51 protein-coding genes and 1 riboswitch (2 of these 52 running past the window's edge) are annotated in these 56536 nt (G+C 69.2%); of the genes, 37 read left to right on the top strand and 14 right to left on the bottom strand.

The genetic code is table 11. The annotated features are described in order from the left end of the window. The 8 genes from AC07SQ_RS10425 to AC07SQ_RS10390 all read left to right on the top strand — a co-directional run. Positions 1 to 808: the 3' portion of an isovaleryl-CoA dehydrogenase gene (locus AC07SQ_RS10425; RefSeq protein ID WP_062478706.1), read on the top strand. 365 nt of this gene lie to the left of the window's left edge; the window shows 808 of its 1173 coding nt (coding positions 366–1173); its start codon lies off the left edge, out of view; its stop codon occupies positions 806 to 808. A 68-nt stretch (positions 809 to 876) separates the two neighbouring features. Continuing rightward, positions 877 to 2544, top strand: coding sequence for an AMP-binding protein (locus AC07SQ_RS10420; RefSeq protein WP_495271930.1), 1668 nt, complete (start codon positions 877 to 879; stop codon positions 2542 to 2544). Then, a complete protein-coding gene (locus tag AC07SQ_RS10415) occupies positions 2541 to 4163 on the top strand; it encodes a carboxyl transferase domain-containing protein (protein ID WP_369630257.1) in 1623 nt (540 codons plus the stop codon). The genes AC07SQ_RS10420 and AC07SQ_RS10415 overlap by 4 nt, the downstream gene beginning before the upstream one ends. Positions 4164 to 4304: 141 nt before the next feature. Further along, on the top strand, positions 4305 to 5093 hold the full coding sequence (locus tag AC07SQ_RS10410) for an enoyl-CoA hydratase/isomerase family protein (protein ID WP_495271931.1): 789 nt from the start codon (positions 4305 to 4307) through the stop codon (positions 5091 to 5093). A 19-nt stretch (positions 5094 to 5112) separates the two neighbouring features. Beyond that, positions 5113 to 5784: a DUF4126 domain-containing protein gene (locus AC07SQ_RS10405; RefSeq protein WP_495271932.1), complete on the top strand. Its 672-nt coding sequence runs from the start codon at positions 5113 to 5115 to the stop codon at positions 5782 to 5784. Further along, complete coding sequence (locus tag AC07SQ_RS10400) at positions 5777 to 7777, top strand: acetyl-CoA carboxylase biotin carboxylase subunit (RefSeq protein ID WP_062478693.1); 2001 nt, start codon at positions 5777 to 5779, stop codon at positions 7775 to 7777. The genes AC07SQ_RS10405 and AC07SQ_RS10400 overlap by 8 nt, the downstream gene beginning before the upstream one ends. Positions 7778 to 7836: 59 nt before the next feature. Beyond that, complete coding sequence (locus AC07SQ_RS10395) at positions 7837 to 8799, top strand: DUF4349 domain-containing protein (protein WP_495271933.1); 963 nt, start codon at positions 7837 to 7839, stop codon at positions 8797 to 8799. A gap of 222 nt (positions 8800 to 9021) precedes the next feature. Continuing rightward, complete coding sequence (locus tag AC07SQ_RS10390) at positions 9022 to 9921, top strand: hypothetical protein (RefSeq protein WP_495271934.1); 900 nt, start codon at positions 9022 to 9024, stop codon at positions 9919 to 9921. On the opposite strand, the gene AC07SQ_RS10385 is transcribed toward AC07SQ_RS10390, so the two are convergent. Further along, entirely contained in the window at positions 9899 to 10213 is a 315-nt protein-coding gene (locus AC07SQ_RS10385) for an EthD family reductase (protein WP_062477314.1), read from the bottom strand. The two genes, AC07SQ_RS10390 and AC07SQ_RS10385, sit on opposite strands and share 23 nt — an antisense overlap. Positions 10214 to 10300: 87 nt before the next feature. On the opposite strand from AC07SQ_RS10385, the gene AC07SQ_RS10380 reads away from it, so the two are divergent. The 8 genes from AC07SQ_RS10380 to AC07SQ_RS10345 all read left to right on the top strand — a co-directional run bounded on the left by AC07SQ_RS10380 (position 10301) and on the right by AC07SQ_RS10345 (position 17271). Next, positions 10301 to 11221 carry a 2-hydroxyacid dehydrogenase gene (locus tag AC07SQ_RS10380; RefSeq protein WP_495271935.1) on the top strand — a complete coding sequence of 307 codons (921 nt, stop codon included), beginning with the start codon at positions 10301 to 10303 and terminating at the stop codon, positions 11219 to 11221. Positions 11222 to 11311: 90 nt separating this feature from the next. Continuing rightward, entirely contained in the window at positions 11312 to 12061 is a 750-nt protein-coding gene (locus AC07SQ_RS10375; protein ID WP_095947917.1) for an IclR family transcriptional regulator, read from the top strand. Continuing rightward, positions 12058 to 12447, top strand: coding sequence for a cupin domain-containing protein (locus AC07SQ_RS10370; RefSeq protein WP_495271936.1), 390 nt, complete (start codon positions 12058 to 12060; stop codon positions 12445 to 12447). The genes AC07SQ_RS10375 and AC07SQ_RS10370 overlap by 4 nt, the downstream gene beginning before the upstream one ends. Before the next feature lie 23 nt (positions 12448 to 12470). Beyond that, the gene (locus tag AC07SQ_RS10365) at positions 12471 to 13484 is read left to right on the top strand and encodes a Bug family tripartite tricarboxylate transporter substrate binding protein (protein WP_159279443.1); all 1014 of its coding nucleotides are present in this window, start codon (positions 12471 to 12473) and stop codon (positions 13482 to 13484) included. Further along, the gene (locus AC07SQ_RS10360; RefSeq protein WP_495271937.1) at positions 13481 to 14713 is read left to right on the top strand and encodes a CaiB/BaiF CoA transferase family protein; all 1233 of its coding nucleotides are present in this window, start codon (positions 13481 to 13483) and stop codon (positions 14711 to 14713) included. Before AC07SQ_RS10365 ends, AC07SQ_RS10360 begins: the two co-directional genes overlap by 4 nt. Continuing rightward, the gene (locus AC07SQ_RS10355; RefSeq protein ID WP_495271938.1) at positions 14710 to 15879 is read left to right on the top strand and encodes an acyl-CoA dehydrogenase family protein; all 1170 of its coding nucleotides are present in this window, start codon (positions 14710 to 14712) and stop codon (positions 15877 to 15879) included. The genes AC07SQ_RS10360 and AC07SQ_RS10355 overlap by 4 nt, the downstream gene beginning before the upstream one ends. Positions 15880 to 15889: 10 nt before the next feature. Continuing rightward, on the top strand, positions 15890 to 16186 hold the full coding sequence (locus AC07SQ_RS10350; RefSeq protein ID WP_495271939.1) for an acylphosphatase: 297 nt from the start codon (positions 15890 to 15892) through the stop codon (positions 16184 to 16186). Between the two features lie 164 nt (positions 16187 to 16350). Then, positions 16351 to 17271 (top strand): hydroxymethylglutaryl-CoA lyase, encoded by a 921-nt coding sequence (locus AC07SQ_RS10345; RefSeq protein ID WP_495271940.1) that lies wholly within the window; start codon positions 16351 to 16353, stop codon positions 17269 to 17271. Between the two features lie 17 nt (positions 17272 to 17288). On the opposite strand, the gene AC07SQ_RS10340 is transcribed toward AC07SQ_RS10345, so the two are convergent. Genes AC07SQ_RS10340 through nirB form a run of 4 tightly spaced genes read right to left on the bottom strand, consistent with a single transcriptional unit; the run spans position 17289 to position 22809 of the window. After that, positions 17289 to 19040 carry a bifunctional protein-serine/threonine kinase/phosphatase gene (locus AC07SQ_RS10340; RefSeq protein WP_495271941.1) on the bottom strand — a complete coding sequence of 584 codons (1752 nt, stop codon included), beginning with the start codon at positions 19038 to 19040 and terminating at the stop codon, positions 17289 to 17291. Between the two features lie 20 nt (positions 19041 to 19060). Then, complete coding sequence (locus AC07SQ_RS10335) at positions 19061 to 19873, bottom strand: formate/nitrite transporter family protein (protein ID WP_062477339.1); 813 nt, start codon at positions 19871 to 19873, stop codon at positions 19061 to 19063. A gap of 50 nt (positions 19874 to 19923) precedes the next feature. Then, positions 19924 to 20265: a nitrite reductase small subunit NirD gene (gene nirD / locus AC07SQ_RS10330; RefSeq protein WP_062477342.1), complete on the bottom strand. Its 342-nt coding sequence runs from the start codon at positions 20263 to 20265 to the stop codon at positions 19924 to 19926. Between the two features lie 24 nt (positions 20266 to 20289). Beyond that, positions 20290 to 22809 (bottom strand): nitrite reductase large subunit NirB, encoded by a 2520-nt coding sequence (gene nirB, locus AC07SQ_RS10325; RefSeq protein ID WP_495271942.1) that lies wholly within the window; start codon positions 22807 to 22809, stop codon positions 20290 to 20292. A gap of 449 nt (positions 22810 to 23258) precedes the next feature. Between nirB and AC07SQ_RS10320 the strand changes: the two genes are divergently transcribed. The 5 genes from AC07SQ_RS10320 (at position 23259) to AC07SQ_RS10300 (ending at position 26876) form a co-directional block, all read left to right on the top strand. Further along, on the top strand, positions 23259 to 23747 hold the full coding sequence (locus tag AC07SQ_RS10320; protein WP_062477348.1) for a YbaK/EbsC family protein: 489 nt from the start codon (positions 23259 to 23261) through the stop codon (positions 23745 to 23747). Next, positions 23744 to 24013, top strand: a complete 270-nt coding sequence (locus AC07SQ_RS10315; RefSeq protein WP_082818188.1) for a DUF1289 domain-containing protein — start codon at positions 23744 to 23746, stop codon at positions 24011 to 24013. Before AC07SQ_RS10320 ends, AC07SQ_RS10315 begins: the two co-directional genes overlap by 4 nt. Then, entirely contained in the window at positions 24010 to 24648 is a 639-nt protein-coding gene (locus AC07SQ_RS10310) for a 2-hydroxychromene-2-carboxylate isomerase (RefSeq protein ID WP_139701370.1), read from the top strand. Before AC07SQ_RS10315 ends, AC07SQ_RS10310 begins: the two co-directional genes overlap by 4 nt. Before the next feature lie 213 nt (positions 24649 to 24861). Beyond that, a complete protein-coding gene (locus AC07SQ_RS10305; protein ID WP_062477354.1) occupies positions 24862 to 26556 on the top strand; it encodes an MFS transporter in 1695 nt (564 codons plus the stop codon). 131 nt (positions 26557 to 26687) lie between these two features. Beyond that, entirely contained in the window at positions 26688 to 26876 is a 189-nt protein-coding gene (locus AC07SQ_RS10300; protein ID WP_056577413.1) for a hypothetical protein, read from the top strand. Between the two features lie 16 nt (positions 26877 to 26892). Here the strand turns inward: AC07SQ_RS10300 and AC07SQ_RS10295 are convergent, their stop codons facing one another. Beyond that, positions 26893 to 28023, bottom strand: a complete 1131-nt coding sequence (locus tag AC07SQ_RS10295) for an ABC transporter substrate-binding protein (protein ID WP_495271943.1) — start codon at positions 28021 to 28023, stop codon at positions 26893 to 26895. Positions 28024 to 28208: 185 nt separating this feature from the next. On the opposite strand from AC07SQ_RS10295, the gene uvrA reads away from it, so the two are divergent. The 5 genes from uvrA (at position 28209) to AC07SQ_RS10270 (ending at position 38704) form a co-directional block, all read left to right on the top strand. Then, positions 28209 to 33959 (top strand): excinuclease ABC subunit UvrA, encoded by a 5751-nt coding sequence (gene uvrA / locus AC07SQ_RS10290; protein ID WP_495271944.1) that lies wholly within the window; start codon positions 28209 to 28211, stop codon positions 33957 to 33959. Positions 33960 to 34076: 117 nt separating this feature from the next. Further along, on the top strand, positions 34077 to 35126 hold the full coding sequence (ocd, locus tag AC07SQ_RS10285; protein WP_492745087.1) for an ornithine cyclodeaminase: 1050 nt from the start codon (positions 34077 to 34079) through the stop codon (positions 35124 to 35126). Between the two features lie 34 nt (positions 35127 to 35160). Further along, on the top strand, positions 35161 to 36207 hold the full coding sequence (locus AC07SQ_RS10280) for a histone deacetylase family protein (protein ID WP_495271945.1): 1047 nt from the start codon (positions 35161 to 35163) through the stop codon (positions 36205 to 36207). Positions 36208 to 36313: 106 nt separating this feature from the next. Continuing rightward, positions 36314 to 37282, top strand: coding sequence for a Bug family tripartite tricarboxylate transporter substrate binding protein (locus AC07SQ_RS10275; protein ID WP_495271946.1), 969 nt, complete (start codon positions 36314 to 36316; stop codon positions 37280 to 37282). A 225-nt stretch (positions 37283 to 37507) separates the two neighbouring features. Next, positions 37508 to 38704: a porin gene (locus tag AC07SQ_RS10270; protein WP_307696374.1), complete on the top strand. Its 1197-nt coding sequence runs from the start codon at positions 37508 to 37510 to the stop codon at positions 38702 to 38704. A 130-nt stretch (positions 38705 to 38834) separates the two neighbouring features. Here AC07SQ_RS10270 and AC07SQ_RS10265 read toward each other — a convergent pair whose 3' ends face one another. Further along, positions 38835 to 39659: an HAD-IIB family hydrolase gene (locus tag AC07SQ_RS10265; RefSeq protein ID WP_495271947.1), complete on the bottom strand. Its 825-nt coding sequence runs from the start codon at positions 39657 to 39659 to the stop codon at positions 38835 to 38837. Positions 39660 to 39754: 95 nt separating this feature from the next. Here AC07SQ_RS10265 and AC07SQ_RS10260 point away from each other — a divergent pair, with 95 nt between their 5' ends. From AC07SQ_RS10260 to AC07SQ_RS10240, 5 genes are all read left to right on the top strand, one after another. Continuing rightward, the gene (locus AC07SQ_RS10260; protein ID WP_139701381.1) at positions 39755 to 40750 is read left to right on the top strand and encodes an ABC transporter ATP-binding protein; all 996 of its coding nucleotides are present in this window, start codon (positions 39755 to 39757) and stop codon (positions 40748 to 40750) included. A gap of 8 nt (positions 40751 to 40758) precedes the next feature. Then, on the top strand, positions 40759 to 41601 hold the full coding sequence (locus AC07SQ_RS10255; RefSeq protein ID WP_495271948.1) for an ABC transporter permease: 843 nt from the start codon (positions 40759 to 40761) through the stop codon (positions 41599 to 41601). Between the two features lie 85 nt (positions 41602 to 41686). After that, complete coding sequence (locus AC07SQ_RS10250; protein ID WP_495271949.1) at positions 41687 to 42877, top strand: hypothetical protein; 1191 nt, start codon at positions 41687 to 41689, stop codon at positions 42875 to 42877. Next, positions 42874 to 43914, top strand: a complete 1041-nt coding sequence (locus AC07SQ_RS10245; RefSeq protein WP_495271950.1) for a DNA methyltransferase — start codon at positions 42874 to 42876, stop codon at positions 43912 to 43914. The genes AC07SQ_RS10250 and AC07SQ_RS10245 overlap by 4 nt, the downstream gene beginning before the upstream one ends. 184 nt (positions 43915 to 44098) lie before the next feature. Beyond that, a complete protein-coding gene (locus AC07SQ_RS10240) occupies positions 44099 to 44902 on the top strand; it encodes an ABC transporter permease (protein ID WP_062482914.1) in 804 nt (267 codons plus the stop codon). A gap of 4 nt (positions 44903 to 44906) precedes the next feature. Here AC07SQ_RS10240 and AC07SQ_RS10235 read toward each other — a convergent pair whose 3' ends face one another. The 6 genes from AC07SQ_RS10235 to phaP all read right to left on the bottom strand — a co-directional run bounded on the left by AC07SQ_RS10235 (position 44907) and on the right by phaP (position 50245). Next, a complete protein-coding gene (locus AC07SQ_RS10235) occupies positions 44907 to 46535 on the bottom strand; it encodes a peptide chain release factor 3 (protein WP_062482912.1) in 1629 nt (542 codons plus the stop codon). Positions 46536 to 46611: 76 nt separating this feature from the next. Then, on the bottom strand, positions 46612 to 47205 hold the full coding sequence (locus tag AC07SQ_RS10230) for a GNAT family N-acetyltransferase (protein WP_390348412.1): 594 nt from the start codon (positions 47203 to 47205) through the stop codon (positions 46612 to 46614). A gap of 26 nt (positions 47206 to 47231) precedes the next feature. Beyond that, a complete protein-coding gene (locus tag AC07SQ_RS10225) occupies positions 47232 to 48305 on the bottom strand; it encodes an alpha/beta fold hydrolase (RefSeq protein ID WP_307584315.1) in 1074 nt (357 codons plus the stop codon). Beyond that, complete coding sequence (locus AC07SQ_RS10220; RefSeq protein WP_495271951.1) at positions 48302 to 48751, bottom strand: hypothetical protein; 450 nt, start codon at positions 48749 to 48751, stop codon at positions 48302 to 48304. The genes AC07SQ_RS10225 and AC07SQ_RS10220 overlap by 4 nt, the downstream gene beginning before the upstream one ends. A 44-nt stretch (positions 48752 to 48795) precedes the next feature. Then, a complete protein-coding gene (locus AC07SQ_RS10215) occupies positions 48796 to 49725 on the bottom strand; it encodes an alpha/beta fold hydrolase (protein ID WP_095947938.1) in 930 nt (309 codons plus the stop codon). A 22-nt stretch (positions 49726 to 49747) separates the two neighbouring features. Further along, positions 49748 to 50245, bottom strand: a complete 498-nt coding sequence (phaP, locus tag AC07SQ_RS10210) for a TIGR01841 family phasin (RefSeq protein ID WP_495271952.1) — start codon at positions 50243 to 50245, stop codon at positions 49748 to 49750. Between the two features lie 251 nt (positions 50246 to 50496). Continuing rightward, positions 50497 to 50565: riboswitch (S-adenosyl-L-homocysteine riboswitch) on the top strand. Positions 50566 to 50630: 65 nt separating this feature from the next. On the opposite strand from phaP, the gene ahcY reads away from it, so the two are divergent. From ahcY to AC07SQ_RS10190, 4 genes are read left to right on the top strand one after another with little or no spacing between them, the layout of a single operon-like run. Further along, on the top strand, positions 50631 to 52070 hold the full coding sequence (gene ahcY, locus AC07SQ_RS10205) for an adenosylhomocysteinase (RefSeq protein ID WP_495271953.1): 1440 nt from the start codon (positions 50631 to 50633) through the stop codon (positions 52068 to 52070). Between the two features lie 5 nt (positions 52071 to 52075). Beyond that, complete coding sequence (locus AC07SQ_RS10200) at positions 52076 to 52909, top strand: TlyA family RNA methyltransferase (RefSeq protein WP_495271954.1); 834 nt, start codon at positions 52076 to 52078, stop codon at positions 52907 to 52909. 10 nt (positions 52910 to 52919) lie between these two features. Then, the gene (metF, locus tag AC07SQ_RS10195; protein ID WP_070062884.1) at positions 52920 to 53744 is read left to right on the top strand and encodes a methylenetetrahydrofolate reductase [NAD(P)H]; all 825 of its coding nucleotides are present in this window, start codon (positions 52920 to 52922) and stop codon (positions 53742 to 53744) included. 53 nt (positions 53745 to 53797) lie between these two features. Then, positions 53798 to 54436: a septal ring lytic transglycosylase RlpA family protein gene (locus AC07SQ_RS10190; protein WP_495271955.1), complete on the top strand. Its 639-nt coding sequence runs from the start codon at positions 53798 to 53800 to the stop codon at positions 54434 to 54436. A 10-nt stretch (positions 54437 to 54446) separates the two neighbouring features. Here AC07SQ_RS10190 and AC07SQ_RS10185 read toward each other — a convergent pair whose 3' ends face one another. Continuing rightward, positions 54447 to 55406, bottom strand: a complete 960-nt coding sequence (locus AC07SQ_RS10185; RefSeq protein WP_495271956.1) for a 23S rRNA (adenine(2030)-N(6))-methyltransferase RlmJ — start codon at positions 55404 to 55406, stop codon at positions 54447 to 54449. A gap of 162 nt (positions 55407 to 55568) precedes the next feature. Here AC07SQ_RS10185 and AC07SQ_RS10180 point away from each other — a divergent pair, with 162 nt between their 5' ends. Together AC07SQ_RS10180 and AC07SQ_RS10175 are read left to right on the top strand one after the other, a co-directional pair. Next, entirely contained in the window at positions 55569 to 56171 is a 603-nt protein-coding gene (locus tag AC07SQ_RS10180; protein ID WP_495271957.1) for a hypothetical protein, read from the top strand. Beyond that, positions 56168 to 56536: the beginning of a S1C family serine protease gene (locus AC07SQ_RS10175; protein ID WP_495271958.1), read on the top strand. 882 nt of this gene lie beyond the right edge of the window; only the first 369 of its 1251 coding nucleotides appear in the window; its start codon is at positions 56168 to 56170; its stop codon lies beyond the right edge, outside the window. Before AC07SQ_RS10180 ends, AC07SQ_RS10175 begins: the two co-directional genes overlap by 4 nt.

Below are 56536 nucleotides of genomic sequence, written 5' to 3'. Positions count from 1 at the left end.
CGAGCACGTCGGCGCGCTGGCCATGAGCGAGCCCAACGCCGGCTCCGACGTGGTGAGCATGAAGCTCAAGGCCGACAAGAAGGACGGCTACTACGTGCTCAACGGCGGCAAGATGTGGATCACCAACGGCGGCGACGCCGACACGCTGGTCATCTACGCCAAGACCGAACCCGAAATGGGCGCGCGCGGCATGACCGCGTTCATCGTCGAGAAGAACTTCAAGGGCTTCTCGGCCGGCACCAAGCTCGACAAGCTCGGCATGCGCGGCTCCAACACCTTCCCGCTGTTCTTCGACAACTGCGAAGTGCCCGAAGAGAACGTGCTCGGCGGCGAAGGCATGGGCGCCAAGGTGCTGATGAGCGGCCTGGACTACGAGCGCGCCGTGCTCTCGGGCGGCCCGCTGGGCATCATGGCTGCCTGCATGGACGCCGTGATCCCCTACATCCACGAGCGCCAGCAGTTCGGCCAGAGCATCGGCGAGTTCCAGCTGATGCAGGGCAAGATCGCCGACATGTACTCGACCTGGCAGGCCACCCGCGCCTACGTGTACGCCGTGGGCAAGGCCTGCGACCGCAACGACCATGCGCGCACCTTCCGCAAGGACGCGGCCGGCGCCATCCTGTACTCGGCCGAGAAGGCGACCTGGATGGCCGGCGAGGCGATCCAGACGCTGGGCGGCGTGGGCTACACCAAGGACTTCCCGGTCGAGCGGCTGTGGCGCGATGCCAAGCTGTACGAGATCGGTGCGGGCACGAGCGAAGTGCGCCGCATGTTGATCGGCCGTGAGCTGTTCTCCGAAACGGCATAAGCCGCGCCGCACACCCTCACCCCACCCTCTCCCCGCAGGGAGAGGGCGCCAGACAAGGAGACAAGACGATGCCACTGACGCAGAGCCTGGCCCAAGGCGCCACGGACGTCCCCCTCATCGAGCAAGCCATCGGCGACTTCTTCGACGACATGGTCGAGAAGCAGCCCGACCGCGAAGCCCTCGTCAGCCGCCACGAAGGCCAGCGCTTCACCTACCGCGAACTGCAGACCGCGTCGAACAAGCTGGCCAGCGCGCTGCTGAGCCTGGGGCTTGTGCCCGGCGACCGCGTGGGCATCTGGTCGCACAACAACGTGCCCTGGGTGCTGATGCAGATCGCCACCGCCAAGGTCGGCCTGATCCTCGTCAACATCAACCCCGCCTACCGCACCTCGGAGCTCGAGTACGCACTCAACAAGGTCGGCTGCAAGGCGCTGGTGACGATGGCGCAGTTCAAGACCAGCGACTACCTGGGCATGCTGCGCGAGCTGGGTCCGGCCAAGCTGCCGCTGCTGCAGCACACCTTCTGGATCGACAAGCCCGGCCAGGGCGACGAGCAGCCTGGCATGCGCCGCTTCAGCGAACTGCTGGCCAGCGGCGATGCGGCCGACGCGCGCGTGGCCGCCACGCAGAAGACGCTGAAGGCCACCGACCCCATCAACATCCAGTTCACCAGCGGCACCACGGGCTTCCCCAAGGGCGCGACGCTCACGCACCGCAACATCCTGAACAACGGCTTCTTCATCGGCGAATGCATGAAGCTCACGCCGGCCGACCGCCTGTGCATTCCGGTGCCGCTGTACCACTGCTTCGGCATGGTGCTGGGCAACCTGGCCTGCCTCACGCACGGCTCGGCCATCGTGTACCCGAACGACGGCTTCGATCCGCTCACGGTGCTCGAGACGGTGCAGGCCGAGAAGTGCACGGGCCTGCACGGCGTGCCAACGATGTTCATCGCCGAGCTGGACCATCCGCGCTTCAAGGAGTTCGACCTGTCGACGCTGCGCACCGGCATCATGGCCGGCTCGCCGTGCCCCATCGAGGTGATGAAGCGCGTGGTGAGCGAGATGCACCTGGGCGAGATCACCATCGCCTACGGCATGACCGAGACCAGCCCCGTGAGCTGCCAGAGCAGCACCGACACGCCGCTCGACCGCCGCGTGTCGACCGTGGGCACGGTGCAGCCGCACCTCGAGGTGAAGATCATCGACCCCGAGACCGGCGCGATCATGCCGCCGGGCCAGTCGGGCGAGCTGTGCACGCGCGGCTACTCGGTGATGCACGGCTACTGGGAAGACGAGCCCAAGACGCGCGAAGCCATCGACGCCGAGCGCTGGATGCACACCGGCGACCTCGCCACCATGGACGCCGAGGGCTACGTGAACATCGTCGGGCGCATCAAGGACCTCGTGATCCGCGGCGGCGAGAACATCTACCCGCGCGAGATCGAAGAATTCCTGTACCGCCACCCGAAAGTGCAGGACGTGCAGGTGGTCGGCCTGCCCGACAAGAAGTACGGCGAAGAGCTGTGCGCCTGGATCATCGTCAAGCCCGGCCAGACGGCCACCGACACCGAGATCCGCGACTTCTGCAAGGGCCAGATCGCGCACTACAAGGTGCCCAAGTACATCCAGTTCGTCTCCGAGTTCCCGATGACGGTGACCGGCAAGATCCAGAAATTCAAGATCCGCGACGCCATGACCGAGCAGCTCGGTCTCAGCCAAGAAAAGACAGCATGAGCAAACTCGAAACCAAACTCAACGCACGGTCGGCCGACTTCCAGGCCAATGCGGCCGCCATGCGCGCGCTGGTCGACGACCTGCAGCAGCAGTTCGCGAAAGTGGAGCAGGGCGGCGGCGAGGCCGCGCGCGCCAAGCACACGGCGCGCGGCAAGCTGCTGCCGCGCGACCGCGTGGCCGAGCTGCTCGACCCGGGCACGCCCTTCCTCGAGATCGCGCCGCTGGCCGCGCATGCGATGTACCTCGATGCCAAGGGCGCCGAGTCGGCACCGGGCGCTGGCATCATCGCGGGCATCGGTCGGGTGAACGGCGTGGACTGCATGATCGTGTGCAACGACGCCACGGTGAAGGGCGGCACCTACTACCCGATGACGGTGAAGAAGCACCTGCGCGCGCAGGAGATCGCCGAGCAGAACCGCCTGCCCTGCATCTACCTGGTGGACTCGGGCGGTGCCAACCTGCCGAACCAGGACGAGGTGTTCCCGGACCGCGAGCACTTCGGCCGCATCTTCTACAACCAGGCCAACATGAGCGCCCAGGGCATTCCGCAGATCGCGGTGGTCATGGGCTCGTGCACGGCCGGCGGTGCGTACGTGCCGGCGATGAGCGACGAATCGATCATCGTGAAGAACCAGGGCACCATTTTCCTGGGCGGCCCGCCGCTCGTGAAGGCAGCCACCGGCGAGGTCGTGTCGGCCGAAGACCTGGGCGGCGGCGACGTGCACACGCGCCTGTCGGGCGTGGTCGACCACCTGGCGCAGAACGACCTGCACGCGCTGGCGCTGGCGCGCTCGGCGGTGGCCAACCTCAACGCGAAGGCCGCCGACACGCCGCAAGGCACCACGGTGCGCGCGCCCGACTTCCCGCGCGAAGAGCTGTACGGCGTGATCCCCACCGACACGCGCAAGCCCTTCGACGTGCGCGAGATCATTGCGCGCATCGTCGACGGCAGCGAGTTCCACGAGTTCAAGGCCCGCTTCGGCGCCACGCTGGTCTGCGGCTTCGCCGAGATCGAGGGCATGCCGGTGGGCATCATCGCCAACAACGGCATCCTGTTCAGCGAGTCGGCGCAGAAGGGCGCGCACTTCATCGAGCTGTGCTGCCAGCGCAAGATCCCGCTGGTGTTCCTGCAGAACATCACCGGCTTCATGGTGGGCCGCAAGTACGAGAACGAAGGCATCGCGCGCCACGGCGCCAAGATGGTGACGGCCGTGGCCACCGCCAACGTGCCCAAGTTCACGATCATCATCGGCGGCAGCTTCGGCGCCGGCAACTACGGCATGTGCGGCCGCGCGTACAGCCCGCGCTTCCTCTGGATGTGGCCCAACGCGCGCATCAGCGTGATGGGCGGCGAGCAGGCCGCGAGCGTGCTGGCCACGGTGAAGCGCGACGGCATCGAACTGAAGGGCGGCAGCTGGAGCGCCGACGAAGAAGAAGCCTTCAAGGCCCCGATCCGCCAGCAGTACGAAGACCAGGGCCACCCCTACTACGCCACCGCGCGCCTGTGGGACGACGGCATCATCGATCCGGCCGACACGCGCCGTGTGCTCGCACTGGGCCTGGCGGCGTCGCGCAACGCGCCGATCCCCGAGCCGAAATTCGGCATCTTCCGCATGTGATATGGCTCGCCCCCAGTCTTCGCGCACTTCGTGTCGCTTCGCCAACCCCCTACCGGGGGCAACACCAGCGGCCCGGCAAAGCCGGTTCCGCGGTGTTCCTGGAAAAAGACAACAGAGCACCTCATACAAAGTGGATCTGACATGACCTTCACCAAGCTGAACCTCGCCATCGACGGCGCGGTGGCACGCATCTGGCTCGACCAGCCCGACGCGCGCAACGCCTTCGACGACGTCGTGATCGCCGAGCTGACGCAGGCCTTTCTCGAAGCCGGCGCCGCACCGCAGGTCAAGGCCGTCGTGCTCGGCGCGAACGGCCCGGCGTTCTGCGCGGGCGCGAACCTCAACTGGATGCGCCGCATGGCCGACTACACACGAGGCGAGAACCTCGCCGACGCGGGCAAGCTGGCCGACATGCTGCGCACCATCGCCGAGTGCCCCAAGCCCACCATCGCGCGCGTGCAGGGCGATGTGTACGCGGGCGGCATGGGGCTCGTGGCCGCGTGCGACATGGCCGTGAGCGTGGACACCGCGTGGTACTGCCTGAGCGAAGTGAAGATCGGCCTCGTGCCCGCGACCATCAGCCCGTACGTGCTGCGCGCGATGGGCCCGCGCGCCTCGCAGCGCTACTTCCTCACGGCCGAGCGCTTCACCGCCGCCGAGGCGCACCGCATCGGTTTCGTGCATGAAGTGGTGGCCGCCGACGCGCTCGACGCCAAGGTCGACGAGCTGCTGAAGGCGCTCACCGGCGCCAGCCCCGCCGCCGTGCGCGCCTGCAAGCAGCTGATCGCCGACGTGGCCGGCCGCGAGATCGACAGCGCGCTCATCGCCAAGACGGTTGAAGGCATCGCCGACATCCGCGCGAGCGACGAAGGCCGCGAGGGCGTGCAGGCCTTCCTGCAGAAGCGCAAGCCGTCCTGGCTCGCCGGCTGACAGCCAACCAGGGACCGCCATGAACGCACTCGACATGCCGCAACTGCTCGCACTGGCCGCCGCCATCGGCTGGGCCAGCGGCGTGCGCCTGTACCTCGTGGTGCTGCTGACCGGCCTGGTCGGCTACTTCGGCTGGGTGTCGCTGCCTTCGGGGCTGCAGATGCTCGCGCATCCGATCGTGCTCGCGGTCAGCGGCTTCATGGTGTTCGTCGAGTTCTTCGCCGACAAGATCCCGGGCCTGGACTCGCTCTGGGACGTGGTCCACACCGCCATCCGCATCCCCGCCGGCGCGGCGCTCGCGGCCAGCGTGTTCGGTGCCGACCATGGCGCCATGGCCGTCGTCGCGGCGCTGCTGGGCGGCGGCTTCGCGGCCACGGCGCATGCGGCCAAGGCCACCACGCGTGCGGCCATCAACACCTCGCCCGAGCCGTTCTCGAACGTCGGTGCGTCGCTGGTCGAAGACTCGATGGTGCCGGCCGGGCTGTGGCTCGCGGTGGCGCATCCGCTGGTCTTTCTGGTGCTGTTCGTCTTCGTGCTCGTGCTCAGCGTGTGGCTCATCCGCAAGAGCTGGCGTTTTCTGCGCGCGCTGTTCAGCCGCGTGGCACGCATCTTCAGTGGCCGGCCCGATCCGGGCGTCACGTCCGCCTTTCAACTGAAAAAGAATCCTCCGGGAGACACTCCGAATGTTTAAGAAGATCCTCATCGCCAACCGTGGCGAGATCGCGTGCCGCGTGGCCGCAACTGCTCGCCGCATGGCGGTTCGCACCGTCGCCGTGTACTCCGATGCCGACGCGCACGCCAACCATGTGCGCGCCTGCGACGAGTCGGTGTACCTCGGCGGCAGCGCCCCGAAGGACAGCTACCTGCGCTGGGAAAAGATCCTCGAGGCTGCCAAGGCCACAGGCGCCGAAGCCGTGCACCCCGGCTACGGCTTCCTGAGCGAGAACGAAGAGTTCGCGCAGGCCTGCGCCGACGCCGGCCTGGCCTTCATCGGCCCGCCGCCCTCGGCGATCAAGGCCATGGGACTGAAGGCCGAGTCGAAGCAGCTGATGGAAAAGGCCGGCGTGCCGCTGGTGCCCGGCTACCACGGCGCCGACCAGGACCCGGCACTGCTGCAGCGCGAAGCCGACCGCATCGGCTACCCGGTGCTCATCAAGGCCAGCGCCGGCGGCGGCGGCAAGGGCATGCGCGCGGTCGACAAGGCCGCCGACTTCGAGGCCGCGCTGGCCTCATGCAAGCGCGAAGCCATCAACAGCTTCGGCGACGACGCGGTGCTGATCGAGAAGTACGTGCAGCGCCCGCGCCACATCGAGATCCAGGTGTTCGGCGACACGCAAGGCAACTACGTCTACCTGTTCGAGCGCGACTGCTCGGTGCAGCGGCGCCACCAGAAGGTGCTCGAGGAAGCGCCCGCGCCTGGCATGACCGAGGCGATGCGCAAGCAGATGGGCGATGCCGCCGTGGCCGCGGCACGCGCCGTGAATTACGTGGGCGCGGGCACCGTGGAGTTCATCGTCGAGCAGCGCGAGGGTGGCGAGATGAACTTCTTCTTCATGGAGATGAACACGCGCCTGCAAGTCGAACATCCGGTGACGGAAGCCATCACGGGCCTCGACCTCGTCGAGTGGCAATTGCGCGTGGCCTCGGGCGAGCCGCTGCCCGCCAAGCAATCGGAGCTGCAGATCCACGGCCACGCCATCGAGGCGCGCATCTGCGCCGAGAACCCCGACAACAACTTCCTGCCCGCCACCGGCACCTTGCGCGTGTACCGCAAGCCGCAGGCCACCGCCTTCCAGCGCAGCCGCGTGCGCATTGACGACGGCGTGCGCGAAGGCGGCGAGATCTCGCCTTTCTACGACTCGATGATCGCCAAGCTCATCGTGCACGGCAGCACGCGCGCCGAGGCGCTGGCCCGGCTCGATGCCGCGCTGGCCCAAGTACAGATCGTGGGCGTGTCGACCAACGTGCAGTTCCTGCGCGGCATCCTGGCAACCGAGTCGTTCTCGAAGGCCAACCTCGACACCGCGCTCATCGAGCGCGAGCGCGCCGTGCTGTTCGACCGCGAGCCGCTGGGCCTGCCGCTGGCCGCGGCCGCCGCCATCACGCGCACGCTGGTCACCGAGTGGCCGACGCAACTGCCCGACCCCTTCGAGCGCCGCGACGGCTGGCGCGCACATGGCGAGTACAAGCGCCGCTTCGACTTCGAGTTCCGCGGCGCCGAGCACAGCGCGCTCTTGACCTACCGCCGCGACGGCGGCCTGCACCTCGCTGTGGGCGGTGTCGAAGGCCCGCTCACCATCGGCCGTTTTCCCACGGGCGAGTTCGAGCTCGAGTTCGCCGGCACGCGCCAGACCCTCGACGTGCACCTGGACGGCGCCACCGCCCACGTGTTCGCGGCGAAGGGCGCCACGCGCCTCACGGCCATCGACCGCCTCGCCCACGCGGGCGACACCCACGCCGAAGGCGGCCGCCTCACGGCGCCGATGCCCGGCAAGGTCGTGTCCTTCGCGGTCAAGGCCGGTGACAAGGTCAGCCGCGGCCAGCCGCTGGCCGTGATGGAAGCCATGAAGATGGAGCACACCATCGCCGCGCCGGCCGACGGCACGGTGGAGGAGCTGATGTTCTCGCCGGGCGAGCAGGTGGCGGAAGGCGACGAATTGTTGCGAATGGCTGCGGCGGCTTAACCCCGTTGCGGGTCGTCGCCCGTATCAGCGGTGGTAGTCATTCTTTTCAAGGAGTCCTGATGAGCCGCCGCACCCTTTCCGTGTCGACCTCCCGCGCCACCGTGCGCCACCGCGCGGGCGCTGTCCTGCTGGCCCTGGCGGCCGCGCTGTCGCTGGCCGGCTGCGGCCGCGAGCGCAGTGCCGAGTCGGTCGCGCCGGCCTCCGCGTCCATGCCGGCGCCGCCGATGGGCTATGGCGGTGCCATGAAAGCACAGCGGGCGAGCGCACCGCAGGCCGAGATCGCCGCGTCGCAGTCCGACGAGGCGCGGGGCGGCAGCGGCGAGACCGCGCTGCAGCGCTTCCTGGCCGTGCGGCAGGACCTGAATGTCGAAGTGCCGGCCGAACAGCTGGCCGACGCCTGGGGCAAGGTGCGCGACCTGTGCGGCACGCTGAAGTGCGAGCTGCTGTCGTCTTCGCTGCTGCGCGAGACGCCGCAGCAGCCGGGCAACGCCCTGCTCGAGATGCGTGTGGAACCCGCCGACGTCGACAAGCTGCTCGGCGGCCTGGCCGGCGTGGCGAACGTGGTCTCGCACACCACCACCAGCGAGGACAAGACCTCCGAGGTGATCGACGTCGAGGCCCGCATCAAGAATCGCACCGAGTTCCGCGACAGCCTGCGCGTCATGCTGCGCGACACCGTCACCAAGCGCACCATGGCCGACCTGCTGGCGATCCAGCGCACGCTGTCGGACACGCAGGCCGAGCTCGACGCCATCGCCACCCAGCGCAAGGTGCTGGCGCAGCAGACCAGCAAGCAGCACATCCAGATCCAGTTCACGCCCAAGCGCGCGCTGGTGAGCGGCAGCGACGGCTACAGCCCGATGGCGCACGCGCTGCGCAACGCCGGCGACGTGCTGGCCGAAAGCGTGGGCGCGCTCATCACCTTCGTGGCCGCTGCCCTGCCGTGGCTGCTGCTGGTGGTGCTGCCCGTGGGGTGGCTGGTGCGGGTGCTGTGGCGTCGTCGTCGCGCCAAGGTGGCGTGAGACACTGCGCGCCGGCCGCGCCCGACACAGCGCGGCCGCGCGACAAGAAGGAGGGGCCGCATGGCGGGTCGATTTCGGAAGTTTCTTGCGGGACTGGGCCAGGGGAAGGCGCAGGACGATGGGGCGGTGCCTGCCTCTGTGCCGGCTGCGCCTGAACCGGCGCCACCGCCCGCAGCGCCCCCTGCACTGCGCTACACCTTCGACGTCAAACTTGCCCAGCCCATGGAACGGTTGATTGCCGCCCCGTGGGCCTCGGCGCCCCCGACGCCCTCGAAGCCTCCACCACGGAACCCGCCCGCGCCACCCGTCGAGGAACCTCCGGCGCAGTTCGACACGACACCCGATCTGCCGGAGCCCTTCGGCTACAAGGTCTGTTGGTTTGCCGTGCGCGCCTCGGACCCCGCGCAGGTGCTCGATGCCCTCGGATGGGAGTCCGAAGGGCCGGCCAACTGGCACACCGGCATCGCGGCCGCCTACCGCCGGGTGTTCGACGGCCAGGCTCCCTGGGTGTTTGCGTCACCGCCCGTCGACGGCTGGGTGTTGCTCGTGGGAGGCGGCCTGCCGTATCCCGCCGTGTACCCGGAGGACCGCCTCGAAGGCATCGGGCAGGCCTTCGATGTGATCTTCACGCGCCTGAAGGACCACTTCGGCGAAGCGCAATTCTTCGGCAGCCACCGTGTCGCCGACTTCGTCGCCTGGGCGCGCGCACGGCGCGGCGAGCCCGGGCGGCAGTTCAGTTATGCGGGCAGCAGCGGCGAGGTCTATGCCAATGTGGGCGTACAGAGCGCAGAAGAAGCCGCGCTGGGCTTCGCCGTGCTCAGCGGGCTGTCGCCGGTCGACGCGCGCGACCGGCTCTCGGAGCTGCTCGAGGAAGAGATGGCGCGCAAGGACGCGCTGGTCGCCTCAGGCATGTCGCGGCGCGACGCCGGCCGGCAGGTCCGCCCGAGTGGCCGCAGCGTCATGCCCGGCGAAGAGGACGTCACGGCGCTTGCCGATGCGTGGAGTGTCGACCCGACGCAGCTCGACGAAGCGGACCGGGGTTACGTGCCGGGCGTGGGGTTGATGGCCCGCGTTCCGAAAGACCTGGGGCAGGAGCCCGTCAGCCCACCACCACTTCGCTGATCTGCATCACCGGCGCGATGTCGGTGTAGTTCTTCACGTCGCCCATGATCTCCTTCACGTGCGGGCCGAAGGCCTTCTGGAAGGACTCGACCGATTCGGCGAACACGTGGCACATGCCGACATACGTGGGCGGCGAGCCCGGGGCGCCGCCGCCCAGGCCCTTGTCGATGGTGTACGAGAGGCAGGCGTCGCCCATGCGGGCCTTGAGCATCGGCATGTGCTGGTCGCGGTAGTAGTCGTGGTCGAACCGCGCGCCGGGGGTGTGGGGGTACATCACGCTGACTTTGATCATGGAAGGTGTCTCCTGGGTGGCTGAATGCGGTCGAGCATAGGAGATGGCGCGCGACGCAACAAGCCGGTGCCTTCTAAGATGGCGCCCATGCGAATCTCCGTCTACCTCACCGACAACCGTCCCGATCCCTGGATCGATGGCCTGAAGGCCGAACTCCCCGAAGCCACCATCGAAGCCTGGACGCCTGGCGCGCCGCAGGCCGACCACGGCGTGGTGTGGGCACCGCCCCAGCAGTTCCTCGACGAGCAACCCGACCTGCGCGGCCTGTTCAACATCGGCGCGGGCGTCGATGCGCTGCTCAAGCTCAAGGTGCCGGCCCACACGCGCATCGTGCGGCTCGACGATGCGGGCATGTCGGTGCAGATGGCCGAATACGTGTGCCACACGCTCATCCGCCACTTCCGCGAGTTCGACGTGTACGAGGCCGATGCGCGCGAGGGCAAGTGGAGCTACCGCAAGCCGAAGCTGCGGCGCGACTTTCCGGTCGGCATCATGGGCCTGGGCGTGCTCGGCGAGCGCGTGGCCAAGGCCGTGGCGCAGTTCGAATTCCCGGTGCTCGGCTGGAGCCGCTCTGCCAAGGCCATCGACGGCGTGCAGGTGTTCAGCGGCGAGTCGCAGTTCGACGAGTTCCTGGCCTCCACGCGCGTGCTGGTCAACCTGCTGCCGCTGACCGAGGCCACGCGCGGCATCCTGAACCGCACCACGCTGGGCAAGCTCAAGCCCGAGGGCTACCTCATCAGCATCGCGCGCGGCGGCCACCTGGTCGAAGACGACCTGATCCCGATGCTCGACGCCGGCCAGCTCGCGGGCGCCACGCTCGACGTGTTCCAGGTCGAGCCGCTGCCGGCCGACCACGCCTTCTGGCGCCACCCGAAGATCACCGTCACGCCGCACGGCTCGGCGCGCACGCTGCGCGAGGAGTCCATCGCCCAGATCGCCGGGAAGATCCGCGCGATGGAGCAGGGCCTGCCGATCGCCGGCATCGTCGATCCCGTCCGCGGCTACTGACCCCCGTGCGCCGACGACGGTCCGGCTGACACGCGGCCGGCGGGGGAAAACCCCGACGCTTTTGTTTTTCACATACGAGAAAATTTCTTCATGGTTGTGAAAACAGCGTTTCGCGTGATCGAGATCGTCGAGCTCTTTGCCCGGGAGAAGCAGCCGCTGGCCCTGTCCGAGATGGCGCGGCTGCTCGACATGCCGGTGTCCAGCTGCCTGGGCCTGATCCGCACGCTCGAAGAGCAGGGCTACATGTACGAGACCGGCCGCCGCCAGGGCTACTACCCCACGGGGCGGCTGCTGGCCATGGCGCAGGTCATCGCCGCGCACGACCCGGTGCTCGACCGGGTGAAGGCCACGCTCGAGGAGCTGCGCGACGCCGCCTGCGAAACGGTGGTGTTCGGCAAGTTCCGCGATGCCGAGCATGTTGTCTATCTCGACGTGCTGAGCGCGCCGCAGCGCATCCGCTACACGGCCGAGTCGGGCGAAACGCGCCCCGCGTACGCCAACTCGCTGGGCCGCGCGCTGCTGTCCACGCTCGCGCCCGAAGCGCGCCGCAAGCTGCTCGAGGGCATGACGCTCGCGCCGCTCACCGACGCCACGCTCACCACCGCCGACGCCATCGAGGCCGAGCTGCAGCGCGGCGCCGCGCGCGGCTGGTACGGCAACCTCGGCGAAAGCATTCCCGACCTGATCGGCCTGGCCTGGCCGCTGCGCATCGGCGGCGAGGCCTACGCGATCTCGGTGGCCGGCCCGCGCTACCGCATGGAAGCGCGCATCGACGACATCGCCGCGATGCTGCGCTCGGCCTGCCTCGCGATCGAACCCAAGACAGAAAGCCCCCGATGACTGCCTCCGCTGCACGCTACTTCGTCCGCGAGGACGAGATCACCGGCTACCACCCCGCCAACCACACCGGCACGCTGAACAAGCGCCTGATCGGTCCCGAGACGGTGGGTGCGAAGCAGCTCGAGGTGCTGGTGGGCCATATCCAGAAGGGCAAGGGCGCGCTGCCGCATGCGCACCCGGGCATCGAACAGGTCTGCTACATGCTCGAAGGCCGCGCGGTCGCCGAGGTGGGCGGCCAGCGGCAGGAGCTGCACCCTGGCGACAGCTGCTTTTTTCCGGCCGACGCGATGCACACCTTCACGGTGGTGAGCGACGAACCGGTGCGCGTGCTGGTGATCTACAGCCCGCCGTACGAGGAATCGCCGGAGCGCGTGATCCGGCCCTGAACGACAACCCCGGAGACACAACCATGCAGACGAAGAACGCGACAGAAACAGTCGCGGTGGAAAGCCGCCGCCGTTTCATTTCCATCGGCGCTGCGGCGGGCCTCGTGGGCGCCGCGCCCTGGGCCTTCGCGCAGGACGGCGGCTACCCGAAGCAGCCGATCAAGCTCGTCGTGCCCTTCGCCGCCGGCAGCGGCACCGACGCGGTGGCGCGCATCACCGCGCAGATGCTGGGCGAGGCGCTCAAGGCCTCGGTGATCGTCGACAACCGGGCCGGCGCCAGCGGCGTGATCGCGGCCGAGCTGGTGGCCAAGGCGCCGCCCGACGGCTACACGCTCTTCATGACGACCAACACCACGCACTCGGCCAACCCGAGCCTGATGAAGTCGCTGCCCTACGATCCGGTGAAAGACTTCGCGCCCGTCAGCCGCATGGGCAACCTGCCGTTCATGCTGGTGGTGAACAACGACCTGCCCGTGAAGAGCGTGGCCGAGCTGCTGGCCTGGGGCCGCGCGCATCCCGGCAAGCTGACCTACGCCAGCGGCAACAGCACCGGCATCGTGAGCGGCGCCACGCTGTCGCGCATGAGCGGCATCCCGATGCTGCACGTGCCCTACAAGAGCACGCCGCCGGCCATCGCCGACCTCATCGGCGGACAGGTGTCGATGATGGTGGTCGACCTCGCCGCGGGGCTCGCCACGGTCAAGGCCGGCAAGATGCGCGCGATTGCGGTCACAACGCAGGAGCGCACCAAGCTCTTTCCCGAACTGCCGCCGCTGGCCGACACGCCCGAGCTCAAGGGCTTCGACATCACCTCGTGGAACGGCGTGTTCGCGCCGGCCGGCACGCCGCGCGATGTCGTGCTCAAGCTCAACAAGGCGCTGTCGGAGATGGCGAACGGCGCTGCCTTCCGCGAGCGCGTGACGAAGCTGGGCTTCGATGCGTTCGGCAGCACGCCGGAAGAACTCGGGGCCTTCACCGTGTCCGAGCTGGCGAAGTGGAAGAAGCTGATCCAGGCCGCGGGCATTCAACCCGAATGAGCGCGACCGGTTCTCTCGGCCCTCTCGAAGGCATCCGCATCCTCGACCTCACGGCCGTGGTGATGGGCCCGTACGCCACGCAGACCCTCGGCGACCTCGGCGCCGACGTCATCAAGGTCGAGCCGCCGTCGGGCGACAACCTGCGCGCCGTCGGCCCGATGCGCCATGCCGGCATGGGCGCGATGGCGATGCACCTGAACCGCAACAAGCGCTCCATCGTGCTCGACCTCAAGCAACCCGAAGGCCGCGAGGCCTGCCTGCGGCTCGCGGCGGGCTGCGATGCGCTCATCTACAACACGCGCCCGCAGGCGATGGCGCGGCTGGGGCTCGGCTACGAGGCCGTGGCCGCGGTCAATCCGAAGATCGTCTACCTCGGCGCCTTCGGCTACGGCGAAGAAGGCCCCTACGCCGGCAAGCCCGCGTACGACGACCTGATCCAGGGCGCGGCCGGTGTCGCCTCGCTCTTCGCGCAGCAAAGCGGCGGCGCGCCGCGCTACGCGCCCGTCACGCTGGCCGACCGCGCCGTGGGCCTGCAGGCCGCCATCGCGCTGCTCGCCGCCGTGCTCAGCGCGCAGCGCACCGGCAAAGGCCAGGCCGTGGAAGTGCCGATGTTCGAGGCGCTCTCGCAGTTCGTCATGGGCGACCACCTCGGCGGCCACAGCTTCGAGCCGCCGCTCGGGCCCACCGGCTACGCGCGCCTGCTCGCGGAGCACCGCAAGCCCTACGCCACGGCCGACGGTTACCTCGGCGTGCTCATCTACAACGACAAGCACTGGCAGGCCTTCTTCGACGTGATCGGCCGGCCCGAGCTGCGCGCCTCGCCGATGTTCGGCACGCACACGGCGCGCGCCGCCAACATCGGCGCGGTCTATGCGTTCGTGGCCGAGGTGATGGCCACGCGCGGCAGCGACGAATGGATGGCGCTGCTCGAAGCCGCCGACATCCCCGTCGCGCGCCTGCACACCACCGAGAGCCTGCTCGACGACCCGCACCTGCGCGCCGTCGATTTCTTCCCCGAGTTCGACCACCCGAGCGAAGGCCGCATCCGCACGCTCGCGCCTGTCGGCCGCTACAGCGCCACGCCCGCGGCCATCCGCCGGCCCGCGCCGCGCATCGGCGAACAGAGCGTGGAGCTGCTGCGCGAAGCGGGCTACGCGGAAGAAGCCATAGCCGACATGCTCGCGCGCGGCGTCACGCTCCAGCCGGACCTCATGAAAGACAGCGAATGAATTTCTCCCTGAACGAAGACCAGCGCTCGCTCGTCGCGGCCATCGAGCGCCTGTGCGAAGACTTCCCCATCGACTATTGGCGCGACCACGACGACCGCGCCGTGTTCCCGCACGAATTCCATCGCGCCGTCGCCGACAGCGGCTGGCTCGGCATCGCCATGCCCGAGGCGCAGGGCGGCGCGGGGCTGGGCATCACCGAGGCGGCGCTGATGATGCGTGCCATCAGCGCGTCGGGCGCGGGCATGTCAGGTGCGTCGTCGGTGCACATGAACATCTTCGGCCTCAACCCGGTGGTGGTGTTCGGCACCGAGGCGCAGCGCCAGCGCTTTTTGCCGCCGCTGATCGCGGGCACCGAGAAGGCCTGCTTCGCCGTGACCGAGCCCGACGCGGGGCTCGACACCACAAGCCTCAAGACGCAGGCGGTGCGCCAGCCGAACGGCAGCTATGTGCTGCACGGCCGCAAGATCTGGATCTCGACCGCGCAGGTGGCCGACCGCATGCTGATCCTCACGCGCACCACGCCGCTCGATCAGGTGAAGAAGCCCACGCAAGGCCTCACGCTGTTCTACACGGCGCTGGACCGAAGCAAGGTCGAGGTGCGCGAGATCCACAAGCTGGGCCGCGCGGCGGTCGACTCCAACATGCTCTTCATCGACGGCCTCGAGGTGCCCGAAGAAGACCGCATCGGCGAGGAAGGCCGGGGCTTCGAATACATCCTGCACGGCCTGAACCCCGAGCGCATCCTGATCGCGGCGGAAGCCATCGGCATCGGCCGCGCCGCGCTGCGCATCGCTTCGCAGTACGCGCAGGAGCGTGTCGTCTTCGGCCGGCCCATCGGCCAGAACCAGGGCGTGGCGCATCCGCTCGCGCGCGCCTGGGCCAACCTGGAGGCGGCCGACCTGATGATGCTCAAGGCCGCCACGCTGTACGACACGGGCGAGCCCTGCGGCATCGAGGCCAACGCCGCCAAGTACCTCGCGGCCGAGGCGGCGCACGATGCCTGCCAGAACGCCGTGCTCACTCTGGGCGGCATGGGTTACGCGAAGGAATACCATGTCGAGCGCCTGCTGCGCGAGAGCTACATCCCGCGCATCGCGCCGGTCAGCCCACAGATGATCCTGAACTTCATCGCCGAAAAAGCACTGGGGCTGCCGAAGTCGTACTGACCCACTTTCCATGAACTCTCACGCCACCATCACCCGCCATCTCGTCGTCCACGGCCTCGTGCAGGGCGTGGGTTACCGCTGGTCGATGGTGCAGGCCGCGCAGCGTCTCGGCGTGCGCGGCTGGGTGCGCAACCGGCGCGACGGCAAGGTCGAAGCGCTCGTGGCCGGCGAGGCCGATGCGGTCGAGGCGCTGGTGCACTGGGCGCGCCAAGGGCCGGCCGGTGCGCGCGTGGAGGCGGTCGATGTGACCGAGGCCGACGCCACGGGCGATCTGCCCGACGGCTTCGTGCAGCGCGAGACCGTCTAGCGGCTGTTTTCCTGCGGGGCCGACCGGTTGGCACCATTTGCAACCCCGCAGGCGCGCATTGCTACCTTCCGCGACTTGTGTACCAAGCAGCGCGCGGCCATGTGTCGGACAATCGAAGCCGGTTTTTCATCATCCTCCCGCGACAGCGACACCAGAGACATCCCATGAAACTCCCCGCCCAGGTCAAGCTCGTCGACGTCGGTCCGCGCGACGGCCTCCAGAACGAAAAGCAGCCCGTCTCCGCCGAGGTCAAGATCGGCCTCGTGCACCGCCTGCAGGACGCCGGCCTGAAAGAGATCGAGGTCACCAGCTTCGTCTCGCCCAAGTGGGTGCCGCAGATGGCCGACAACGCCGAAGTGATGCACGGCATCACGCGCAAGCCGGGCGTTCTCTACTCGGTGCTCACGCCCAACATGAAGGGCTTCGAGGCCTCCATTGCCGCGCCGCGCGAAGAGTGGCCCGACGAGATCGTGGTGTTCGGCGCCGCGAGCGAGGCCTTCAGCCAGAAGAACATCAACTGCTCGATCGCCGAGAGCATCGAGCGCTTCGCGCCCGTGGTCGAGGCCGCGCGCGCCAAGGGCATCGCCGTGCGCGGCGCGATGTCGTGCACGGTGGGCTGCCCCTACGAAGGCGAGATCGCGCCGGCCAAGGTCGGCTACCTCGCGCAACTGATGAAGGGCATCGGCGTGCAGCGCGTGGACGTGGCCGACACCATCGGCGTGGGCACGCCGCGCAAGGTGCAGGCGGCCATGGAGGCCACGCTGGCGCACTTCGATGTCGACGCCATCTCCGGCCACTTCCACGACACCTACGGGCAGGCGCTGGTCAACACGCTGGCGGCGCTCGAGCTGGGCGTGTGGAACTTCCAGTCGTCCTCGGCCGGCCTGGGCGGCTGCCCCTACGCCAAGGGCGCGACGGGCAACGTCGCGACCGAAGACGTGGTTTACATGCTGCATGGCATGGGCATCGCCACCGGCATCGACCTGGACAAGCTCATCGACGCGGGCGTGTACATCAGCGAAGCGCTGGGGCGCGAGCCGAACTCGCGCGCCTCGAAGGCCATCCGCACCAAGCGCGCGGGCTGAGCCTTCCTTCTTTCTTCTCAGCGCCCGAAGGCGCGCAGCCCCAGCAGCACCACCACCGCGGCGGCCAGCAGCACGGTGGTGCACTGCCAGAAGAGCACCGGGCGGCGCTCGATCAGCGGCGGCATCCGCGCACTCCAGAACTCCGGGCCCGGCGCGCGCAGGTCGTGCGCGAACTCCGACACCGCCTGCTGCCGTTTCGCGGCCTGCGGGTGCAGCGCCTTCTGCAGCACGGCATCGACCCACGCGGGCAACTCGGGCCGCAGGTGGCGCACCGGCACATAGCGCAGGCGCCCCACATCGGCCGGCGTGCGGATGCGTGACACCTGCAGGCCGTAGGGCAGCTGGCCGCACAGCATCTGGTAGACGATCGCGGCCAGCGAGAACAGGTCGGAGCGCGCGCTGCCGCCGTGGCCGGTGAAGTACTCGGGCGCGGTGTACTGCAGCGTGCCTTCGATGGCGAGCGCGCGGGCCTCGCCGCTGCCGTCGGCCAGGCCGGCGACATGCGTCGCGGCCAGGTCGATGATCTTCACGGTGCCGGCGCGGTCGATCATCACGTTCTCGGGCCGCAGGTCCTGGTGCAGCATCTCCTTGCCGTGCAGCGCCTGCAGCCCGCGCGCCAGCTGCGCGACGATGCCGCGCACGCTGTCCAGGTCGGGCCGGGGGTGGTCGACCATCCACTGCGCGAGCGTGTGGCCGTCGACGTACTCCATGGCCACGTACAGGTGCGCGCGCGGGCGCTCGACGGCGCTGGCCTTGAGCACGTGCGGGCTGTCGATGCGCCGCGCCACCCACTCCTCGAGCACGAAGCGGTCGAGGTAGCCGGGGTCGTCGCGCAGGTCGACCGACGGCAGCTTCAGCACGGCGGGCTGGCCGGTGGCGTCGTCGGTGGCCAGGTAGACGTGGCTGCGCGCGCTCATGTGCAGTTCGCGCACGAGGCTGAAGCCCTCGAAGCGCGCCCGCGGCGCCAGCGCCGGCGGCATCGCCAGGCCCTGGCGCTGCAACTGCGCGGGCGGCGCGGCGGCGTCGGGCAGCTCGTCGATGCGCAGCAGCTGCACGGTGATGTCGTCGGTGCTGCCCCGGGTGCGCGCGGTTTCCGCGAGCCAGCGCGCTGCTTCGTCGAAGTCGTCGGCATGCAGCGCCAGCGCCTCGTGCACGGCGGCGGCGTCCAGGTGCGTGTAGGCGCCGTCGGTGGCCAGCAGGTAGACCTCGCCCACCTCGGCTTGCCAGCAGCGGTGGTCGATCTCCACATGGGCGCCCGCGCCCAGCGCGCGCCCGAGGTACGACTCCACCGACGACACGCGCACGCGGTGGTCCTCGGTGAGCTGTTCGAGCGCGCCGGCATGCAGCCGGTGGATGCGTGCGTCGCCCACGTGCAGCAGGTGCGCGTCGCGGCCCTTGAGGATCAGCGCGCTGAAGGTGCAGACGTAGCCGCTGTCCTTGTCGAAGCGCGCGTCGCTGCGCATCGTCTGCGCATGCAGCCAGGCGTTGGTGGCGCCCAGCACGCGCTGCGCCGCGCGCTGCACCGACCACGTGTCGGAGGTGGCGTAGTAGTCGTCGAGAAAGCCGCGCACGGCCGCTGCACTCGCCACCTGGCTCACGCGGCTGGAGCCGATGCCGTCGGCCAGTGCCACGGCGATGCCCTTGGACACGCGCAGCGCGCCCTCGGGCAGCATGGCGCCGTGGAAGTCCTGGTTGACCGGCGCGTGAAGCCCCGCCAGCGAATGCTGGCCGAGCGTCACGCGCAGCTGCTTGCGCGGCGGCGCGGGCATGCGAACGGTGGGGCTGCGGTTCAGCCGGCGACGCGCTTGGCCGCCGTCTTGTAGTGCGTGGCGTACAGCGTGAGGCCCACGAAGGTCAGGCCGCCGACGAGGTTGCCGATCACCGTGGGCAGTTCGTTCCAGATCAGGTAGTCCATGAAGGTGAACTTGCCGCCCAGCATCAGGCCGGCGGGGAACAGGAACATGTTGACGATGGAGTGCTCGAAGCCCATGTAGAAGAAGACCATCACGGGCATCCACATGCCGATGGCCTTGCCCGACACGGTGGTCGACATCATGGCCGCGACCACGCCGGTCGAGACCATCCAGTTGCACATCACGCCGCGAATGAACAGCGTGAGCATGCCGGCCGCGCCGTGCGCCGCATAGCCGACGGTGCGGCCTTCGCCGATGTGGCCGAGCTTCTCGCCGATGGCGTTGGGCGCTTCGCTGAAGCCGAAGGTGAAGATGATCGCCATGAACACCGCCACCGTGAGCGCGCCCGCGAAGTTGCCCACGAACACCAGGCTCCAGTTGCGCATCACGCCGCCCCAGGTGGCGCCGGGGCGCTTGTCGAGCACGGCCAGCGGCGCCAGCGTGAACACGCCCGTGAGCAGGTCGAAGCCCAGCAGGTACAGCATGATGAAGCCGACCGGGAACAGCATCGCGCCCACCAGCGCATTGCCGGTGTTCACGGTGATGCTCACGGCGAAGGCCGCGGCCAGCGCGAGGATGGCGCCGGCCATGTACGAGCGGATCAGCGTGTCGCGCGTGGACATCAGCAGCTTGGATTCACCGGCATCGACCATCTTGGTCACGAATTCGGCAGGGGCGAGGTAGGCCATTCGGGGTCCTTGGAGAGAGGCTGAAAAAATCGGAAGAGGGCGGAGCGGCGTCAGGCCAGCGCGACGAGCACGCGGCCGTCCTCGACGCGCACCGCATGCGCGCGCACCGAGTGCTCGGGCGCCTCCAGGCATTCGCCGCTGCGCAGGTCGAAGTGGTTCTTGTAGAGCGGCGAGGCCACGACGATGCGCTCGCCCAGGCTGCCGACCAGCCCGCGCGAGAGCACGCTGGCGCCGGCCTTCGGGTCGACGTTGTCGATGGCGAAGAGCGAGGGCTCCTGGCCGACGCGGAAGATCGCGACATGCACGCCGTCGACCAGCGCGCACACGCCGGTGTCGGGGAGGATGTCGCCGGCGGCGCACACGGCGGTCCAGTTCAGGGTGTCGGTGGTCATGGGGTTTCCTTCGTTGTGGGTCGCTCAGGCGGCGCTGGTCTCGCGGCGTTCTTCGGGGCGCGCAGGGCGGTTCTGGCCGCGCTCCTGCACGAAGACGATGTGCTCGTCGGGCTTCTCGCTGTTCACGAAGGAGCGGAAGCGCTGGCGCGTGGCGGGGTCGTTCACCGCGGTCTTCCATTCGCACTGGTAGGTGTCGACCACGTGCTGCATCTGCGCCTCGAGCTCGGCGCCCAGGCCCAGCGTGTCCTGCAGCAGCACGCCCTTGAGGTAGTCGAGGCCGCCCTCGAGGTTCTCGCGCCAGGTGCTGGTGCGCTGCAGGCGGTCGGCCGTGCGCACGTAGAACATCAGGAAGCGGTCGATCATGCGGATGAGGTCGGCCTTGCTCAGGTCGCTCGCCAGCAGTTCGGCGTGGCGCGGCTTCATGCCGCCGTTGCCGCACACGTAGAGGTTCCAGCCCTTGTCGGTGGCGATGATGCCGACGTCCTTGCCCTGCGCCTCGGCGCATTCGCGGGTGCAGCCCGACACGCCGAACTTGATCTTGTGCGGCGCGCGCAGGCCCTTGTAGCGGTTCTCCAGTTCCACGGCCAGGCCCACGCTGTCGTCCACGCCGTAGCGGCACCAGGTGGAGCCCACGCAGCTCTTCACCGTGCGCAGCGACTTGCCGTAGGCATGGCCCGACTCGAAGCCGGCGGCGATGAGTTCTTCCCAGATGGCCGGCAGCTGCTCGACGCGCGCGCCGAACATGTCCACGCGCGCACCGCCGGTGATCTTGGTGTACAGGCCGTACTTCTTGGCCACCTGGCCCACGGCGATCAGGCCCTCGGGCGTGACCTCGCCGCCGGGCATGCGCGGCACGACGGAGTAGGTGCCGTCCTTCTGGATGTTGCCCAGGAAGTAGTCGTTGCTGTCCTGCAGGCCGGCCAGGTCTTTCTTGAGCACGAACTCGTTCCAGCACGAGGCGAAGATGCTCGCGGCGGTCGGCTTGCAGATGTCGCAGCCCAGGCCCTTGCCGTGTTTCGCGAGCAGGTCGGCGAAGCTGCGGATCTCGCCCACGCGGATGAGGTGGTACAGCTCCTGGCGCGAGTACGGGAAGTGCTCGCACAGGTGGTTGTTCACGGCCATGCCGCGCTTGGCCATTTCCATCTTCATGACCTGCGTGACCAGCGGCACGCAGCCGCCGCAGGTGGCGCCGGCCTGGGTGCAGGCCTTCATCTCGGCGGGCGTGCACACGCCCTGGCCCACGGCCTCGCAGATCTGGCCCTTGGTGACGCTGTTGCACGAGCAGATCTGCGCGCTGTCGGGCAGCGCATCGACGCCCAGGCCCGGCTTGGCCTTGCCGTCGCTGGACGGCAGGATCAGGAACTCGGGCTCGTCGGGCAGCGCGATGCCGTTGAGCGCCAGCTGCAGCAGCGTGCCGTATTCGGTGGCGTCGCCGACCAGCACCGCGCCCAGCAGCTGCTTGCCGTCTTCGCTCACCACGATCTTCTTGTAGACCTGCTTGCGCTCGTCGATGTACTGGTAGGCGCGCGACTTCGGCGTCTTGCCGTGCGCGTCGCCGATGCTGGCGACATCGACGCCCATCAGCTTGAGCTTGGTGCTCAGGTCGGCGCCGGTGAAGGCCGCGTCGTCCTGGCCGGCGATGTGGCGCGCGGCCACGCGGGCCATGTCGTAGCCCGGCGCGACGAGGCCGAAGGTCTGTTCGTTCCACGACGCGCATTCGCCGATGGCGTAGACGTTGCGGTCGCTGGTGCGGCAGTGGCTGTCGATCGCCACGCCGCCGCGCGGACCCACGGCCAGCAGGCTCTGGCGCGCCAGTTCGTCGCGCGGGCGGATGCCGGCGGAGAACACGATCATGTCGGTCTCCAGGTGCGTGCCGTCGGCGAACACCATGCGGTGCCGCGCGCTCGCGCCGTCGACGATCTCCACCGTGTTGCGCCCGGTGTGCACGTGCAGGCCCAGTGCCTCGATGCTGCCGCGCAATGCACGGCCGCCGCCTTCGTCGACCTGCACCGCCATCAGGCGCGGCGCGAACTCGACCACGTGCGTTTCCAGGCCCATGTCGCGCAGCGCCTTGGCGCATTCCAGGCCCAGCAGGCCGCCGCCCACCACCACGCCGCTGCGCGATTTGGCGCCGCAGGCCTTCATGGCGTCCAGGTCCTCGATGGTGCGGTAGACAAAGCAGTTCGGCCGGTCGCGGCCCGGCACGGCCGGCACGAAGGGGTTGGAGCCGGTGGCCAGCACCAGCTTGTCGTAGGCGATCACCTCGCCGTCGGCCGTGGTGACGGTGTTGTTGCGCCGCTCGACGGCCACGGCCCGCGCGGCCAGGCGCAGCGTGAAGCCGCTGCGCTCGAAGAAGCCGGGCTCGACCAGCGACAGGTCGTCGGCCGTCTTGCCGGAGAAGTACTCGGACAGGTGCACCCGGTCGTAGGCCGGGCGCGGCTCTTCGCACAGCACGGTGACCTGTGCGCCGGGAATGCCGAGCGTGTGGAGTTGCTCGAGGAACTTGTGGCCGACCATGCCGTGGCCGATGACTGCGATCTTCATTGGGGGTCCTGCACGCAACCGGTCCTGGAAGGCGCCCCCGCAGCCGCTGTCGAACGGACAGCGTCGTTGGGGCCCCCGCGACGGAACGGATGCGAAATGGGTTGGAGCAGACGAACCGGCGGCGGGCGGCCATCGGTGCGCTTGAACCCCGCCGTCGTTAGCGGAGGCATTGCGAACCCGCCGCAGAGGCCGGTGGGTCGCCACCGTGTTCAGCAATAAGCGTGCCGCGCTCAAAGGCCCGTGTGGCGGGCCTTGCTGGCCGGTGGCGCACCGAAAGCGGACCGGCGCCGGCGCGCCGCGCACGGGCGTCGTGCGCCGGCGCTCTCCGCATTGGTGCGCCGGGGTTGAAGGGCGGATGGGGGCGGTGGCGTCGGTGCGCGGGGCTTTTCCGTATGCTCGGGGCCTTGCAACGCAGGGCGAACGCCCCCACGAACCCCGAAGAACTTGCCATGTGCGGCTCCGAACTCCATTCCCTTCCTGAAGGTGTCCAGCGCGTCTCCCGCGTGCTGCAGGACGCCGGCCATCCCCATGCGCCCCGCATGCTCGACGACGCCTGCCGCACCGCGCAGCAGGCCGCCGACGCGCTCGGCATCTCGGTCGGGCAGATCGCCAAGAGCATCATCTTCCGCCGCAAGAGCGACGAGGCGGCGGTGCTGGTCATCACCTCGGGCGACAAGCGCGTCGACGAGAAGAAGGTCGATGCCATCGTCGGCAAGACCGGCCGCGCCGACGCCGACTTCGTGAAGGCGCGCACCGGCTTCACCATCGGCGGCGTGTCGCCGGTGGGCCATGTGACCAAGCCCGTGGTGCTCATCGACCGCGAGCTGTTCCGCTTCGAGGAGATCTGGGCCGCCGCGGGCCATCCGCACGCCGTGTTCCAGCTGCACCCGACCGATTTAGAGAAGCTCACCGGCGCGCCGGTGGCCGACGTGGTGTGAACTTCGACGAAGCGCATGCACTCGCCGAGCGCGCCGGGACCGTGCAGCGCATGGACGGCGAGGTGCCCTCGCCGTGCTCGTCGGTGTGCCGCATGGACCGCCTGAGCGGCTTCTGCGAAGGCTGCCTGCGCACCATTCCCGAGATCGCCGGCTGGAGCAAGATGGAAGACGACAGCCGCCGCCAGGTGTGGCGCGCGATCGAACTGCGGGCCCAGGCCGGCATCTGGCGCGTGCCCGAACCCACCACAGGAGACCACGACGCATGAAGCACATCGACTTCTATCTCGATTTCATCTCGCCCTACGCGCACCTGGCGTTCGAGCACCTGCCCGAGGCGCTCGAAGGCCTGAGCGTGAGCGTGGCCTACAAGCCGGTGCTGTTGGGCGCGCTGCTCAAGCACCACGGCCAGCTCGGTCCGGCCGAGATTCCTTCGAAGCGCAGCTGGACCTACCGCCACGTGCTGTGGCTGGGCCAGGCGCACGGCATCCCCATCGAGATGCCGGCCTCGCACCCCTACAACCCGCTGCCGCACCTGCGCCTGGCCGTGGCCACGGGCGACGACGGCAGCATCAGCCGCCTGGCGGCCGAGACCCTCTTTCGCCATGTGTGGCGCGGCGGCGAAGAGGCGGGCGATGCCACGCGGCTGGCCGCGCTCACGGCGCAGCTGCAGCCGAAGCGCGACGTGAACGGCGACGAGAACAAGGCCCTGCTCAAGCGCAACACCGACGAGGCCGTGGCGCAGGGCGTGTTCGGCGTGCCCTGCTACGTGGTCGACGGGCGCCTGTTCTGGGGTTTCGACGGCCTCGCGATGCTGCGCGCCTACCTGCAGGGCGACGCCTGGTTCGACGGTCCGCAATGGACCGGTGCCGACCAGCGCCCCTCGTTGCTGCGCAAGAGCTGAGGCTTTTTTGCTGCTTCGCAGCAAGGACTGAGGACAAACCCGCGCAGGGTCCTTGTTTCTTACAAGCTGAAACGAGCAGCGCGGGTTTCACCCTAAACCGTAAGCGCCCGTTCAGTTTCGCGAAAGCCTCGGGTCAGTCGCGCCTCCAAGAATGCCCCACGGTCCCGAATGCCGGGAACCGATGGACGCATACATACACACCAGGAGACGACGATGGCAGCCACGCTAGATTCAAGGGGAGTGCCGCATCCGGCCCCCCGGCCCATGTCCGCGGAGGAGAAGAAGGTCATCTTCGCCTCCTCGCTCGGCACCGTGTTCGAGTGGTACGACTTCTATCTGTACGGTTCGCTCGCCGCGATCATCGCGAAGCAGTTCTTCAGCGGCCTGGATGCAGGCGCGGCCTTCATCTTCGCGCTGCTGGCGTTTGCCGCCGGCTTCCTGGTGCGTCCGTTCGGCGCCATCGTGTTCGGCCGCCTGGGCGACATGATCGGGCGCAAGTACACCTTCCTGGTGACGATCCTGATCATGGGCCTGTCGACCTTCATCGTCGGCCTGCTGCCCAGCTACGCGACCATCGGCGTCGCGGCGCCGGTGATCCTGATCGCGCTGCGCATGCTGCAGGGCCTGGCGCTCGGCGGCGAGTACGGCGGTGCCGCCACCTACGTGGCCGAGCACTCGCCGCACGGCAAGCGCGGTGCCTACACCTCGTGGATCCAGACCACGGCCACGCTCGGCCTGTTCCTGAGCCTGATCGTGATCCTGGGCGTGCGCACCTGGCTCGGTGAGCAGGCCTTCGGCGAGTGGGGCTGGCGCATTCCGTTCCTGGTCTCCATCCTGCTCCTGGCCATCTCGGTGTGGATCCGCCTGACGCTGTCGGAGTCGCCGGCCTTCCAGAAGATGAAGGCCGAGGGCAAGACCTCGAAGGCGCCGCTCGCCGAATCCTTCGGCCAGTGGAAGAACCTGAAGATCGTGATCCTGGCGCTGATCGGCCTCACGGCCGGCCAGGCTGTGGTCTGGTACTCGGGCCAGTTCTATGCGCTGTTCTTCCTGACGCAGCAGCTCAAGGTCGATGCGACCACGGCCAACCTGATGATCGCCGCCGCGCTGCTGCTGGGCACGCCCTTCTTCGTGGTGTTCGGCACGCTGTCCGACAAGATCGGCCGCAAGCCGATCATCATGGCCGGCTGCCTGCTGGCCGTGGTCACCTACTTCCCGGTCTTCAAGATGCTGACCGAAGCCGCCAACCCCGACCTGGCCCGCGCACAAGCCACGGCCGGCGTCACCGTGACGGCCGACCCGAAGACCTGCTCGTTCCAGGGTAACCCGGTGGCCCGCGAGATCGACTTCAAGAGCTCGTGCGACATCGCCAAGCGCTACCTGGTGCAGAACTCGGTGAGCTACGAGAACGTGGCCGGCGCGCCCGGCTCCGCGGCCGTCGTGAAGATCGGCGACAAGACCGTCGAGGCGCCCACCGGCGTGGTCGCGAACTCCAAGTTCGACGAGACCAGCGTCAAGGCCATCGCCGCCTTCAAGAAGGGCGTGGCCGAAGACCTGAAGGTCGCCGGCTACCCGTCCAAGGCCGACCCCGCCAAGATCAACAAGGTGCTGACGATCGTGCTGCTGTTCTGGCTGGTGCTGCTGGTGACCATGGTCTATGGCCCGATCGCCGCGATGCTGGTCGAGATGTTCCCCACGCGCATCCGCTACACCTCGATGAGCCTGCCGTACCACATCGGCAACGGCTGGTTCGGCGGCCTGCTGCCGACCACCGCCTTCGCCATCGTGGCCTCGACCGGCAACATGTACAACGGCCTGTGGTACCCGATCATCATCGCGGGCATCACGCTGGTGATCGGCACGCTGTTCATCCGCGAGACCAAGGACGTGGACATCTACGCCAACGACTGATCGGCGGCATCTGGAGGGGGCCGCGCGGCGGCTGCCCTCCGTTCAACAAAGAGGCTTCATGCCCCGCGGCATGAGGCCTTTTTCTTGAGCCCTCTTCCTCCCCTTTTGCAACTTCTCAGGAGACAGTACCCATGTGGAAAATCGTAGTCGGCTTCGTCATCTTCGCCGCCATTGCCCTGTATGTGATTTCGATGGGCGGCGACAAGATCGACATGTCCGGCGAGAAGCACGGCGGCGACACGACGCACGCCCCCGCACCGGCGGCCACGCCGGCGCCTGGCGCGTCGGCACCGGCTGCCGCGGCTTCCGCCGCGAAGTAACGCAACGGGGCGCGCGTCAGCGCTTGAAGCGGCCTTCGCTGATGATCGCGAGGTCCGCGAAGTCGATGCCGCTGTGGTCCTGCGGCGAGTAGCTCACCTCGAGCCCACCGCCCAGGTCGTAGCCCTTGAGGCTTTCGAGCGCCGCCAGCACCTTGGCGCGCGTGGGCTTGGGGCCCGCGCGGCGCAATGCCTCCACCAGCACCTTGGCCGAGGCGAAGCCTTCGAGCGCGGCCGGTGACAGCTCGCCCTGGCCCTTGGCGCGGGCCAGCGTCAGCGCCTCCTTCACCATCGGCTGGCCCATCGAGCGCTCGCTGGGGAACACCTGCGTCACGATCACGCCGCGGCTGGCGTCGCCCAGCTGCTTGATGAAGCCCGACGAGGCGTTGTTCGACAGCGTGACCACCTGCGCCGCCGAGCCCGCGGCGCGCAGCGCCTTGATACCGTCGACCACCGCCACGCCCGAGCCGATCCACACCACCGCCTGCGCGTCGGCCTTCATGATGGCGGGCACGATGGTCTTGTAGTCGGGCTTCTCGCGGTCCGCCGGCACGGTCGCGATCGGCTGGGCCTTGCCCTTGGTGAAGCCGTTCATCGCGCCCTGCAGCGCGTCGGCGCCGAACGAGTCGGTCACGTGGACCACGGCGATGCGCGTGAGGCCAATGGTCAGCAGGTGCTGCACCGCCTTCTCGGCCTCGCGCTGGTAGGTGGCGCGCACGTTGAACACGTGCTTTTGCAGTGGCTTGTGCAGCACCATCGCGCCGGTCGAGGGGCCGATGAGCGCCACCTCGTTCTTGTCCAGGTACGGGATGATGGCCTGCGAGTGCGGCGTGCCGCGGCTCATGAAGAGCGCGAGCACCTTCTTGTCCTCGATCAGCACGCGCGCGTTATCGCCCGCGCGCTTGACGTCGAAGGCGTCGTCCATGCGGATGACCTCGATTTTCTCGCCGTGGATGCCGCCCTGGGCATTGGCCGCGTCGATCACCAGCTGCGCGCCGCCGATGGTCTCGTTCACGCTGGCGGCCACCGAACCGGTCATGCCCGCGGTCTGGCCGATCACGATCTGGGCCGAGGCGCCCATTGCGCACAGCGCCAGCAGGGCGGCCACGCTGAGCGCGTGCCGTGAACCTGCCACTTTCTTCTTCGTCATGAAAGCCTTTCGGAGCCTTCGGGAGACTCGCTGAACAATTGTGAAAACAAATGTCGCATTTGTTTCATAAAGTGTCTTTGGACGCATCCAGACAAACCCCTGCGCGGGCGCCGCCCATGCGCCGGCGTGGGCCGAAGCGTCACGAAGCACTCCCTAGAATGTTTGCCCCACCCCCCAAGGCACTCATGACACAGGGCTCCATCCGGATTCGCGGCGCGCGCCAGCACAACCTCCAGAACCTCGACCTCGACATCCGCACCGGCGAGATGACCGTGGTCACCGGGCCCAGCGGCTCGGGCAAGTCGAGCCTCGTGTTCGACACCCTCTACGCCGAAGGCCAGCGCCGCTACGTGGAGACCTTTTCCGCCTACGCGCGCCAGTTCCTGGACCGCATGGACAAGCCCGCCGTCGACAAGGTGGAGGGCGTGCCGCCCGCCATCGCCATCGACCAGACCAACCCGGTGCGCTCCTCGCGCTCCACGGTCGGCACGATGACCGAGCTGAACGACCACCTGAAGCTGCTCTACGCGCGCGCGGCCCAGCTGTTCGACCGCGAGACCGCGCTGCCGGTGCGCCACGACTCGCCCGACAGCATCTATGCGCAGATCGCCGAGCGCGCGGCGGCCGCGGGCGACCCGCGCATCGTCATCACCTTCCCGGTCGAACTGCCGGCCGGCACCACGGCCGAAGAAGTGACGCAGTGGCTGTCGGCCAGCGGCTTCACGCGCGTGCAGGCCGAGCGCGAGGTGGCCACGCCCACCGGCCCGCGCAAGGTGCTCGACGTGGTGGCCGACCGCTTCCGCATCTCGAGCGCGGAGCGCGCGCGCGTGGTCGAGGCGATCGAGGTGGCGCTCAAGCGCGGCAGCGGGCGCGTCACCGTGCATGCGACCGGCGCCGAGGAAAACGCACCGACCGACGTCTGGAAGTTCTCCACCGGCCTGCATTGCCCGGAAAGCGACATCCGCTACACCGACCCCATCCCGTCGATGTTCTCGTTCAACTCGGCGGTGGGCGCCTGCGACACCTGCCGCGGCTTCGGCCGCGTGATCGGCGTCGACCTGGGGCTCGTGATCCCGAACGACAAGCTCACGCTGCGCGCCGGCGCCATCAAGACCATCCAGACGCCCGCGTGGAAAGAGGCGCAGGACGACCTCATGCGCCACGCCGAGGCCGCCGGCATTCCGCGCGACACGCCGTGGAACAAGCTCACGGAGGAGCAGAAGCACTGGGTGATCGAAGGCACGCCCAACTACAAGGACGGCAACTGGAACAAGCAGTGGTACGGCGTGCGCCGCTTCTTCGGCTACCTGGAGAGCAAGGCCTACAAGATGCACATCCGCGTGCTCTTGTCGAAGTACCGCAGCTACACGCCGTGCCCCGTGTGCAGCGGCGCGCGCCTGAAGCTCGACCCGCTGCTGTGGCGCATCGGCAGCAAGGACGACGCCGACGCGGTGCTGCCGCCTGAAAAGCGCTTCCTGCCCACCGGCGCGAAGTGGAGCCGCGCGCAGCTCGAGGCGCTGCCCGGCCTGTGCCTGCACGACCTGATGCTGCTGCCCATCGAACGGCTGCGCAAGTTCTTCGACCGCGTGGAACACCACGGCAACGGCAGCCCCGCCAGCGAAGGCGAGGCGCAGGCGCTGAAGCTGCTGTTCGAGGAGATCACCACGCGCCTGCGCTACCTGCACGACGTGGGCATCGGCTACCTTACGCTCGACCGCCAGAGCCGCACGCTCAGCGGCGGCGAGGTGCAGCGCATCAACCTCACGACGGCGCTGGGCACCTCGCTGGTGAACACGCTGTTCGTGCTCGACGAGCCCAGCATCGGCCTGCACCCGCGCGACATGAACCGCATCACCGAGGCCATGCTGCGCCTGCGCGATGCCGGCAACACGCTGGTGGTGGTCGAGCACGACCCGGCCGTGATGCTCGCGGCCGACCGCGTGATCGACATGGGCCCCGGACCCGGCGCGCGCGGCGGGCAGATCGTGTTCGACGGCGGCACCGACCAGCTGCGCGACGCCGACACGCTCACCGGCCAGTACCTGGGCGGGCGCAAGAAGATCGGCATGGGCTTCAAGCGGCTCGTGAGCGAGAACACGCACCGGCTCATTCTCGAAGGCGTGCGCGAGCACAACCTGAAGAACATCACGGTCGACTTTCCGCTCGCGCGCCTGGTGTGCGTGACCGGCGTGAGCGGCTCGGGCAAGTCGACGCTGATCCAGGACGTGCTGGCGCCCGCGCTCATGCGCCACTTCGGCAAGGCCACCGAGACGCCGGGCGCGCACGACCGCATGCTCGGCGCCGATCATCTGGGCGACGTGGTGTTCGTCGACCAGTCGCCCATCGGCAAGACCGCGCGCTCCAATCCCGCGAGCTACGTGGGCGCGTGGGACGCCATCCGCGAGATCTTCGCCACCGCGGCGCTGTCGCGCCAGCGCGGCTACACCGCGAGCAAGTTCAGCTTCAACTCGGGCGACGGGCGTTGCCCGACCTGCGGCGGCTCGGGCTTCGAACACGTCGAGATGCAGTTCCTGTCCGACGTGTACCTGCGCTGCCCCGACTGCGACGGCAAGCGCTACCGGCCCGAGATCCTCGAAGTGAAGATCGAGCGCAAGGGCAAGGGCTACAACGTGGCCGACATCCTGGAGCTCACCGTGGCCGAGGCCGCGGCGCTGTTCGACACCGACCGCGACGTGCTGCGCGTGCTGCAGCCCATCGTCGACGTGGGCCTGGACTACGTGAAGCTCGGCCAGCCCGTGCCCACCCTCTCGGGCGGCGAGGCGCAGCGCCTGAAGCTGGCGGGCTTCCTGGCCGAGGCGGCCAAGAGCGCGACCGCGAGCCGCCAGATGGTGGCGCGCAAGGGCACGCTGTTCCTGTTCGACGAGCCGACCACCGGCCTGCACTTCGACGACATCGCGCGGCTCATGCGCGCGCTGCGCAAGCTGCTCGACGCGGGCCATTCGCTCATCGTCATCGAGCACAACCTCGACGTGATCCGCGCCAGCGACTGGCTCATCGACCTCGGCCCCGAGGGCGGCGACGCCGGCGGCCAGGTGGTGGCCGAGGGCACGCCCGAGCAGCTGCGCGAGAACCGCGCCTCGCTCACCGGCGCGGCGCTGGCCGACTACGAACTGGCTGTCGGCCCCGGTGCCTACAAGGTGGCCGAGCGCGCCGCGCGCCGCTACATCGCCAACGCGAAGACGGCGCCCGGCGGCAACGCCATCGAGATCGTCAATGCGCGCGAGCACAACCTGAAGAACCTCAGCGTGGACATTCCGCGCGGCAAGTTCAGCGTGGTGACGGGCGTGAGCGGCTCGGGCAAGTCGACGCTCGCGTTCGACATTCTTTTCAACGAAGGCCAGCGCCGGTATCTCGAATCGCTCAACGCCTACGCGCGCAGCATCGTGCAGCCCGCGGGCCGGCCCGAGGTGGACGCGGTGTACGGCATTCCACCCACGGTGGCCATCGAGCAGCGCCTGTCGCGCGGCGGCCGCAAGAGCACGGTGGGCACCACCACCGAGGTGTGGCACTTCCTGCGCCTGCTGTACGTGAAGCTGGGCATCCAGCACTGCATTCACGACGGCGCCGCCGTGCAGCCGCAGACGCCCGACAGCATCGCCGCGCAGCTGATGCGCAACTTCAAGGGCCAGCACATCGGCCTGCTCGCGCCGCTGGTGAGCAACCGCAAGGGCGTGTACACCGAGCTGGCCGACTGGGCGCGTCCGCGCGGCTTCACGCACCTGCGCGTGGACGGCGACTTTTTGCCGACCACGGGCTTCCCGCGCATCGACCGCTTCAAGGAACACAGCATCGAGCTACCCGTGGCCAGCCTCGACGTGCTGCCCTCGCAGGAGAACGAACTGCGCGCGGCGCTCACCAAGGCGCTCGAGCACGGCAAGGGCGTGGTCCATGTGCTGAGCGAACTCGACGGCCTGCGCGCCGCGATGATGGCCGGCGTGTCCGCCGTGGGCATCGGCCGCGTGCAGGTGTTCTCCATGCTGCGCGCCTGCCCGGTGTGCAGCACCAGTTATGCCGAGCTCGACCCGCGCCTGTTCAGCTACAACAGCAAGCACGGCTGGTGCCCCGACTGCGTGGGCACGGGCGTGAAGCTCAGCAAGGACCAGCGCAAGGTCTTCGACGATTCGATCCGCGACGACGACAGCAAGGGGCGCGAACAGACCTTCGCCGAACCCGAGGTGGAAGACCTCGCCGACGTGGCGTGCCCGACCTGCGAAGGCACGCGCCTGAACGCCACCGCGCGCGCCGTGGGCTTCGGCACCGCGGCCGACGGCTCGGGCGGCATCGGCATCACGCAGCTGGCGCGCATGAGCGTGACCGAGGTGCGCCAGTGGTTCGAAGGGCTGGTGCTCAACGGCCGCGAAGCCGAGATCGCCCGCGACCTCGTGCCCGAGATCAAGAGCCGCCTCGAATTCCTCGAGGAGGTGGGCCTGGGCTACCTCACGCTCGACCGTGGCGCGCCCACGCTCTCGGGCGGCGAGGCGCAGCGCATCCGCCTGGCGGCGCAGCTGGGCAGCAACCTGCAGGGCGTGTGCTACGTGCTCGACGAGCCGACCATCGGCCTGCATGCACGCGACAACCAGATCCTGCTGAACGCGCTGCACAAGCTCGGCGAGAAGGGCAACACGCTGGTGGTGGTGGAGCACGACGAAGACACCATCCGCCGCGCCGACCACATCATCGACATCGGCCCCAGCGCCGGCAAACGCGGCGGCCGCCTCGTGGCCGAGGGCACGGTGGCCGACATCCAGAAGGCCGGCGATTCGCAGACCGGCCGCTACCTGCGCGATGCCATCAAGCATCCGCTGCAGGCGCGCCGCCTCATTCCCTCGCCCGACCCGAAGGCCGAAGACAGCGGCAACTGGCTCACCGTGCACGGCGCCGACCTGCACAACCTGCAGGACGTGACCGCCACGCTGCCGCTGCATCGCCTCGTGGTGGTCACCGGCGTGAGCGGCTCGGGCAAGTCGACGCTCGCGCGCGACGTGCTGCTGGCCAGCGTGCAGGGCATCGTGGTGCAGCGCATGACCAAGGCCGGCCGCGACGCCGATGCCTCGGGCAAGCGCCCGGCCTGGGTCGGCTGCCGCGGCGTCGACGGCTACGAGGTCATCGACCGCGTGCTCGAGGTCGACCAGACCCCCATCGGCAAGACGCCGCGCAGCTGCCCCGCCACCTACATCGGTTTCTGGGACACCATCCGCAAGCTCTTCGCCGACACGCTCGAAGCCAAGGCGCGCGGCTACGGCCCGGCGCGCTTCAGCTTCAACACCGGCGAAGGCCGCTGCCCGGGCTGCGAAGGCGCGGGCGTGCGCACCATCGAGATGAGCTTCCTGCCCGACGTGAAGGTGCCCTGCGAGGTCTGCCACGGCGCGCGCTTCAACCCCGAGACGCTGGCCGTGAGCTGGCGCGGCAAGAGCATCGGCGACGTGCTGAAGATGGAGGTCGACGAGGCGGTGGAGTTCTTCGCCAGCATGCCCAACATCGCGCACCCGCTGCAACTGCTGAAGGACGTGGGCCTGGGCTACCTCACGCTGGGGCAGCCGTCGCCCACGCTGTCGGGCGGCGAGGCGCAGCGCATCAAGCTGGTGACCGAACTGAGCAAGGTGCGCGACGACATCACCCGCCGCGGCCAGAAGGCGCCGCACACGCTGTACGTGCTCGACGAGCCGACCGTGGGCCTGCACATGGCCGACGTCGAGAAGCTGATCCACGTGCTGCACCGGCTGGTGAACGGCGGCCACAGCGTGGTGGTGATCGAACACGACCTCGACCTGATCGCCGAAGCCGACTGGATTCTCGACCTCGGGCCCGAGGGCGGCAACGCCGGCGGACGCATCGTGGCGGCGGCGCCGCCGGAGGAGGTGGTGCGATTGGGTACGCACACTGGCGTAGCTCTTAAGGCCGTGTTGGCACGTTGACGCGCACAGGCGCACAATGGCCTCAACCCTTGGCGCAGGCGCATCCTGAATCAGCCATGGTGGAGACCGTGTGAACGGATGAAGCGCCGTGCCGGGGGCTACGCAAGGAGCCGCGCCATGACCCGCTTCATCGATGTTCACAGCCTGGTTCGCCTGGTGGATGAGACCGGCGTCCCGGAATTCCTCGTCACGCTGGCAGACGCGCTGCGCGACGACTTCCTGCGATGGCGCGAGTTCGACAAGAAGGCGCGCGTGGCCAGCCATTCGCATCTGGGCGTGATCGAGCTCATGCCCGTGGCCGACGACGGCGCCTACGCCTTCAAGTACGTCAACGGCCACCCGCACAACACGCAGGTCGGGCTGCCCACGGTCATGGCCTTCGGCGTGCTGGCCGAGGTCGACACGGGCTACCCCGTGCTGCTGTCCGAACTCACGCTCACCACCGCGCTGCGCACGGCCGCCACTTCGGCCATGGCCGCCAAGGCGCTGGCGCGGCCCGATGCGCGCAGCCTGGCGCTCATCGGCAACGGCTCGCAGAGCGAGTTCCAGGCGCTGGCCTTCCATGCGCTGCTGGGCATCGAGCAGGTGCGCGTGTTCGACATCGACCCGCGCGCCACCGACAAGCTGGTGCGCCACCTCGCGGCCTGCACGCCGATGGAGATCGTGCGCGCCGAGTCCACCGCCGAGGCGGTGCGCGGCGCCGACATCGTGACCACCATCACCGCCTACCAGGGCCATGCGACCGTGCTCACGCCCGACATGATCGAGCCCGGCATGCACATCAACGCCGTGGGCGGCGATTCGCCCGGCAAGACCGAGCTGCACCCCGACGTGCTGCGCGGCGCGCGCGTGTTCGTCGAGTACGAGCCGCAGACCCGCATCGAGGGCGAGATCCAGCAGCTGGCGCCCGACTTCCCGGTGCACGAGCTGTGGCGCGTGCTGCTGGGCGAAGTGCCGGGGCGCGAGCGGCCGGAGCAGGTCACGGTGTTCGACTCGGTCGGCTTCGCGCTGGAGGACTACACGGCGCTGCGCTGCATCCAGCAGCTGGCGCTGGAGCGCGGCGTGGGCCGGCAGATCGCGCTGGTGCCCGAGCTCGACGACCCGAAGGACCTGTTCGGTCTCACCGCCTCGGGGCGGCGCCGGGCGGTGCTGCGGCGTGCGGCATGATGGCAGGCCCTGTCGTCACGCCCTTCGCCGCTTCATGCTCACCATCTACAACGACCAGCACGCCCTGCACCAAGGCCAAGTTGAAATGTTCCGGGGCGAGCTGGTGCCCTGCTTCGAGGTGCCCGCGCGCGTCGACCATGTGAGGCACGAACTCGAGCGCCGCGGCCTCGGCCCGCTGCAGGCGCCCGACGCGTTCGACGACGCGCTGCTGGCGAAGGTGCACGCACCGCGTTACCTCGACTTCATCGCCCATGCCTGGGACGAGTGGGTGGCGCTCGATGCCGCCAACGCCACGCGCGACGCGCTGCCCTCGTACTGGCCCACGCGCGGCATGCGCACCGACGTGCTGCCGCAAAGCTTTCCCGCGCGCCTGGGCCTCTTTGCGTTCGATGCCGGCACGCCGCTGACGGCCGGCAGCTGGGCCGCCGCGCGCCACGGCGCCGCCTGCGCGTGGACGGCGACGCAGCGCGTCCTCGGCGGCGAGCGCAGCGCCTTCGCGCTCACGCGCCCGCCCGGCCACCACGCGGGCGCCGACTTCTTCGGCGGCTACTGCTTCGTCAACAACGCCGCCGTCGCCGCGCAAGCGCTGCGCGATGCGGGCGTCGAGCGCGTGGCCGTGCTCGATGTCGACTACCACCACGGCAACGGCACGCAGGCCATCTTCTACGAACGCAGCGACGTGCACTTCGCCAGCCTGCACGGCGACCCGCTGACCGACTACCCGTACTACCTCGGTCATGCCGACGAGCGCGGCGCCGGCAAGGGCGAGGGCTTCAATCACAACCTGCCGCTGCCGCGCGGCACCGATTTCACGGCCTGGCGCGCAGCGCTCAAGACGGCGCTCGACGGCATCGCGAAGGTCAAGGCCGGCGCGCTCGTGGTGTCGCTCGGCGTCGACACCTTCGAGGGCGATCCGATCTCGGGCTTCAAACTGAAAAGCGACGACTACCTGCGCATGGGCGAAGACCTCGCGCGCGCGGGCCTGCCCACCGTGTTCGTGTTCGAGGGCGGCTATGCGGTGGCCGAGGTGGGTGTGAACGCGGTCAACGTTCTCGAAGGCTTCGCGCAAGCCGCGGGCTGAGGGGGCGAGTAGCCCTGGCGACAGCAGTCGGGTGAGCCCCGATTGCTGCACCGGGCGGGGCAGGGCCCAATGCGCGGCTCGATCCACGCTTCAGGAGCCTTCCGTCATGTTTCGCCGTTCCCTTCTCCGTGCCGCCACGCTGGCCGCCTGCGGCCTCGCCGCGCCGCTGGCGGTGCTTGCACAGGCCTTTCCCGCGAAGCCCATCAAGCTCGTGATCGCCTTTCCCGCGGGCGGCCCGACCGACATCACCATGCGCCAGCTGGCCGACAACGCCAGCAAGATTCTTGGCCAGCCCGTGATCGTCGACAACAAGCCCGGCGCCGGCGGCACGCTGCCCGCGCAGGCGCTGCAGACCGCGCAGCCCGACGGCTACACCGTCGCGCAGATTCCGCTGGGCGTGTTCCGCCTCGGCTACACCACCAAGATCAACTGGGACCCGCTCAAGGACATCAGCTACGTGCTGAACGTCACCGGCTATGCCTTCGGCATCGTCGTGCCGGCCGACAGCCCCTTCAAGACCTGGGCCGACTTCGTGGCCTACGCCAAGGCCAACCCCGGCAAGCTCACCTACGGCTCGACCGGCAACCTGACCAGCCCGCACCTCACGACCGAGATCGTGGCGCAGAAGGCCGGCATCCAGCTGCAGCACGTGCCCTACAAGGGCAGCGCCGACTTGATGCTGGCCGTGGTCAGCGGCCAGCTCATGGCCGCGGCCGACAGCACCGGCTTCGCGCCGCAGGTCGAGGCCGGCAAGCTGCGCGTGCTCAACACCTGGGGCGAGAAGCGCCTGGCCAAGTTCCCCGACGCGCCCACGCTGAAGGAGCTGGGCTACGACGTGGTGCAGAACTCGCCCTTCGGCATCGGCGCGCCCAAGGGCACGCCGCCCGAGGTCGTGAAGAAGCTGCACGACGCCTTCAAGCAGGCGATGGAAGAACCCAGCTACGTGGCCTCGCTCGGCCGCTACGACATGCTGCCCAACTACATGAGCTCGGCCACGTACACCAAGTTCGCGCAGGACACGGTGGTGCGCGAGAAGGTGATCATCGACAAGCTGGGGCTGGCGAAGGAGAAGTAAGCGCCGCCGGAAAAGGGGAGGCGTGCGCGGCGCCTACCCCGATCCGCGACCGCTGTCCTGAACTCACCCCCTATATCCCTCCGTAATCTAGGCGTTAACCCTATGTAATCCCTTTGTCTTCCAGTGAAGGAAAACTCGGACCCAGTCTCGCGGCAACAAGGCCCGGACGTCCCAAAGTCGCGCCCGGTCTCGGCGCAGCGGCATCCCCCTCCTGGAGTGACACCAATGAAAAAATCCCTGCTTGTTCTGGCTGCCATCGCAGCCTGCGGCGCCGCGTCGGCGCAATCGACCGTGACCCTGTTCGGCGTGGTCGATGCCGCCTACCGCAACGTAGCGAACAAGAGCGTTTCGACCACCCCCTTCGGCCCCGCCTACAGCGTGAAGGCCAGCCGCAGCGAGCTGGCGAATTCGGGCCTGAGCTCGAGCCGCCTCGGCTTCCGCGGCGTGGAAGACCTGGGCGGTGGCCTGTCGGCCAGCTTCTGGCTCGAAGCCCCGATCACGAATGACGACGGCGCCACCGGCGTGTCGAACTTCACCCGCCGTTCGACCGTGAGCCTGGCAGGCAGCTTCGGCGAACTGCGCCTGGGCCGCGACAAGACCGCGACGGTGATGAACGAAGAACAGTTCGATCCGTTCGGCGACACCGGCATCGGCGGCTCGCTGATCATCGACGCCAACGAAGCCAGCGTGCCGGGCAGCGGCTACGGCAGCAACGGCACCTACAAGCGCGCCAGCAACATGGTGCAGTACTTCCTGCCGCGCCTGGGCGGCTTCTACGGCAACGTGGCCTACGGCCTGGCCGAGCAGACGCGCCTGTCGCCCGACACCGCCGCCAGCACCAACACCGGCCGCCACATCGGCGGTCGCCTGGGCTACACGACGGGTCCGTTCGACATCGCTGCCAGCTACGCGCAGAACGACACCAGCTTCACGACCGGCAGCGGCGCCGCCGCCGTGGCACGCCCGGGCAAGGTCAAGACCTTCAACCTCGGCGCGACCTACGACTTCGGCGTGGCCAAGCTGTTCGGCGAGATCTCGCGTTCGAAGGACGAGCGCAACGCGCTGAACATCTTCACGCCCGGCCAGGACGTGGACCTCACCGGCTACCTGCTGGGCGTGACCGTGCCGGTCGGCCCGGGCGTGATCCGCGCGTCGTATTCGCAGGTCAAGTACGACTTCAACCGCGTGCCCGTGTTCGGCGTGAACAACGCCGATCCGAAGGCCAACAAGCTCGCGCTGGGCTACGTGCACAACCTGTCCAAGCGCACCGCGCTGTACGGCACGGTCGCGCGCGTCAGCAACAAGAACGGCGCAGGGCTCACGGTGGGTGCCGGCCCGTCGTACGCCACCACGTTCAACCGCACCGCGCTGCAGGCCAAGAGCTCGATGGGCTACGAGTTCGGCATCCGCCACACGTTCTGATGTCCTGAAGGGTCGCGCATTGCGCGACCCTCACCCCTGCAAGTTTCTCCAAGGGTCGTTCAACCGGTCCATTCGGCCCGCCCTGTGCGGGCCTTTTTTTCGTGCGCGACGCCCGCGCGGCGTGCTTGGCTCAGCGCGCCGACAGCACCGCGTGCGCGGCCTGCGCAAAGCCCGCGCCGCGCTCGCCCTGCGTCACGTAGCGCGGCAGGTGCTCCAGCTGCGGCACGAAGCGCGCGACGTTCGCCACGCCGATGCTGTGCGCGAAGCTGCGGAACATCAGCTGGTCGTTGGTGGAATCGCCCACGTAGGCCCAGCGGTCCATCTCGTCGTCGAGCGTGCGGCCCCAGAGCTCGCGCACGATCCAGCGCGCGCCTTCGAGCTTGTCGTTGTCGCCGTACCAGCCGTTGATGTGGATGCTGCTCACGGTGGCGTGCATGCCCTCGCCGCGCATCAGCGCGACGACGCGCGCGATGGTGTCGTCGTCGAGCGTCACGAACTCGCTGTGGTCGATGGCGATGTCGGTCTCGCGCCCGGGCGAGTCGGTGGCGCGGCCGGCGCCCGGAATCTCGCGCTCGATGCGCGCCAGCACGGCCTGCATGCGCGCGAAGTTGGCGGCGCGCGTGGCGGCGTCCTGCTGGTAGCGCTTCTCGACACCGCCATCGGCCGCCGGGCGCAGCGCGACCGCGCCGTTCTCGGCCACGATGGCATCGACCGGCCAGCTGTTCACGAAGGGCAGGCTCCAGCCCACGGGCCGGCCGGTGATGGCGACCACGGCCAGGCCCGCGGCCTTCAGGTCGGCCAGCGCCTTCAACGCATCGGGCGTGATCGCGCCGTCGGAGGTGAGCGTGTCGTCGATGTCGGTGAACACGCCGACCAGCGCCGCGCGCGCGTCGGCGGGCCAGCGCGTGAGCGGCAGCAGGTGGTGGGGCGAGGCGGGCAGGGGAGGCGAAGACATGAGCAGGATTCTCGAAGAGGCCCGTGATCGTACCGGCGCTTTCGTGTAGCATCCCGCCCCCGCCGCGCTTTCGGGCCGGCGCGGCACCTTCCACCATGCCTCACATCCTCGTCGACAACCTGCGCAAGACCTACCGTGTGTCCGAGCGCGACCCCGGTCTGCGCGGCGCGTTGCGCGGCCTGCTGCAGCGCCGCCACCGCACGGTGGAGGCGCTGTCGGGCGTGTCGTTCGCGCTGGAGCGCGGCGAGCTGCTGGGCTTCATCGGGCCGAACGGTGCGGGCAAGTCGACCACCATCAAGATCCTCTCGGGCATCCTGCGGCCCGACGGCGGGCGCGTGGAAGTCGATGGCCGCGACCCCTTTGCCGACCGCGAGCGCCACGTGGCGCGCATCGGCGTGGTCTTCGGCCAGCGCACGCAGCTGTGGTGGGACCTGCCCGTGGGCGACGGCTTCGACCTGCTGCGCGACATCTACCGCGTCGATCCGCAGCGCTACCGGCGCACGCGCGACGAGCTGGTCGCGCTGCTGCACCTGGAGCGCGTGCTCGACCAGCCGGTGCGCCAGCTGTCGCTGGGCCAGCGCATGCGCGCCGAGATCGCGGCGGCGCTGCTGCACGAACCCGACATCCTGTTCCTCGACGAGCCGACCATCGGCCTCGACGCGCCTTCGAAGCTCGCCGTGCGCGACTTCGTGCGCCGCGCCAACCGCGAGCGCGGCACCACCGTGCTGCTGACCACGCACGACATGCACGACATCGAGGCCCTGGCCCAGCGCGTGATCGTCATCGGCCACGGCCGCGTGCTGGCCGACAGCCCGGTCGAGGCGCTGCGCGCGCAGGTGATGGCCGAGCGCCGGCTGGTGGTCGACTTTGCGCAAGACGCCACGCTGCCCGCGCACGTCGACGGCGCCACCGTGCACTCGCGCGACGGCCAGACGCTGGTGCTCGACTTCGACCCCAAGCAGACCCCCGCCCCCGCGCTCATCGCGCGCATCGCCGGCGCGCACGCCGTGGAAGACATCCGCCTCGAAGGCCTCGCGATCGAAGCCGTGATCGCGCGCTTCTACGCCATGCACGGAGCGGCCGAGGCGTGAGGCCGGCGATGGGCCCGCGCGATCTCGCCCGGCCGTATGTCGCGGCGTTCGTCTCGCGCTTCCTGCAGATGCTGCAGTACCGCACCGCGGCGCTCGCGGGCTTTGCCACGCAGTGCTGGTGGGGCGGCATCAAGGTGATGGTGTTCGCCGCGTTCTACAGCGGCAGCGCCATCGCGGGCGCGGCCTCGTCGATGACGCCGGCCCAGGCCATCACCTATACCTGGCTCGCGCAGGGCCTGCTGGTGCTGATGCCCTGGCTCGGCGACCCCGAAGTGGCGCAGGCCGCGCGCACCGGCGCGGTCGCCTACGACCGGCTGCGCCCGGTGGACGCCTACGCGCTGTGGTTCGCGCGCACGGCCGGCTGGATCGCGGCGCGCCTGCTGCCGCGCGTGGCACTGATGGCGGCCTTCGCGGCGGTCGCATTGCCGCTGGTGGGGCTGGGCGACTGGGCCTGGCAATTGCCCGCGAACGCGGTGGCCGGCGCGGCGTTCCTGCTGTCGGTGGGGCTGGGCCTCTTGCTTTCGACCGCGATGGTGATGCTGCTCAACGTGGCGACCACGGCGGCGCTCAACGAGCGCGGCATCCAGGCGGTGGCGACGCCCGTGGTCATCGTGTTCTCGGGCAACCTGCTGCCGCTGGCGCTGCTGCCCGACGCCTGGCAGACCGCGCTGCTGGTGCAGCCGCTGGCGGGGCTGTTCGACATTCCGGCGCGGCTCTACTTCGGACAACTGAGCGGCTGGCATGCGCTGGGCGCGCTGGGGCTGCAGTGCTGCTGGATCGTGGCGCTTGTCGCGTTCGGGCGGATGGCGATGGGGCGCACGATGCGCAGTCTGCAGGTACAGGGTGGCTAGGGTGACGGGCGCGCGCAGGGAGCCACTCCCGCCCTCGGAGGCAGCGCTGTCGTATGGTGGCGGGTGCGACAACCCCGCCCCTGCCATGCGCCCCGTCATTCCCGTTGAAGCCGATGCGCCGACGCCCCTCGCCGTGCGGACCGTGACCTGCGCGATCGACCAGATCGCCGTGGCCGATCTGCCGCGCAGCGCGAGTTCCCCGCTCTTCGAACGCCTTCGCCGCTCCGTGCGCGGGGTGACCCTTCGCACGCCGCCTTCGAACGAGGCCGCGCGCTGGCACACGCACACGATCGGCGGCGTCGCGCGGCGCTTTGCGCAGCCCCTCACGTTCACGCCGTACGCCTCCGTGAAGCCTTGTTCGGCACGTTGCGGCTTCTGCTCGGAAAACCTGCGCAAGACCGAGGGCGGAACCTCGGCGTCCCGGCTGCGTCCGGCGCCCGACTACTTCGACGGCCTGTCCCGTGCGCTGCGGGCCCTGCGCGGCGTGCCGCTGTCGTGGTCGCTCTCGGGCCTGGAAACGAGCGACGACGCCGACTGGATGCTTCGGCTGCTGCACACGCTGGCCGCGGGCGAAAGCCAGGGCCCGGTGGTCGAAGATCGTGTGCTCTATACCAACGGCGCAGGCTTTGCCGGCCCGCAGGGCGAGGTGCTGCGGCGCGCGCTGCAAGGCTTCGGAATGAGCTGGCTGGAGCTGTCCCGCCACCACCACGACGGCGCGGTCAACCAGGCCATCATGCGATTCCGGCCCGAGGTGGCCATCGGCGACCCCGTCGTGTTCGAACGCACCGCGCGCCAGCTCGCCGATGCGGTGGCGCTGCGGCTCGTGTGCATCCTCCAGCGCGACGGTGTCGCGCAGCCGACCGACGTGGCCGCGTACCTCGCGTGGGCACGGCAATGCGGCGCCGGCACCGTCGTCTTCCGGGAGTTCTCGCGGCTCGACGACGGCTATCGCGACAACGCCACCGCGCGCTATCTGCGCACGCAGCGGGTCTCGATGGACGCGCTGCTGACGGCCTGCCTCGACGACCCCGACATCTCGCGCGGGTGGACCCTCGAAAGCCTCACCGAGGGCTACTACTTCTGGAACCTGCGCCTGCGCACCGACAGCGGCCTGACGGTCGTCTTCGAAAGCGCCGACTACGGCGCCATGCACGCGCGCCACGCGACCGGCGACGTCTACAAGCTCGTCTACTTTGCCGACGGACAGCTCTGCGCCGGCTGGGAGCCGGGGCACGACGTGCTGCTCGACACGCGCACCGCGAAGGCCTGTCCATGACCAGTCACAGCTGGCTGATGCTCGACCATGAATCGCCGCGCTTCCGGCTGCCGGACGACCTGCGCGCGCGGGACCCGATGGGCGGGCGCGATTGCGGATGGCTCGAGCAGATGCTGCCCTTCGTGCGCCGGTTCTCGCAACCGGGCGACACGGTGTTCGACCCCTTCGCCGGTTTCGGCACGACGCTGCTCGCGGCGCGCCTCGAGGACCGACGGGCCTTGGGCTGCGAAGTCGATGCCGGCCGCATCGACCTCATCCGAGAGCGGCTGGCACGCCACGGCCTCGCCCACGGCACGACGCTCCTGCACGCCTCGTGCGATGCGCTCGAAGACGCCGCGCTCCCGCCCTTCGACCTGTGCCTGACGAACGTGCCCTACTTCGGTTGCCGCTGGACCGGTGCGCAGGCAACCTCCCAGCTCTACGACAGCCCGAGCTATGCGCAGCACCTCGACGGCCTGCGCAACGTCTTTCACCGCGTCCGCGCCGGATTGCGCGAGGGCGGCGCCTGCATCGCGATGGTGGAGAACCTGCGGATCGGCGATCGCGTGCTGCCGCTGGCCTTCGATCTCGCGCGCATCCTGGGTTCGCTCTTCACGATGGAGGAGGAGCGCGTGCTGGTCTATCCGCACGACGCGGCAGACAACGACACCGATGCCCGCACCGACCGGCGCCACGAACACGCGCTGGTCTTTCGCAAGCAGCGCGAGCGCATCGACCTGCCGGCCACCGCCGCGCTGCTCGATGCGATGCGCGCCGCAGGACACGTCTTCACGCTGTTCGGCAGCTTCGCGCGCTGGCAGCAGGACCCACAAGGCCCGCCGCCCGCAGACGCAGACATCCACGTCGACGCCGACCCGCAGCGCCTGGACGCCCTGCTGCGATGGCTGCGCGGGCAGGGCTTCTCGGTGACGAGCTGGGGCGACCCGGTCACCGGACCCCTTCACCTCGACAGCTACCGCGACCGCTTCTATTTCCGCGCCGATCGCATCGATGCCCGCGGCGCCTTGGTCCGGCTCGACATCTGCTACGAGCAATGAGCGGCATGACGCAATCCGCACAGCGGTGGACCGACCCGCACCACGACCGCGCTCGGTGTGCGCAGGACACTGGGTGCTTCCCGCAGCGAAATCAAGGAGGAGGGCGAAGCCCGGGGGACATTCGCGGAGGGAAGTACCCGGTGGCCTGTGCACGCGCCCTGAACAGCGGCGGGGGCCATTGACGATGGGCGCACTTCCCCTGTTCTTCCGCCTCATGGCCGCTTCCATCAGCGGCCAGGCCAGGTACCCCGCGTCCGCCTTGCTGCTGACCCTCGGCCAGTTCCTCGGCACAGGCATCGAGGTCGTCGCCGTCTGGGCGCTGTTCCATCGCTTCGGCGAGGTGCAGGGCTGGGGCATCGGCGAGGTCGCGCTGTTCTATGGCCTCGTGAACTGCATGTTCGCCCTTGCCGATGCGCTGGGCCGCGGCTTCGACGTGCTGGGCACCGAGTTCCTGCGCACCGGCACCTTCGACCGGTTGCTGCTGCGCCCGCGTCCGCTCGCGCTGCAGCTCATGGGTCACGACGTGCGCATCAGCCGCCTCGGCCGTCTGCTGCAGGGCCTGCTCGTGCTGGCCTTCGCGACCGTGCAGGCCGACATCGCATGGACCCCCAGCGCCGTGGCAATCGCCATGTTCGCCCTGGCCGGCGGCATCGCGCTGTTCCTCGGCATCCTCGTGCTGCAGGGCACGCTGTCGTTCTGGACCGTCGAGAGCCTGGAGATCGCCAACGTGCTCACCTACGGCGGCGTGCAGGCGGCGCAGTACCCGCTGGCGCTCTATGCGCAGTGGTTCCGCCGCGTGCTGACCTTCATCGTGCCGCTGGCCTGCGTGGCGTACTACCCGGTGCTGGCGATCCTGGGCAAGCCCGATCCGCTGGGCGCGCCGGCCTGGGTGGGGTGGGTGTCGCCGCTCGCGGGCTTCGTGTTCCTCGCGGCGGCGTTCGGTGCGTGGCGCCTCGGGCTGCGCCACTACACCTCGTCGGGCAGCTAGCCGATCAGCCGGCGCTCTGCAGCGCCAGACCCGCGTGCTCGCGCAGCGGATGGAAGTGGATCTTCGGAAAACGCTCCTGCGCCAGCCGCACGTCGTACGGCGACGTGCACAAAAAGGCCAGCGTGTCGGCCGCGTCCTTGGCCATGCGCACCGGGTAGGCGTGGACGAACTCGCGCAGTTCGGCCGGGGTGTCGGCCGTGATCCAGCGCGCGCCCGTGTACTGGCAGCCTTCGAGGCGCACGTCGGCGTCGTACTCGGCCTTCAGGCGGTGCTGCACCACTTCGAACTGCAGCTGGCCGACGGCGCCCAAGAGCATCGGGCCGCCGACCTCGGGGCGGAAGACCTGGATCGCGCCTTCCTCGCCGAGCTGGGCCAGCCCCTGCTGAAGCTGCTTGGTGCGCAGCGGGTTCTTCAGGATCACGGTCATGAACAGCTCGGGCGCGAAGAAGGGCAGTCCGGTGAACTGCAGGTTCGCGCCGTCGGTGATGGTGTCGCCCAGCTGCACGCCGCCGTGCGTGGTGAAGCCCACGATGTCGCCGGCGTAGGCCTCTTCCACCGCCTCGCGGCGCTGGCTCATGAAGGTCACGACGCTGGTCGGGCGCAGCTCCTTCGCGGTGCGCTGCACCTTCAGCTTCATGCCCGGCGTGTACTTGCCCGAGGCCATGCGCACGAAGGCGATGCGGTCGCGGTGGTTGGCGTCCATGTTGGCCTGCACCTTGAAGACCACGCCCGCGAAGTCCTTGTCCTCGGGCTGGATCTCTTTCACCACCGGCTGGCGGTTGACCAGCGTGGTGCTGGTGCGCGACTGCGGCGAGGGGGCCAGGTCGACCAGCGCGTCGAGCACTTCCATCACGCCGAAGTTGTTCACGCCGGAGCCGAAGAACACCGGCGTCTGCTTGCCGGCCAGGAAGGCCTCGCGGTCCCAGGTGGGGGAGGCGCCGGTGGCCAGTTCCATGCTTTCCATGGCGTGCTCGAAGTCGGCGCCGAAGCGCTTGACGAGCGTGTCGCGCTCGCTCAGCGGGATGGTCTCGAAGTCGTGCGGCAGCCGCTCGCTGCCCGACTCGAACACCGTCATCGCCTGCGTGCGCAGGTTCATGATGCCGCGGAAGCTCTTGCCCTGGCCCACGGGCCAGGTCATGGGCACGCAGGGCATGCCGAGCTCGCGCTCCACCTCGTCCAGGATGTCCAGCGGCTCGCGCACTTCACGGTCCATCTTGTTGACGAAGGTGATGATGGGCGTGTCGCGCTGGCGGCAGACCTCGATCAGCCGGCGCGTCTGCGCTTCCACGCCGTTGGCGGCGTCGATCACCATCAGCGCCGAGTCGACGGCCGTGAGCACGCGGTAGGTGTCTTCCGAGAAGTCCTTGTGGCCGGGCGTGTCGAGCAGGTTGATCACGTGCTCGCGGTACACCATCTGCATCACCGACGAGGCCACCGAGATGCCGCGTTGCTTCTCGATTTCCATCCAGTCGGAGGTGGCGTGGCGCGAGGCCTTGCGGGCCTTCACCGAGCCGGCGATCTGGATCGCGCCCGAGAACAGCAGCAATTTTTCGGTCAGCGTGGTCTTGCCGGCGTCAGGGTGGGAAATGATCGCGAAGGTGCGACGGCGGCGGGTTTCGGCGAGAAAAGACAAGGTGGGCAATCTGCAGGGGAATCCCCCGATTTTAGGAGGCCGCCCCGCCAACCCCCTCAATCCCCTGCCGATGGGCCTAAAACGCCTCGGTCACCCCGTACGCCCGCATCTGCGCCTCGACCTGCGCCGCGTCCTGGCTCAGCACCACGAGGTCGTGCGCCTTGCCCTCGCGGTCCTTCACGTGGCGCGTGAGCAGGGCCTCGGGCCGGAAGCCCAGGGCCTGGAAGACGGCGATGGCGCCGCGCTGGTCGACGGTCATCTGGGCGACGATCTTTTCCTGCCCGTGGGCGAAGGCCAGCGCGCAGCCTTCCTGCGCCAGCTGCTGGCCCAGGCCGCCGCCGCGCAGCGCGGGCGACACCAGCACGCGCAGCTCGGCCACGTGGCCCGACCACGAATGCGGGTCGCGGATGACGGCGGCGCAGCCCAGCACGGCGCCGTCGCGCACGGCGAGCACGCTGTCGATGTCGCCGCGCTCGATGGCGCGGACCCAGGCGGCCATCACCTTGGGCTCGGTGATGTCGCGCGGCAGAAAGAGCAGGTCGTGCGCCGGCAGCGCCTGCGCGAAGGCCAGCACGGCGGGGGCGTCGGCGCCGGTCATCAGGCGCAGGGCTATGTCGCCGTCCGCGTGGGCGACGGTGCGCGGGTAGGTGCGGGAAGAGGATGCGGTCATGGGAAGGTGTTCGATGGTTGTCTTCGTCAGGTGGAGCGCACGCCCAGCCACTCGTCGAGCTTGGGCCACAGCCGCCGCACGGCGTTGGTGCCGGCCGCCAGGCTCACGTGGCCGCCCTTGAGCACCACCTCTTCCTTGTCGGTGGAGCCGATGCCGGCGATCAGCGGCTGGCCCGCCTCGTAGGGCACGATGTGGTCGTGCTGCGCGAGCGCGTGCAGCACCGGCACGGTGATGTTCTTCAGCAGCACGGGGCGCCCGCCGAGCACCAGCTCGCCCTTGTGCAGCTTGTTGTCCCACATGAGCTCCTTCACCGTCTGGCGGAAGTACTCGCCGGCCAGCGGCAGCATCTCGGCGCCCCAGCGGTCGAACATGCGGTACGACTTGACGAACTCGTCGTTGGCCATGTTGTCCCACAGCTGCACCAGCCCGGCGCCACGCCCGGCGGGGCGCAGCATGTCGAAGGAGGCGAACAGCATCTCGGGCGGCACGTTGCCCACGGTGTCGATGAGGCGGTCGACGTCGAAGTAGCGCCGGTCGGACCACGCGTGGAACAGCTTCATGCGGCTGAAGTCGATCGGCGTGGTGAAGAGCGCGAGGTTCTTCATCGGCCCGCCGGGGTGCAGCGCCGCGTACAGCGTGGAGAGCACGCCGCCCATGCAGTAGCCGGCGATGGTCACGTCTTCCTCGCCCGAGTCTTCCTGCACGCGGCGGATCGAGTCGGGAATGAAGTCGAGCACGTAGTCCTCGATGCGCAGGCGCTTCTCGTCGGGGCGCGGCGCGTTCCAGTCCATCACGTAGACGTCGTAGCCCTTGAGCAGCAGGTACTCGACCATGCTCTGGCCCGGCGCGAGGTCGAAGATGTAGGCGCGGTTGGTGGTGGCCATCACCATGAGCACCGGCACGCGGTAGATCTCGTCGACCATCGGGCGGTAGTGGTACAGGCTCAGCGTGCCGCGCCGGTGGATCTCGTCCTTGGGCGTGAGGCCGACGGCGGGCGCGGTCGAGGTCAGGAAGTCCAGCCCCTTGATGTTGCGCTGGATGGTGCGCTCGATCTCGCCGCGGATGTCGGGCAGCTGGAAGGTGTCGGGCGGCGCGCTCATGAGCGGCGCTTTCCAGTGGGGCGTTTCTTGGGGGCGGCGGTCTTGGCGGCCGGTGCAGGCGCTGCCGCCGCCGCCGCCGCGGGCGGCTGCTTGGTGCGGCGCGGCCGAGGCGGCGCAGCAGCTGCATCGGCGGTCCGCGCGGCAGGCCCGGCCCCGCCTTCCAGCGCGCGCCGGATGCCCGCCAGGTGGTCGTCGATGCGGTGCAGCTGCTCGCCCAGCGCCTGCAGGTCGGCGCGCGTGGGCAGGTTCAGCAGCGTGAGGTAGCGCGCCATCAGGTCGCCCACCGCTTTCTGCGCGGTGAGCGAGGCGTTCATGCCGCCGTGCATGCCCTGGCGGAACGGGTCCGAGGCCATGGCTTCGTTGGCGAATTCGTTGGTGCTTTTTTCCCACTGGGCCGTGAGCTCACGCCACAGGGCCATGGGATCGAGGGACGGAAACTGGCTCATGAAAAACACCTCCGTCTGGGTTTTTTGTCGTTGTCTCTTTTTCTTCAGTGATCGTCGCGCCGCGCCGCCCGTGCGGTGTGCGCGGCGATGGCCTCGATGATCTGCGGCCACATCGCGATCGGCAGCGCATGGCCCATGCGCGGAATGCGCAGCAGCGTCGCGCCGGGAATGGCCTCGGCCACGTCGATGCCGCAGGCCACGGGCACCAGCGGATCGACGTCGCCGTGGATCACCAGCGTGGGCACCTGCACCGCGCGCAGCGCCGGCTTGCGGTTGCCCGATGCGAACACGGCCGCCAACTGCCGCGCCACGCCGCCCGGGTTGAGGCCGCGCAGGAAGGCGAGCTGCGCGCGCTCGGCGTCGCGCGCCTCGTCGAGCGGAAAGGCGTCGGGCCCGCGCAGCACGCGCCACAGCTTGGCGTGGTGCGGCAGGTAGGCCTCGAAGCTGGTCGGCGCGGGCGCGAACAGCACCGCCAGCGCCTCGGGCGTGGGCGGCGGCAGGGCCGGGTCGCCGGTGCTCGACATGATGCTGGTGAGCGAGCGCATCCGCCCCGGATGGTGGATGGCCATCTCCTGCCCGATGGCGCCGCCCATCGACGCGCCCACGACGTGGGCGCGCGCGATGCCCAGCGCGTCGAGCAGGCCGGCGCAGTCGTCGGCCATGTCGCGCAGCGTGTAGGGCACCTGCAGCGGCCGCCCCGCCATGGCCTGCAGCATCAGCGCCTGGATGTCGGGCACGCCGGCATGCGGCAGGTGGGTGGAGTGGCCGATGTCGCGGTTGTCGAAGCGGATCACGTGGTGGCCGCCGGCCTGCGCCAGGGCGGCGCAGAACGCGTCGTCCCACGCGACCATCTGGGCGCCGAGGCCCATGACCAGCAACAGCGGCGGCGCCTCGGGGTCGCCGAAGCTGTCCCAGGCCAGTTCGATGCCGTTGGCGCGGGTGCGCCGTTCGGTGCGGGGCGCGACGGCGGTCATGCGGGCCTTTCTTTTCTTCTTGTTACTTGCGCTGCAGCAGCTTCGTGACCTCGTCCACGTTGGCCTGAATGCGCTGGCGCACCACGTCGAAGGCGTCGGCCTGCGACTTGGCGGCCAGGGTGGCCAGCTCCTTGATGTCCTCGACGGCGCGCTGGAACGACTGGCGGCCCAGCTCGTCGAGCTTGGCGAGGTTTTCCTTCGGGTCCTTGCCCGGCATCGCCTTGGCGGCGGTCTGCCATTCGGCGATGGCCGTCTTGATCATTTCGGTCTGTCGCTGCACCACGGTCTGCAGGCCCTGGTAGGACTTTTCATTGGCCTGCATCAGCGCCTGCAGGTCTTTGCGGCCGCTGTCGAGCAGCTTGCCGGCGCCGCCGGTCAGGTTCAGGTTCTGCAGGCGCTCGGCCATGCCCTTGAGGTTCTTCATCGGATCGAGCATGTCCGCGGCGGACGGCGCCGCCTGCTTCGCGCCGGCGCTGCTGGCGGTGGTTTTTTTCGCGGCGGCTTTCTTGGCAGTGGCCATGGTGCGGAATCTCCTGTGTCGGGTGATGAAAACAATCGAACGGGTGGATGCAGGCAGCGGCCGGGCGGCCGGGGCCCGCCGCCACGATACGCCGGGCCGGCGCGGCTCAGGGCGCTCCAAGCGCGGATTTGCCTGCGGAGTTTCCCGGGGTGGCCCGCGCCGCCCGGCCCGGGCTGGCGGGCGTCCGCGCTTTCCGTGATGTGGGATGCCCCGGTCGATTGGCGGGCCGGGCGGCCGCGACTACAATCCGGCGCTCCGAGGAGCGTTGCAGCGCCGTCAGGCGTGAGGCTCGGACCACATCGCAACCACGCTCACCCGCTGTTCTCGCGGTGAGTCTTTCTTCCCCGTACGCAGTGGCATCTTTCAAACCAGTTTTGGAGTTCACATGAGCGCTGTACTCAAGCCCACCCCCGTCTCGACCGCCGACCAGGCGATTGCCGACCTGTCCCTTGCCGCCTGGGGCCGCAAGGAAATCAAGATCGCCGAAACCGAGATGCCCGGCCTGATGGCCATCCGTGAAGAGTTCTCGAAGGGCCAGGCCCTGAAGGGCGCGCGCATCACGGGCTCGCTGCACATGACCATCCAGACGGCCGTGCTCATCGAGACGCTGCAAGCCCTGGGCGCCGAAGTGCGCTGGGCCTCGTGCAACATCTTCTCGACGCAGGACCACGCCGCCGCCGCCATCGCCGCCGCCGGCACCCCGGTGTTCGCCATCAAGGGCGAGTCGCTGAAGGACTACTGGGACTACACCCACGCCATCTTCGACTTCGGTCCCAAGGGCTCGAAGGGCGAAGGCCCGAACATGATCCTGGACGACGGCGGCGACGCCACGCTGCTCATGCACCTGGGCCAGCGCGCTGAAAAAGACCTGGGCGTGCTCGCCAACCCGACCAGCGAAGAAGAACGCATTCTGTACGCCGCCATCAAGGCCAAGCTGGCCCTGGACGACACCTGGTACACCCGCAAGTCGGCCGAGATCATCGGCGTGACCGAAGAGACCACCACCGGCGTGCACCGCCTGAACGAGATGAGCGCCAAGGGCACGCTGCTGTTCCGCGCCATCAACGTGAACGACTCGGTCACCAAGAGCAAGTTCGACAACCTCTACGGCTGCCGCGAATCGCTGGTGGACGGCATCAAGCGCGCCACCGACGTGATGATCGCCGGCAAGGTGGCCTGCGTGGCCGGCTACGGCGACGTGGGCAAGGGCTCGGCCCAGGCGCTGCGTGCACTGTCGGCGCAAGTGTGGGTCACCGAAATCGACCCGATCAACGCCCTGCAGGCCGCCATGGAAGGCTACAAGGTCGTGACCATGGAGTACGCCGCCGACAAGGCCGACATCTTCGTGACCACCACCGGCAACCGCGACGTGATCCGCCACGAGCACATGGCCGCCATGAAGGACCAGGCCATCGTCTGCAACATCGGCCACTTCGACAACGAGATCGACGTCGCGTCGATCGAGAAGTACGAGTGGGAAGAGATCAAGCCGCAGGTCGACCACATCACCTTCCCGGACGGCAAGAAGATCATCCTGCTGGCCAAGGGCCGCCTCGTGAACCTGGGCTGCGGCACGGGCCACCCGAGCTTCGTGATGTCGTCGTCGTTCGCCAACCAGACCATCGCCCAGATCGAGCTGTTCACCAAGCCTGATGCGTATCAAGCCGGCAAGGTCTACGTGCTGCCCAAGCACCTGGACGAGAAGGTCGCGCGCCTGCACCTGAAGAAGGTCGGCGCCATGCTCACCGAGCTGACCGACTCGCAAGCCGCCTACATCGGCGTGGACAAGAACGGCCCTTACAAGCCGGACACCTACCGCTACTGATCCGCGTGCGCGCCGATCAACTGTTGGTAGAGCGCGGCCTGGCCGCGTCACGTTCGCAAGCGGTCCGGCTCATCGCCGGCGGCATGCGCTGGCGTGACGCGGGCACGGGCGACGCGTGGCGCAACGTCGCCAAGAACAAGGACGAAGTGCCCGAGTCGGCCGAGCTCGAGCTCGCCGACGCTGCCGAGGCGCGCTACGTGTCGCGCGGCGGCCTCAAGCTCGAAGGCGCGCTGAAGACCAGCGGCGTGGACCCGACGGGCAAGCTCTGCCTGGACGTCGGCCAGTCGACCGGCGGCTTCACCGACTGCCTGTTGCAGCATGGCGCCGCCAAGGTGGTGGGCGTCGACGTGGGCCATGGGCAGCTGCATGCGCGCATGCGCGAGGACGAACGCGTGGTCGCCATCGAAGGCGTCAATGCGCGGGCGCTGTCGCCGGCTGACCTGCAGGTGGACGATGAAGAAGACGCAGAAGCTGGCGAGGCGGTCGAAGCTGTCGAAGCCCCGCCTGAACCGCGCTTCGACTTCATCGTCGGCGACCTGTCCTTCATCTCGCTCACGCTGGTGCTGCCGGCCGTGGTGCAGTTCCTGGCCGACGACGGCCAGTTGCTGATGCTGGTCAAGCCGCAGTTCGAACTGCAGCCCGGCCAGGTCGGCAAGGGCGGCATCGTGCGCGACGAGGCGATGTACGCTGTGGTCGAGAAGCGCCTGCACGACGCCTGCGCGGCGCTCGAGCTGAAGGTGCTGCGCTGGTTCGACAGCCCGATCGCCGGGGGCGACGGCAACCGCGAGTTTTTCATTCACGCCGTTCGTGCTGCTGCCAAGGCGGGCGACGGTTCCTAAGGAGACGCAGGTGCGCCTTCCGCTGAGTTTCGAATTCTTCCCGACCAAGACGCCCGAAGGCGCGGTCAAGCTGCGCGCCGTGCGCCAGCAGCTGTATGCGCGCAAGCCGCAGTTCTGCTCCGTCACCTACGGCGCGGGCGGCTCCACGCACCAGGGCACCTTCGGTGCGGTGCAGGAGATCCTGGCCGAGGGCGTGGATGCTGCCAGTCACTTCTCGTGCATCGGCGCCACGCGCGCCACCGTGCGCGAGCAGCTGGCCGAGCTGAAGGCCATGGGCGTGAAGCGCCTGGTGGCGCTGCGCGGCGACCTGCCCAGCGGCTACGGCATCGGCGGCGAGTTCCAGTACGCGAGCGACCTGGTCGCCTTCATCCGCGAGGAGACCGGCCGCGACTTCCACATCGAGGTGGCCTGCTACCCCGAAGTGCATCCGCAGGCGCGCTCGCCCGAAGCCGACCTGCAGGCCTTCGCGACCAAGATGAAGGCCGGGGCCGACTCGGCCATCACGCAGTATTTCTTCAGCCCCGAGGCCTACTTCCGCTTCGTCGACGACGCGCGCAAGCTGGGGCTCGACACGCCGATCGTGCCGGGCATCATGCCCATCACGAGCTCGACGCAGCTCATGCGTTTCTCGGACGCCTGCGGCGCCGAGATTCCGCGCTGGATCCGCCTGCGCCTGCAGGGCTTCGGCGACGACACGGCCTCCATCAAGGCCTTCGGCCTGGACGTGGTGACCGACCTGTGCGCGCGCCTGCAAGAAGGCGGTGCACCCGCGATCCACTTCTACACGATGAACCAGTCGGCGGCCACGCTGGCGATCCTGGAGCGCCTGGATTGAGAGGGCTGCGCGCGGTCGCCGTCGCGGTCTCCTGCGTGCTCGCAGGGTGCACCATGCCGCCTGCCACGCAGGAGAAAGACGCGGACACCGCCGCCGCGCCGGCGGCGTCCGGCAAGCGGCTGCAGCCGCTGGGACGCGGCCTGGCCGTGCCGCCCGGCGCGGCCCCGCGCTCGGCCGTGCCGTCGGTGCGCTACGACCTCGCGGTGTCGGGCACCGGCGAATCGCTGGACGATGGCGTGCCCGGCGATGAACCGCGCGAGATCTTCGAGCGCGGCGGGGCCTCGTGGTACGGCATCCAGTTCCACCAGCGCAAGACCGCCAACGGCGAGCGCTTCGACATGGGCGCCATGACGGCGGCCCACAAGACGCTGCCCTTCAACACGCGCGTGTGCGTGCGCAGCCTGGTCAACGGCAGCGAGGTGCTGGTGCGCGTCAACGACCGCGGGCCCTTCACGCCGGGCCGCATCATCGACCTGAGCCGCGCCGCGGCCGACCGCATCGGTCTCACGAGCATGGGCATCAAGCAGGTGGCGCTGTCGGTCATCGACCGCGAGGGCATGCGCTGCGGCGGCCAGGCCGTGACGGCGGAAGATCTGCAGCCCGCGCTGTTGCCCGAGGCGCCGACGTCGCGCGTTCGCGCGCCGGCACCCGCGCGCAAGCGGGTGATCGTGCCGCCGCGCAAGCGCCGCTGAGCGGCCGGCCTCAGCCGCCGCTCTCGAGCGAGTAGGCGGCGTTGCGGTCCTGGGCCAGGCGCTCGGCCAGCTGCGGCAGCGCCTCGGCCAGTTGTGCCTTCAGCGTGTAGGGCGGGTTGATCAGGAACATCCCGCTCGCCGGCAGGCCCGGACGCTGCGTTTCGCCCGAGGCGGCGTCCTTCGTGATCTTGCTCGACTTGACCGTCAGCGTGGCGTGCAGCCACGGCTTGCCGGCCTTGGTCGCCATCGTCTTCAGGCGACGCGGCAGGTCGTGCGCCTCGGGGCGCGGAATGATCGGGTACCAGACGGCATAGGTGCCGGTGGCGAAGCGCTTGAGCGCCTCGGCCGCGAAGTCGAGCACGCGGCCGTAGTCGGTCTTCATTTCGTAGCTCGGGTCCATCAGCACCAGCGCGCGGCGCGAGGGCGGCGGCAGGAACTTGGTGGCGCTGCCGAAGCCGTCGTCGCGCAGCACGGCGATGCGGCGGCCGGCCTCGAGCTGGGCGATGTTGGCGTCCAGCGTGCGGGCGTCGGTCGGGTGCAGCTCGAACAGCTTGAGCTTGTCGTGGTCGCGCAGCAGGTGCTGCACGATGAACGGCGAGCCGGGGTAGACGCGCGCGCCGCCCTTGGGGTTGAAGTCGTGGATCACGCTCAGGTAGCGGGCGATGGCTTCGGCGACCGGCTTGTCTTCGGCGGGGGCTGCGGGCTTCTTGCCCGCCGACTTGGCGGCGGGGGTGGGCGTGGCGGGGGCTTTTTCCGGTTCGGCGAAGAAGCGCAGCACGCCGTCGGCCGCTTCGCCGCTGGTGCCGGCGTAGTCGCCGTCGAGCCGGTACAGGCCGGCGCCGGCGTGGGTGTCGACGACGGTCAGCGCGGCGTCTTTTTCAAGCAGGTGGTCGAGGGTGGCAATCAGGACCGTGTGCTTGAGCACGTCGGCGTGGTTGCCGGCATGGAACGCGTGGCGGTAACTGAACATGGGATGAGGCCTGAAAAAGTGGAAAGGGGAGCGCTAGACTCGCGCGGCGCTACATTGATTTACAAAACACAACGAGGGGCAGCAATGCGAGGAGCCGGATGGCGATTTTGGGGCCTGTGCGTCGGCGCGGGTGTTTTGTCTATTTTGACGGGCTGCGCCTCCGTGACCCACGGCACCACGCAGAACGTGAAGGTCGAGACCCTGTCGCCCGAGGGCAAGGTGGTCGACGGCGCCCGCTGCCGGGTCTCCAACGACCGCAATGATGCGGTAGTGCGCTCCGGCCTGACCCTGCCGGTGCGGCGCTCGGGCGAGAACCTGAACATCGAATGCACCCAGTCCGGCCTGCCGCCGGCCCGCGGCCAGGCGATTTCGCGCGTCAACGTGGGCCTGGTCGGCAACGTGATGATCGGCGGCTTGGTCGGCGTGGCGATCGACACAGGCACCGGCGCGGGCTTCAACTACCCGAGCTGGATCCAGCTGATCTTCGGCGAGGTGCGCAGCTTCGACCGCAGCGCGCAGACCGGCGACGAGGCGACCGTCGGCATGAAGATCGGCACGACCGAGATGGCGGCCGCGCCGGCGCCGAAGACGGCCGTGGCAGCGCCTGTGCCTGTGCCCGCGCCCGCTGTGGTGGCGCCACCGCCGCCTCCCGTGGCGGTCGCACCGCCCGCTCCGGCGCGCCCCGCGCCCGCAGCGCCGTCCGCCGCGCCCGACGCCCGCGTCTCGATGGACGACCTGCGCGGCCTGCTGCCCGCCAAGCCGTGAAGCCGATCTGGAAGAACGCCGCGCCGTGGCTGTGCGCCGCGGGCGCCCTGCTGGCCGCCGGCCCCGCCGCCGCGCTGGAACCCGACGCCCTGTTCGCCAAGCTGACCGGCAGCGTCTGGGCCGTGCGCACCTTCGACGCGCAGGAGCGTCCGCTGCGCGCCGGCAGCGCCGTGGTGATCGCACCCGGCCGGCTCGTCACCAACTGCCACGTGCTCGCCAAGGCCAGCAATTTCGTGGTCAAGCGCGACAACGTCACCTACGGCGCCACGCTCGAATACCCGGACCCGGGGCGCGACCTGTGCCAGATCAAGGTCGCCAACTTCACGGCAACCCCGGTGACCCTGGCGCCCGCCGGCGGTGCGCGG

The organism is Variovorax sp. GW821-FHT06D12 (assembly GCF_059419205.1).
The sequence above is the reverse complement of the archived record's forward strand: the minus strand, read 5'-3'. Positions and strand labels throughout refer to the sequence as shown.

Coding starts and splice junctions, on each gene's coding strand:
- AC07SQ_RS10410 (WP_495271931.1), top strand. CDS start 4,305: ATGACCTTCACCAAGCTGAACCTCGCCATCGACGGCGCGGTGGCACGC.
- AC07SQ_RS10215 (WP_095947938.1), bottom strand. CDS start 49,725: ATGACCGCCGTCGCGCCCCGCACCGAACGGCGCACCCGCGCCAACGGC.
- AC07SQ_RS10255 (WP_495271948.1), top strand. CDS start 40,759: ATGGGCCCGCGCGATCTCGCCCGGCCGTATGTCGCGGCGTTCGTCTCG.
- AC07SQ_RS10375 (WP_095947917.1), top strand. CDS start 11,312: ATGGTTGTGAAAACAGCGTTTCGCGTGATCGAGATCGTCGAGCTCTTT.
- AC07SQ_RS10270 (WP_307696374.1), top strand. CDS start 37,508: ATGAAAAAATCCCTGCTTGTTCTGGCTGCCATCGCAGCCTGCGGCGCC.
- AC07SQ_RS10420 (WP_495271930.1), top strand. CDS start 877: ATGCCACTGACGCAGAGCCTGGCCCAAGGCGCCACGGACGTCCCCCTC.
- AC07SQ_RS10400 (WP_062478693.1), top strand. CDS start 5,777: ATGTTTAAGAAGATCCTCATCGCCAACCGTGGCGAGATCGCGTGCCGC.
- AC07SQ_RS10295 (WP_495271943.1), bottom strand. CDS start 28,023: ATGACGAAGAAGAAAGTGGCAGGTTCACGGCACGCGCTCAGCGTGGCC.
- AC07SQ_RS10220 (WP_495271951.1), bottom strand. CDS start 48,751: ATGAGCCAGTTTCCGTCCCTCGATCCCATGGCCCTGTGGCGTGAGCTC.
- nirD (WP_062477342.1), bottom strand. CDS start 20,265: ATGACCACCGACACCCTGAACTGGACCGCCGTGTGCGCCGCCGGCGAC.
- AC07SQ_RS10385 (WP_062477314.1), bottom strand. CDS start 10,213: ATGATCAAAGTCAGCGTGATGTACCCCCACACCCCCGGCGCGCGGTTC.
- ahcY (WP_495271953.1), top strand. CDS start 50,631: ATGAGCGCTGTACTCAAGCCCACCCCCGTCTCGACCGCCGACCAGGCG.
- AC07SQ_RS10340 (WP_495271941.1), bottom strand. CDS start 19,040: ATGCCCGCGCCGCCGCGCAAGCAGCTGCGCGTGACGCTCGGCCAGCAT.
- AC07SQ_RS10415 (WP_369630257.1), top strand. CDS start 2,541: ATGAGCAAACTCGAAACCAAACTCAACGCACGGTCGGCCGACTTCCAG.
- AC07SQ_RS10405 (WP_495271932.1), top strand. CDS start 5,113: ATGAACGCACTCGACATGCCGCAACTGCTCGCACTGGCCGCCGCCATC.
- AC07SQ_RS10260 (WP_139701381.1), top strand. CDS start 39,755: ATGCCTCACATCCTCGTCGACAACCTGCGCAAGACCTACCGTGTGTCC.
- nirB (WP_495271942.1), bottom strand. CDS start 22,809: ATGAAGATCGCAGTCATCGGCCACGGCATGGTCGGCCACAAGTTCCTC.
- AC07SQ_RS10390 (WP_495271934.1), top strand. CDS start 9,022: ATGGAACGGTTGATTGCCGCCCCGTGGGCCTCGGCGCCCCCGACGCCC.
- AC07SQ_RS10230 (WP_390348412.1), bottom strand. CDS start 47,205: ATGACCGCATCCTCTTCCCGCACCTACCCGCGCACCGTCGCCCACGCG.
- AC07SQ_RS10310 (WP_139701370.1), top strand. CDS start 24,010: ATGAAGCACATCGACTTCTATCTCGATTTCATCTCGCCCTACGCGCAC.
- AC07SQ_RS10275 (WP_495271946.1), top strand. CDS start 36,314: ATGTTTCGCCGTTCCCTTCTCCGTGCCGCCACGCTGGCCGCCTGCGGC.
- AC07SQ_RS10240 (WP_062482914.1), top strand. CDS start 44,099: ATGGGCGCACTTCCCCTGTTCTTCCGCCTCATGGCCGCTTCCATCAGC.
- AC07SQ_RS10345 (WP_495271940.1), top strand. CDS start 16,351: ATGAAACTCCCCGCCCAGGTCAAGCTCGTCGACGTCGGTCCGCGCGAC.
- AC07SQ_RS10360 (WP_495271937.1), top strand. CDS start 13,481: ATGAGCGCGACCGGTTCTCTCGGCCCTCTCGAAGGCATCCGCATCCTC.
- phaP (WP_495271952.1), bottom strand. CDS start 50,245: ATGGCCACTGCCAAGAAAGCCGCCGCGAAAAAAACCACCGCCAGCAGC.
- AC07SQ_RS10190 (WP_495271955.1), top strand. CDS start 53,798: ATGCCGCCTGCCACGCAGGAGAAAGACGCGGACACCGCCGCCGCGCCG.
- AC07SQ_RS10225 (WP_307584315.1), bottom strand. CDS start 48,305: ATGAGCGCGCCGCCCGACACCTTCCAGCTGCCCGACATCCGCGGCGAG.
- AC07SQ_RS10355 (WP_495271938.1), top strand. CDS start 14,710: ATGAATTTCTCCCTGAACGAAGACCAGCGCTCGCTCGTCGCGGCCATC.
- uvrA (WP_495271944.1), top strand. CDS start 28,209: ATGACACAGGGCTCCATCCGGATTCGCGGCGCGCGCCAGCACAACCTC.
- AC07SQ_RS10305 (WP_062477354.1), top strand. CDS start 24,862: ATGGCAGCCACGCTAGATTCAAGGGGAGTGCCGCATCCGGCCCCCCGG.
- AC07SQ_RS10350 (WP_495271939.1), top strand. CDS start 15,890: ATGAACTCTCACGCCACCATCACCCGCCATCTCGTCGTCCACGGCCTC.
- AC07SQ_RS10380 (WP_495271935.1), top strand. CDS start 10,301: ATGCGAATCTCCGTCTACCTCACCGACAACCGTCCCGATCCCTGGATC.
- AC07SQ_RS10280 (WP_495271945.1), top strand. CDS start 35,161: ATGCTCACCATCTACAACGACCAGCACGCCCTGCACCAAGGCCAAGTT.
- AC07SQ_RS10365 (WP_159279443.1), top strand. CDS start 12,471: ATGCAGACGAAGAACGCGACAGAAACAGTCGCGGTGGAAAGCCGCCGC.
- AC07SQ_RS10320 (WP_062477348.1), top strand. CDS start 23,259: ATGTGCGGCTCCGAACTCCATTCCCTTCCTGAAGGTGTCCAGCGCGTC.
- ocd (WP_492745087.1), top strand. CDS start 34,077: ATGACCCGCTTCATCGATGTTCACAGCCTGGTTCGCCTGGTGGATGAG.
- AC07SQ_RS10370 (WP_495271936.1), top strand. CDS start 12,058: ATGACTGCCTCCGCTGCACGCTACTTCGTCCGCGAGGACGAGATCACC.
- AC07SQ_RS10250 (WP_495271949.1), top strand. CDS start 41,687: ATGCGCCCCGTCATTCCCGTTGAAGCCGATGCGCCGACGCCCCTCGCC.
- AC07SQ_RS10395 (WP_495271933.1), top strand. CDS start 7,837: ATGAGCCGCCGCACCCTTTCCGTGTCGACCTCCCGCGCCACCGTGCGC.
- AC07SQ_RS10335 (WP_062477339.1), bottom strand. CDS start 19,873: ATGGCCTACCTCGCCCCTGCCGAATTCGTGACCAAGATGGTCGATGCC.
- AC07SQ_RS10265 (WP_495271947.1), bottom strand. CDS start 39,659: ATGTCTTCGCCTCCCCTGCCCGCCTCGCCCCACCACCTGCTGCCGCTC.
- AC07SQ_RS10300 (WP_056577413.1), top strand. CDS start 26,688: ATGTGGAAAATCGTAGTCGGCTTCGTCATCTTCGCCGCCATTGCCCTG.
- AC07SQ_RS10245 (WP_495271950.1), top strand. CDS start 42,874: ATGACCAGTCACAGCTGGCTGATGCTCGACCATGAATCGCCGCGCTTC.
- AC07SQ_RS10185 (WP_495271956.1), bottom strand. CDS start 55,406: ATGTTCAGTTACCGCCACGCGTTCCATGCCGGCAACCACGCCGACGTG.